This is a genomic window from Thalassospira lucentensis (assembly GCF_001613805.1).
Lineage (GTDB): Bacteria > Pseudomonadota > Alphaproteobacteria > Rhodospirillales > Thalassospiraceae > Thalassospira > Thalassospira lucentensis_A.
Window position 1 is genome coordinate 57,672 of record NZ_LPVY01000004.1, and the last position, 57,671, is coordinate 115,342.

Here is a 57,671-nt window from a genome sequence, read left to right on the forward strand (position 1 = left end):
GACACGGTTCGCCAACCCGGCGAATAGCGCATAATATCTTGCTGAACGACGGGTCATCCCGCGGCTTTTATCGGGAAAATTAGCATTTCTCTATCAAAGGGGGTGGTTCTTTGCCCCAAACCTCGTCTAATCTTTCGGCAAAATGTCGGGAGATCGGGGAATGAAGCTTACTTTTGCGGGGACAGGTTCGGCATTCTGCATGGCGGCTGACAATTTCCAGAGCAACATGGTTCTGGAAGCAATTCAGCCCGGCAGTGACCAACCGACGCGCATGTTGATTGACTGCGGTTCAGATGCGCGGCACTCGTTGCGCAATCTGGGTCATATGCCCAATGACTTTGATGCTGTCTATATCAGCCACCTGCATTCGGACCATATCGGCGGTCTCGAATGGATGGCGCTTGCCAATTATTTCATTTTCGAAGGTCACCGGGTCAAACTGCTTGCGGTTCACGATCTGATCGAACCACTTTGGGAACACAGCCTGCGCGGCGGCCTGCAAATCAGCGACACTGGCAATAGCAGCCTGTCATCCTATTTCGACATCAATGAACTAAGCCCCGCCACGGGATTTGACTGGCAGGGTGTGCATTTCGATGTGATCCCGGTTGAACATGTCGTTACCGCGCAAAACACCATGCTGTCCTATGCGCTTTTCGGGCATGGAAAAAAACAAAGCTTTTTCCTGACGACAGATGCGATTTTCAATCCTGATGCCCATATGCCGTTGTACCAAAAAGCAGATATTATCTTTCAGGATTGCGAACTTGGCCCCCGCCATTCCGGCGTTCATGCACATTACGAACAACTTGTGACCCTGCCCGCCGATATCAAAGCCAAAATGTGGCTCTATCATTATCAGGCCTATCCGAGGCCCGATGCGGTTTCTGACGGCTTCTGCGGATTTATCGAGCCCGGTCAAAGTTTCGAGCTTGGCTAACGCCTTACAGGCCGGGTACATTTTGCGCCAAACGAGCAATAGGAACATGCGATAACGCGCGTTCCGACAAAAATATGGGACCCGTGAATGCCGAAGTCGGTTTTTGCCTATATCTGGCGCCACAGCAGTATGCAGCAGATCATCCTGACACTGGTCACGATGATCTCCTTTCCTTTTCTGTATTACTCGCTGGATTTGCCGAAACTGATCGTCAACGAGGCGATCGGTGGCGCAGGCGAACCTTATGACGTTCTCGGGATCGAACTGAACCAGATCGAATACCTGTTCACCCTGTCTGGTATTTTCCTTGCGCTGGTTTTCATCAATGGCGGGTTCAAGTATTTCATCAACGTCTATGTCGGCGTGATGTCCGAACGGCTTTTGCGCCGGTTGCGCTATACCCTGTTTGAACGGGTTCTGCGTTTTCCGTTGCCGCATTTCCGGAAAACCAGTCAGGGCGAAATCGTTTCAATGATCACCGCCGAAGCAGAACCGCTTGGCGGTTTCTTTGGCGAAGCGTTTTCGCTGCCGCTGTATCAGGGCGGTATTCTGGTCACGATCACGGCCTTTATCTTTATCCAGGACCCGTTGATGGGGCTGGCCGCGATTTCGTTTTATCCGTTGCAAGGCTACCTGATCCCGAAACTGCAACGTCGCGTAAACCAGCTTGGCAAACAGCGCGTGCAGAATGTGCGCCGGATGTCCGAACATATCGGCGAAGTCGTCGCCGGTGCGACCGATATCCGCGCCCACGAGACCCAAGGATACGAACTTACCCATTTCACACAGCGGATGGGCCGGATTTTTGAAATCCGCAAGGAAATCTATTTCCGCAAATTCTTTATCAAGTTCCTGAACAACTTCATCGCCCAGATCACGCCGTTCTTCTTCTATTCCATCGGTGGCTATCTGGTGATCATGGGGGATCTCAGCTTCGGTGCGCTGGTCGCAGCCCTTGCCGCCTACAAGGATATGTCCGCCCCCTGGAAAGAGCTTCTGGCCTATTACCAGCGCCTTGCCGATGCCCGGATCAAATACGAACAGCTTCATGAACAGTTTGAACTGCCCGATCTTGGCCGTGAACACGAACTGATCGCGCCGAAATCCGAACACCTGCCCGGACCGCTGGATGTCGCGGCCCTGTCCTGGGTTGATGATGACGGTACCCGGGTTGTTGAAAATGTGTCCTTCAACATGGCACTGCCGGGGACGGCCCTTCTGACCGGCTCGGCCGATAGCGGAAAGTCACAACTTGCCCGCCTGATCGCCCGGTTGCTGACACCGACCGGTGGCCGCATACAGTTTAATGACCGCAATGCCGAAGACCTTCCGGCATCGACACTGGGGCAACGCCTGGCCTATATCGGCAATGATGCCTATCTGTTTAATGGCACCATCGCCGACAACCTGTTTTACGGGCTGAAACATCGCCCGATCCTTGCGTCCCGATCAGATGACGGCGATGACGGCTCGGACAACCTGAAACTGCCATTGCCGAAATTCGTCGATAATGTCGAACTTGCCGACCCGGCCGATCTGCCATGGCGTCTGACCGACGAGATGTACGACGAAATCAAGCGTTCGGGAAATATCCCCTATGACCCGGCAGCGGAATGGATCGACTATGTCGGGCCCGGCTTCAATTCGATTGATGAATTGAAGGCCGAACTGATGCGCCTGCTCGAAGTTGTTCAGCTTGATCGCGACATTTACCGCATCGGTCTGCAACGCCGCATTGATCCGAAAGAACGCCCCGATCTGGTCGAAGCCGTTCTGGTTGCACGCCCGAAACTGAAGGAAATTCTTGCGGAACGCGGCCTGTCTGATCTGGTCGAACCCTATGACATTGACCTTTACAACGACAACGCGCCGGTCGGCGTAAACATTCTTTTTGGTGCCCCGGCCCGGTCCGATTTCGAACGCACGGCATTCCTGTCGCATCCCTATATGCAGGAAACCCTGCGCGAAACCGGGCTTTACGAAGTCATGATCAGCATCGGTCGCGATACGCTTGATCTGATGATCGAACTGTTTACCGGCCTGCCGCCCGGACACGAATTCTTTGACCGTTACAGCTTTATCTCGGCCGACGAACTGCCCGAGGTCAAAAACATGCTGAAACGGACCGACGGGGTCGCGATCAAGGATATGCGCGCCGAGGATAAGCTGAAGCTCCTTGACGTCGCCATGAACCTGACCCCGGCACGCCATCGTCTGCGCGTGATCGATGACGAATTCCGCCAACTGGTTTTGAAAGCACGACCGAAATTCTACGGCAATCTGCCCGACGATCTCGCTGAAATGATCGATTTCTTCAAGGTCGATGAATATGCCGCTGCCGCCCCGGTCATCGATAACCTTCTGTTCGGTCGTTTTGCCTATGGCCGTGCAAATTCCGAAGAACGCGTCGGCGAAGTACTGTTTGAAATCGCCCATGAAGGCGGCCTTTACGAGGCACTTGTCGCACTCGGCCTGGAAAGCCAGGTCGGTGTCGGTGGCAGCCGCGTTTCGCAAAGCCTGCGCCAGAAAATTGCGCTGGTCCGTGCCCTGATCAAGAATCCCGACCTGATGGTCGTGGACGAAGCCCTTTCGGCACTGGACCGTGAAACGCGCGAACAGGTCATCGCCTGGCTGACCGGACAGGCCGAACATCGAAGCGTGATCTGGGTCGATGGCGATGACACCGACAGTCAGCGTTTCGGGACTTATCTGCACATGGCGAACGGCAAGATCGTCAAACGCCAGAGCCATGCAATCGACGACGCCACCGCCGAAGAGGCCGAGGAAGAAGCCGCCGAAGCCGCACCCGATACAAGCGATGGCAGCATCGAGGAAGAAGTCCGGTTGCTTCGGACCATTCCGCTGTTTGCCGGTCTTGACCCCAGCGTGATCAAGCTGCTGGCCTTTACCAGCCCGCGCCTGACCTTCAAACGTGGCGAGGTGCTGGTCAAACAGGGTGATCCGGGGGATGCGGCCTATATCGTGATTTCCGGTCGGGGCGAAATCTGGCTGACGACCGAGGAAGCCCAGACCATCAAGCTTCGCGATGTCGAACCCAAGGAAGTCATTGGTGAAATCGCCCTTCTGGTCGATGCCCCCCGCTCCGCAACCATTCGCGCGGTCGAGGAAATGACAGTCCTGAAACTCGATAAAAACGAGTTCCTTGGCCTTGTCCGACAGGACCAGGCGGTTGCCGTCCAGTTGATCCGTGTTCTGGCACACCGCGTTGATGTCACCACCAAACAGCTTACCAGCCGGAATAACTGATTGATTTTCGCCCTGTCTGATCCGTCATGAACAAGATTGCCTCCATCATTATCGCCGCCGTTTTCGCCATCGCTTTGCTTGGCGGAATGGCGGCAATGATCGGTGGCGGCCTTTTGGGGGCAATTGTCTTCATCATCGGCATCCCGGTCGCCTTTCCGATGTCAACCAGCATCGTTGTCCTGTTCTTTGCCGTGATCATCATCCGCACCATCATCCAGAAACGGCGCGAACGCCGCGAAATGCGGGCTTTTCTCAAAGATAACGCCGACGATTGAATATCCCCACGGTTGGCCAGCAGAAAAAACATCTGCTTTCGACCGCGGCTTGCCAAAAAAAGCGCATCAAATCGCATCGAGTTCGGAAACCTCCTCTGCCAGCTTGTTGATAGCCTGCTGGCAGTTCAACAAACAGGCTGACGCCTTATGCGCAGCCTTGTTTCAAGGAGGTTTTCATGACGGCACAACTCAAAGAACAGCGCTGCGTGTCGTTAAGCCAGCTGTCCGATCTTCGGCTTCTGCGCGAACATGCTTATATCGACGGGCGCTGGTGCTCGGCCGACAATCGCCAGGTTATCGAAGTCACCAATCCGTTTGACGGTGCGTTTCTTGGAACCGTGCCCAATATGGGCATTGCCGAAACCCGTAACGCGATTGCCGCGGCCCATGCGGCCTTTCCGGCATGGGCGGCTCTTCTGCCGCAGGATCGTGCGGCACGTCTGCGCCGCTGGTTTGACCTTCTGATCGAAAACAAGGAAGACCTGGCACTTCTGATGACGCTTGAACAGGGCAAACCGATTTCAGAATCGCGTGGCGAGATTGACTATGCCGCAAGCTTCATCGAATTCTTCGCCGAAGAAGCCAAACGGGTGAATGTCGAAAACATTTCGTCCCACCTGCCCGGTCGCAATATGACCGTCAAACGCGAACCGGTTGGCGTCACCGCAGCAGTAACACCATGGAACTTCCCCTGTGCGATGATCACGCGCAAGGCCGCCGCCGCCCTGGCGGCGGGTTGCACCATGATTGTCCGCCCGGCAACCGAAACGCCGTTTTCGGCCACCGCCCTTGCCGAACTGGCCGAACGGGCCGGTATTCCGGCCGGTGTGTTTAACGTCGTGACCGGTGATCCCAATCCGGTGGTCGGCGAGCTTTGCGGCAATCCGGTTGTTCGCGCCCTGTCCTTTACCGGTTCGACCGAAGTGGGCCGGTTGCTTCTGTCGCAGGGCGCACAGACCGTCAAAAAGATGTCGATGGAACTGGGCGGACATGCACCCTTCATCCTGTTCCCCGATGTTGATCTGGATGAAGCCGTCAAACACGCGGTTGGTGCCAAATTCGCCACCAGCGGGCAGGATTGCCTTGCGGCAAACCGCATCTTTGTCCATCGCGACATCTATGACGCGTTTCTTGATCAATATGCCAAGGCGATTGGCGAACTCCGCGTTGGCAACGGACTTGATGAAACCACCGAAATCGGTCCGCTGATGCATGATCGTGCGGTTGCCAAATGTGATGAACATGTCGCAGATGCCCGCGCCAAGGGTGCCCGTGTTCTGACCGGTGGCAAGAAAATGGGCGGGCTTTTCTATGCCCCGACCCTTCTGGCCGATGTGACCGAGGATATGAACATCTATCATCAGGAAACTTTTGGTCCGGTTGCTCCGGTGATCCCGTTCGATACCGAAGAAGAAGTGATCAGTCGCGCCAATGATAGCGAATATGGCCTTGCAGCTTACGTCTATACCAGCGACCATGATCGCGCAGCGCGTGTTTCGAACGCACTTGAATACGGCATGGTCGCGCTGAATTGCGTGAAGATTACCGGCGCCCCGATCCCGTTTGGCGGGGTCAAGCAGTCCGGCCTTGGCCGCGAAGGGTCGCGCCACGGCCTCGAAGAATTCACCGAGCTTAAATATGTCTGCGCCGCGTTCAAACCGTAACGCGCGCAGCGGCCACCGCATTCACATGGGAGAAGCACAATGAATGTCATCAAAAACACCACCGCCGATCTGCAGGAAATGGATCGCGCCCATTTCATGCATCCCTCGACCCATATGCGCCAGCACGCGGCGGGTGAAACCCCCAACCGCATCATCAATGGTGGCAAGGGAATTTACATTCATGACACCGAAGGCAGGGAATCGCTTGATGCCTTTGCCGGTCTCTACTGTGTGAATGTCGGTTATGGCCGTACCGAAATCGCCGATGCGATCTATGCCCAGGCCAAGGAACTGGCCTATTACCACACCTATGTCGGGCACGGGAACGAGCCGGTCATCCGCCTGTCGGATCGTATCGTCAAATCCGCGCCAGAAGGCATGCAGCGCGTCTATTACGGCATGTCGGGTTCGGATGCGAACGAAACCAACATCAAGCTGATCTGGTATTACAACAATATCCGCGGCCTGCCGCAAAAGAAGAAAATCATCTCGCGCTGGCGTGGCTATCACGGTTCCGGCATCATGACTGGCAGCCTGACGGGTCTGGCAGCGTTCCACAACGCGTTTGACCTGCCACGCGCGCCGATCCTGCACACCACCTGCCCGCACCATTACTGGAATGCCGACGCGGGCGAGACAGAGGCCGAATTTGCCAAACGCTGTGCCGATGATCTCGAAAAACTGATCCTGCGCGAGGGCCCGGAAACCGTTGCTGCCTTCATCGGCGAGCCGGTCATGGGCACGGGCGGCATCATCACCCCGCCCGAAGGATACTGGGCCGCGATCCAGAAGGTTCTGAACAAATATGATGTGCTTCTGGTTGCCGACGAGGTCGTCACCGCCTTCGGCCGCACCGGGTCCTATTTCGGTTCGCACCATTACGACATCAAACCCGACCTGATCACGATTGCCAAAGGTGTGTCTTCGGGTTACCTGCCGCTGTCAGGTGTGATCATCGGCGAACGCGTCTGGAAGGTTCTGGAACAGGGGTCCGATAAAATGGGGCCGATTGGTCATGGCTGGACCTATTCCGCCCATCCGGTATGTGCAGCCGCTGCCAACGCCAATCTTGATATTGTCGATGGTGAAAACCTGACCGGCAATGCCGCCGAAACCGGTGGCTATTTCCAGAAACGCCTGCGCGAAACCTTTAACGAGCATCCGCTGGTCGGCGAAGCGCGCGGTGTTGGCCTGATGGCGGCACTGGAATTTGTCGCTGATAAAACCAAAAAGGAACGGTTCGATCCGAATGCGAAAATCGGCCCGCGCGTTTCGGCCGCCTGCCTTGAACGCGGCATGATCGCACGTGCGATGCCCCATGGTGATATCCTGGGCTTTGCCCCGCCGCTTTGCATCACCAAGTCCGAAATCGACAAGGTCATCGACATCGCCAAACAGGCCGTCGATGCCGTTGCCGACGAGGTCGCAAGCGGCAAATAATCGGCATCACCGACAAAGAACGCTCCCATCCGGTCGGCGCATTCTCCCGACCGGATGCCTTCAGAGGCCGGACCCATGCCGGCCTCTGTTTTTTTGGTGCACCATATCTGCGGGGTTATTGTGCTTTCTGCCCGCAAGTTGCCTGATATGGCCCATTCAGTGCGGTTTTGAACGAATAAGCGTGGCAGGTTTTGACGTAGCTATTGTTCTTGTAGACCTCGATCGTGATGTGCTGCCACGTCTTGTCGTAATACATATCCCCACCGATATGCCAGAACTTGGTCACCAGAAGTTCGGTACCACCTACTCCGTTATAGGCATTCAGGATGGACTGCTCGTTTGAATTGGCAATCGTCTGGGCGACCGTTGTTTTCTCGCTGTCCGTCGATGCAAGTGCCAGCTGGGTGGTTGTGATCTGCACGTAATCATTCGCACTGCCGACATGGACATTGTTGTAATTCTGCGCAAATGCCTGGCTTGCAAAACCAAACAGCAAGACGATTGCCAGCATCAGATATCTTTTCATCAGCATTCCTTTCAAGATTGCATGAATTTGCCGATATCTGACGCAAGGCGGGATTGGCTGTGATCTGTTTGGATTGCTGATCTCGGTAGCACTTTATGAAATCACGGCGGAAAACCGACCGCGTTTACCGCGTCCTCGATCCGTTTGACCATGTCATCCTGTTCAAGCACAACCGGGCCTTTGCAGAAATAGCCAAGCTGGATGCTGCCGGTCAGCATGTTGATGAACAGTTCGGCAAACTGGCGCGGGGCAATCGCGCGCAGGTTTGACGGCAAATGGGTTTGCGTCATCAGCTTGGCCGCTTTTTCATAGGTTGCCTCCGGCCCGGCATTCCAGAAGATTTCACCCAGTTCCGGGTGGGTCGGGGTGCGCGCAACAACATAACGATGCAGATCCATCACCGGGGTACGTAAAATGCCATCCGCAAAGGCCGTGGCTATGGCGATCAGGGTCGCGCGCGGATTGTATGGCCAGACGGTGACCCCTTCCAGAGGATCGCGGGCACGTTCGCACAGCCACGCGACCATGGCGCGTTCAAGCCCGATCTTGTCCCCGAAATACCGATAGATGGTCGCCTTTGACGTCCCGGCACGCGTGGCTATCCGATCCACCGCCGTGCTGTCATCACGCATATCAAGCAGTTCGGTTGCAGCCGCCTCAAGAATCCGGGTGCGGCGTTCCTGCTGCTTTGGGGTCAGGCGTTCGACAGACATATAGCCGGGTTCCTTGTTGCTGGTTTCGTCATCGGCATCGTCACAGACATCAAGCGGGCGGGCTCATTCCGTATCGGAAATTCCCCAAGCGCGGCGCACCGCCAAACAGAACTGTACGGTTTCGTTTCACAGCTATCCGCTTTGTAAATCCCTGGGCACGATCAGACCACATTTTTCATTTGTCAAAATTGAAACTGTACCGTACAGTTTCGTTTTGAGGGATCATTCTTAACATATGTCGGGGAAACCGCGATGAATAATTTGCCACGCATTTGCTGGACAGTTTCCGCCTGTCTGGGGCTTGCAGGTATGGTTTGGGGCATGCAGATGGCCGGAAGCGGCGATCACAGCAATCTTGCCGCCCATGCCCATCTCAATCTTCTGGGCTGGGTCGGTCTGGCGCTGTATGGCACCTATTACCGGCTGATCGGACTGACACGCTCTAGGGTCGCAAGCATTCAGGTTGGCTGCGCAATCGTCGGATCGGTCATTATGGGCATCGGTATTGCCATCGCCCATCAGGGCGGCACCGAAGCCATCGCCATCATCGGATCGCTTCTCACACTGGCGGCGGGTGCGCTATTCGCCGCCATCACATTCCAGCGTCCGCTTCGGATCAATAGCGGCCTGTAACCGGCACCCCACCCCGCCAAAAGCAGACAAAAAGAAACCCCTGCGGCCAACATTGCAGGGGTTTCAGATATCATCCCGCGAAGGGGAATGGCATCAGAGACGATTACATCTCGGTGCCAAATTCCTTGCGGAGCGCATTCAGCACTTCTTCGGTGTCACCACCGACTTCGCTGACAAGGCTGTCGCCGATACCGGCCGATGCCTCTTTGAAGGCAGCGCGCTGTTCTTCGTTCAGCTTGATGACTTCGATGCCCGGCTTGGCTTCCTTGATACGGTCAAGTGCCTCGGCATTTGCCTTTTCCTGGGCTTCATAGATGAAGTCGTCCAGTTCGGATTTCACTTCCTTGAGCATCTCTTTGCGCTCGTCCGACAGACCTTCATAGAAGGCCGCGTTCGACACCACGGTGGTGGTGTATTGCTGCTGACCGGCATAGATCAGATAATCGGTCACTTCATAGAATTTGGCACTTTCGATGAAGAAGATCGGATTGACCTGTGCATCAATCACGCTGGTCTGAAGACCGGAATAAACTTCACCCCACGGCAATGCCACCGGATCGGCACCGAAAGATTCATAGCTTTCGATCAGGATCGGCGATGTCATGACACGGAATTTAACCCCGTCAAATTCGGACGGCTGGGTCACCTTTTTCTTGGTGGTCCAGACCATCTCGCCTTCCGGATACATGGTGTAAAGCTTAAGCCCCTTGGACTCGAAATCCTTCGCCAGACCATCATAGATCGTCGGGCTGCTCGACAGGACTTCCTTGTTCACCTCGTTATCCTGCGACAGCAGATAGGGAACACCGAAAACCTGGATTTCCGGAACAAAGGTGCCAAGGTGGCCCGGCGACGCGTTCGAGAACTGGACAGCCCCCGCCGCAGTCAGCTCGGTAATGTCGTTTTCGGTACCCAACTGGCCATAGGTGTAGATGGTGACTTCGACCTCACCATCGGTTTTTTCCTCAACCAGGCGTTTGAATTCCTGTGCATACAGATCCTGCACATCGCCCGGGCTTTCCTCGTGCGCAAATTTCCATTCTTCGGCATGGGCGGCTGTCCCGGCAACCGCAAAGATTGCGGCGGCAGACAGGGTCGCCTTGAAGAGCTTGTTCAAACTCATATCGAAGTCTCCCTTATTATGCCGCGACGACCGGGATTGAACCCTGGACCGGCGGCGATTAGTTGGCACATCAATGTCATGAACGCGCAAAGTGTTGAAATGTTCCTGCATCAGGTCAATGTTAGTTTTGTATCATGACAAAATAACATTGACGTCTACACATTAACCCACAGGTCATGTTAGGGTCGGAAAAACCCCCAAGGAAGCACAAGGGTAGACAAGGGTAGGAATCGACAGGATGTGGCTGCCAAATATTGACCTGAGCGGCGATACGGGACCGAAATACAAGGCCCTTGTCGAAGCAATCATCACGGATATCGAGGCCGGACGCCTTCGGCACGATGTCCGGATGCCGACCCATCGTGAACTGGCCTATCGGCTGCATGTCAGCGTGCAAACCGTCAGTGCGGCCTACAAGGAAGTAGAACGACAGGGTTATCTCAGATCGGAACGAAGAAGGGGCACATTCGTTCAGGCACGCCTGACAGATCGCGCATCGACCTTTATTCTGGATAACCGTCAGCCCGACCTGATCGACCTGTCGATCGTGCGCACGGCCTATACTGATTTCCACAATGATCTGTCGCGCCAGATACACAGCAGACTGGCCGAGGAAACTCACCATAACTGGATGGAAAGCTGCCGCCCGGTTGCCGGCTTTGAATATCATCGCGAAATCGGCAGCAAGTGGCTGGAATCCATGGGAATTTCGGCCGAACTTCCCAACATCCTGATCACCAATGGCGCCGCCCAGGGGGTGTTTACCGCCCTTGCCACGGTGGTTCAGCCCGATGATGTCGTCCTGACCGAAAGCCTGACCGATCATGGGGTTATCGGCACCGCGAGCATCCTGCGGTTCAAGCTGGGCGCGTTGCCCACCGATGACGAGGGCATCCTGCCCGACGCGTTCGAACGCGAATGCCGCGCGCGCCATATCCGCGCCCTTGTCGTTACGCCGATCTATACCAACCCGACCAACTGCCTGATGGGACTTGAACGGCGCAAACGAATCGCCGAAATCGCCGAGCATTACGGCGTTTACGTCATCGAAGACGATGTATACCGCCCGCTTCTCGAACAAAACCTGCCGCCGATCACAAGCTTCCTGCCGCGTCTGGGCTTCCATGTTTCCAGCCTGACCAAGATTGTCATGCCGGGGCTTCGCACCGGTTTTCTCATCGTGCCGCAGCATCTGTCGATCCGTGCCAGCAGCGTTCTGCGAGTCACCGGCTGGATGGGCACACCATTAATGGCCGAGATCGGCGCACGCTGGATTGCCGATGGCACCGTCGATCAGGCGGTAACGGTCCAACGCGCCCTGATGCGCGAAAGACAGACCCTTGTTGCGGAAATACTGGGCGATGCCGTGGTTCGCCACCACCCCACCTCGCTAAGCGCCTGGGTGCGTATTCCGCATCACTGGCAGGAAGAATGGTTTGCCTCGGAACTGCGGAAAAACGGGGTTGCCGTGACGATTTCCGATCCCTTCATGACCGTCAAGGTCCCCCGCCCGAATGCCATCCGGATTTGTGTTGGCGGGGCGGTTGATACCCCGTCCCTGCATCACGGCCTGATGCAGATCCGTCACACGATGGAACAGATGCCGGGTGTGCATGCCTTCGACGTTATGTATTGATTTTTGTCTCATGACAAAAATCTGATTGAACCGTCACAAACCGTTTTTATTCTGGCAGTCTGGCGTGAAGCGAGCAGGAAAACGTGTGGGAGGGAACCAACAACCACACACAACGTTCAGCAAGAATGTCTCGCACGCGCATCATGGAGGTCGTATGTCGGATTCTAACGGGGAGGCTCCCGCGCCGAAAGGCGGGGTGCTGTCGGTGCTGAAACGGCTCGATGATGGATTATCTGTCGTCGAACGTCAGTTGCTGGGGTGGAGCATCGTGATCATGGCCGTCAATACGGTCGCCAATGTGATCATGCGTCTGGGTTTCAGTTCGAGCATCTTCTTTTCCGAAGAGCTCAATCAATTTCTGATCATTCTTGTCACATTCGTCGGCATCAGCGAGGCCGCCCGCATGGGGCGCCATATCCGCATGTCGGCCTTTACCGATATGCTGGGTCCGCAGGCCAGCAAGATCATGATGATCATCATCACGCTGGGCACGGCGGCCCTTCTGTTTCTTCTGGCATGGTATTCTATCGGCTATGTTTCATCCCTGATCCAGTCCAACCGCCTGACGCCTGCCCTTCGCATCCCATACTATCTGACCGTCCTCATCGTACCCTTTGGCCTGACCGTCACGGGGATCCAGTTCGTACTTGCCGCGGTAACGAATATCGTCAGACCCGGAACGCATCTGTCGTACCGGGTTGAAGATACGTTCTCCGAAGCTGACGACCATCATCTGTAGGGGGACGGAAAAATGGATCTTGGAACCACAATTCTCATTGTGATGCTCGTCCTTCTGGTGCTGGGTTTCCCGATGATGGTGCCGCTGACCATGGCCAGCGTTGTCGCCTTTACCTTCTACATGCCGATTGATCCCAAAATTCTGATCCAGCAAATGGTGACCGGGATTTCGCCGGTGGCACTGATTGCCGTGCCGATGTTCATCTTTGCCGCCGATATCGTGACAAAGGGACATACGGCCAACCGGCTGATCGACCTTGCCATGACCTTTGTCGGTCATGTGCGCGGCGGCCTTGCCGTTACCACCGCCCTTGGCTGTACGCTGTTTGGCGCGGTATCGGGTTCGACACAGGCAACCGTGGTGGCGATGGGCGGACCATTGCGCCCGAAAATGCTTAAGGCAGGCTACAAAGACAGCTTTGCGATGGCCCTGATCATCAATGCCAGTGACATCGCGTTTCTGATCCCGCCCTCCATCGGCATGATCGTGTTTGGCGTGGTCGGCAAGGTATCGATCGGCGAACTGTTCCTGGCCGGGATCGGCCCGGGCATTCTGATCCTTCTGATGTTTTCGGCCTATTGCGTCTATTACGCAAAAAAGAACAACATCCCGACCATCCCGCGCATGAGCTGGGCGGAACGCGGCAAGGCCGTTATCAATGCCGGCCCGGCCATCATGTTCCCGGTTCTGATTGTTGGCGGCATCTATCTCGGCTGGGTCAGCCCGACCGAAGTCGCCGCCGTTTCCGTGGTCTATGCCATCATTCTTGAGGTTCTGATCTTCAAGTCGGTGAAATGGTCGGAAATGCTGGAAATCGCCCGATCGACCGGCCTGATCACCGCCGTGGTCTTCATCCTTGTCGGCGCGGGTACAACTTTCTCCTTTGTGATTTCCTTTGCCCAGATCCCGCAGCATGTGATCGGTGCATTGGGCCTTGAAGGCGCGAACAGCTATCTGATCCTTGCCGCCATCTGCATCGCCTTCTTCATCGGCTGCATGTTCGTTGATCCGATTGTCGTCATTCTGGTTCTGACACCGATCTTCATGCCGCTGGTACGTGATGCCGGGCTTGATCCGGTGCTGGTCGGTACATTGGTGACCCTGCAGGTCGCCATCGGGTCGGCAACACCACCATTTGGCTGCGATATTTTCACCGCCATCGCGATCTTCAGGCGACCTTATTACGAGGTCATCCGCGGAACGCCGCCCTTTATCTTCATGCTTCTGCTGGCCGCGGTGATTCTGGTCTTTGTTCCGCAGATCGCATTGTTCCTGCCGACCATGGCTTTCCGTTAATCGGCAGGTAACCGGGATCGTCCCGGAAAGAACAACCACAATATCAAACCGGGGTGCGGGCATTCATTGCCCCGCCCCATCAAGGAGTTCAGGACGATGTCCGTTGCCCCCGCGGTCACGCCAGAGCCGGTAGACCTGTCCTATTTGCCCGATCCGGTTGCCCCGGCCGGGCGGATCGGGCTGATTACGCTCGCCACCGATTTCAACAGCGAGGATGACCTGCGTCGCATCATTCCCGACGATGTTGGCCTGTTCACCACCCGCATTGAAAATGCCAATCCGATCACCGTCGACACCCTGCGCAGCATGGCCGACGATCTGCCGCGTGCCGCACGCACCCTGCTGCCGGGCTATGGGGTGGATGTCGCCATTTTCGGCTGCACGTCGGGAACGGCGGTCAATGGATCGGACCGGATCGAAGCCCTGATCAACAAGGCAATGCCGGGCACAGCCGTGACCAATCCGCTGCTGGCAACAGATGTCGCATTGCGAACAATCGGTGCGCAAAAAATCGCCGTGGTCGCCCCCTATGTTCTGGATGTCACCCGATCCGTTGCCGAACAACTGATCGCGCGCGGTTTCGATGTGACCCGGCTGATGGGGTTCGGGCTTGAAAACGATATTGATATGACTGCAATCCCACCCGACGCCCTTTTGGCTGCGGCCCTGCAGGTCAACAGCCCGGATGCCGATGCCGTGTTCATTTCCTGCACTGCAATCCGGTCCGCCGAGATTGCCGAACGTGCGGAAAAGCTTCTGGGCAAGCCCGTGATCACCAGCAACCAGGCAATGATCTGGCACGCGCTGCATCTGATGAAATACGACAAACCGGTCGCGGGGTTCGGAACCCTGTTTGACCACGCCCCACACAAATCGTAACGAGGTCGCCATGAAGGAACCCATCACGCTTGGTGATGTGCTTTCTGCCCGCAAAAACATCGCGGGCCACGTGATCCATACACCACTGCGCCCGTCTGCCAGCCTGTCTGAGCAGATCGGATCGTCCGTGTGGCTGAAATGCGAACACCAGCAATATACCGGCAGCTTCAAATTGCGCGGGGCGGCGAATGCCGTTCTGAAACTGTCGCCCGAACAAAAGGAAAAGGGCGTTGTCGGCGTATCGACCGGCAATTATGGCCGCGCTCTTGCCAATGCGGCACGCAATGCCGGGGTGCGCGCCGTCATCTGCATGTCCGAACTGGTCCCGAAGAACAAGGTCGAAGGCATCCGCGCCCAGGGGGCAGAAATATGCATTTCCGGCACGTCACAGGACGAAGCCCAAAAGGAAGTCGACCGTCTGGTATCGGAAAAGGGCATGACCATGCTGCCCCCCTTCGACCATGCCGACATCATCGCCGGTCAGGGAACCCTTGGCCTTGAAATCCTTGAACAGCTTCCCGAAACCGACACGCTTCTGGTGCCATTGTCGGGCGGCGGGCTTCTGGCGGGTGTGGCACTCGCGGCAAAATCGATCAATCCGGCGATCCGGGTTGTCGGCATTTCGATGGAACGCGGCTGTGCGATGATCACAAGCCTGCAGGAAGGCAAACCGACCGCGGTCAAAGAACTGCCGACACTGGCCGACAGTCTGGGCGGCGGCATCGGACAAAACAACCAGTACACATTCGATATGTGTGCCGATCTGACAGATGACTTTGTTCTGGTGAACGAAGCCCAGATCGCGGACGGCATCCGGGCCGCCTATCACGATGACCAGCAGGTGATCGAAGGAGCAGCGGCCGTTGGTATCGCGGCCCTTCGCGCCGGATTGATCGACAATCCGGGCACCACGGTCGTTTTGTCGACCGGCTGCAATATCGACATGGATTTGCATAAACGTATTGTCGGCGGCGAAGACGTCGACCTGATGGCGGAGTAATCATCATGCCCAACATCAGAATTCTGACCGAAACCGACCTTCGCAACGTGATCACCCTTGATACCGATGCGATTGCCTGTATCGAAAACGCCTTTCTGGCCCTGGCGACCAAGGATGTGCGGATGCCGCCGATCCTTCGGCTTGATATCGACGACCACAATGGCGAGGTCGATGTCAAAACCGCCTATGTCCCAGGACTGGACAGTTTCGCCATCAAAATCAGCCCCGGCTTCTTTGACAATCCGAAACTCGGCCTGCCATCTGTCAACGGATTGATGAACCTGTTTTCAGCCAAAACCGGCCTGCTCGAAGCCGTCATGCTCGATAACGGTTATCTGACCGATGTCCGCACCGCTGCCGCCGGGGGTGTCGCCGCCAAACATCTGGCACGCAAGGATGCAAAACATGCCGCGATCTTCGGGGCCGGTGTGCAGGCGAAATTGCAGCTCAAGGCGCTTAAACTGGTACGCGGCATCACATCGGCCACCATCTGGGCACGCGACATGGCCAAGGCCGAACTCTGTGCCGCCGCCTGCGCCAGCGAACTTGGCCTTTCCGTAACCGCAACGCCCGATGGCCGGGCGGCGGCACAGGATGCCGATATCATCGTCACCACCACGCCTGCCCGCGAACCCGTCCTTTTGTCGGACTGGGTCAAACCCGGTACCCATATCACCGCGATGGGGTCGGATGCGGAACATAAAAACGAAATCGACCCGGCATTGATTGGCCGGGCAGACCTTTATGTGTGCGACAGCCTTTCGCAATGCCGGATTCTGGGCGAACTGCATCACGCCATTGATGCCCGGATTATCAAGGCCGACCACACATTTTCACAACTGGGTCAGGTTATTGCCGGATCGGCATCGGGACGTACGTCCGATGATGCGATCACGGTTGCCGATCTGACCGGTACGGGTGTCCAGGACACCGCAATCGCCACCCTCGCCCGCGCCCGCTGCGACGCAGCCAAGGCCGGGACCGAGATCACGTCGTAATAACAAAGGGAAACAGGGTCAGGAAAAACTGAAACCCCGCCTTTTTTTGGAGGCCTGCGATGAGCCAGGTTGAATTGAATTTCACGCGCGAGGAATATGCCGAGCGTTTGGAAAAAACAAAAAAAGCCATGGTGGAAAAGGGGCTCGATCTTCTGATCGTGACCGATCCATCAAACATGGCCTGGCTGACCGGCTATGACGGCTGGTCGTTTTATGTTCACCAATGCGTCCTCGTTCCGATCGAAGATGATCCGATCTGGTTCGGCCGGTCGCAGGATGCAAACGGGGCAAAGCGCACGGTCTATATGACCCATGATCGCATCATCCCCTATGCCGATTATTATGTGCAATCCACCACCCATCACCCGATGGATTACCTGTGCGAGGTGATCGAATATCGCAATTGGGGCACGCGCAATATCGGTGTTGAAATGGATAACTACTATTTCTCCGCCAGATGTTACGCGCAATTGCAGGCCCATCTGCCCAACGCAAAGTTCCATGACGCAACCGCACTGGTAAACTGGCAGCGCGCGGTAAAGTCCGAGACCGAGATTTTCTATATGCGTCAGGCCGCCCGCATCGTCGAAAACATGCATGAACGCATTTTCGAAGTTGTCGAACCGGGCATGAAGAAAAACGAACTGGTTGCCGAAATCTATCGTTCCGGGATCGTCGGCATTGACGGGATCGGCGGGGACTACCCGGCAATCGTGCCGTTGCTGCCATCGGGTGCAGATGCCGGTGCACCGCATCTGACCTGGGATGACAAACCGATACCGGGCGATGCCGGAACGTTTTTCGAGATTGCCGGTTGCTATAAACGCTATCACGCGCCGCTATCGCGCACGGTGTATCTCGGCCAACCCGAACAGCGTTTCCTTGATGCTGAAAGTGCCCTGATCGAAGGCCTTCAGGCCGGGCTTGAAGCCGCCAAACCCGGCAATGTCTGCGAAGATATCGCCGTTGCCTTCTTTGGCGTCTTGCAAAAATACGGCATCCACAAAGACAGCCGGTGTGGCTATCCCATCGGGCTTTCCTATCCGCCCGACTGGGGCGAACGCACCATGAGCCTGCGCCCCGGTGACCGCACGGTTCTTGAACCGGGCATGACATTCCATTTCATGCCCGGCCTCTGGTTTGATGACTGGGGTATCGAGATCACCGAAAGCATGATGATCACGGAAACCGGCAGCAAGACGCTGACCAGTTATCCAAGGCAGTTATTCGTCAAAAACTGACGCGAATACCGCCGATCAAAATCGCATCGCAGATATATGCCGGTGCAAGACTGCCACGCAGGATACCGACGGTCGCGGTATCCTGCCTTTATGCAAGGAAACGGCCATGACAAAGAAATCCCCGATTACGCCAACGATCCCGTTCGATCAGGATGGCGTTCATCACGGCTTTTTAAAGCTGCCCTATTCGCGTGATGATTCCGCGTGGGGGGCTGTGATGATCCCGATTACGGTCATTCGTAACGGTAATGGCCCCACTGCCCTTCTGACCGGCGGCAATCACGGTGACGAATACGAAGGTCTGGTATCGCTGTTCAAACTGGCGGGGAAACTGTCACCTGCTGAAATCACCGGGCGGGTCATCATTTTACCGGCGATGAATTTCCCGGCATTCCTGAATGCGTCGCGGACATCCCCGATTGACAAGGGCAACCTTAACCGCAGCTTCCCCGGCAAGGCCGACGGCACGGTGACACAGAAAATCGCCGATTACGTCCTGCGCCATCTGGTGCCGGAAGCCGACATCGTCCTTGATCTGCATTCCGGCGGCAAGACACTGGACTTCATCCCGTTTGCCGCCGTCCACGTCCTTGACGACAAGGAACAGGAAGCCCGCTGCGTAAACGCGATGAAGGCCTTCGCCGCCCCCTATTCGATGATGATGCTCGAACTTGATTCGGTCGGAATGTTCGATACGGTTGTTGAGGAAGCCGGCAAAACATTCGTCACCACCGAACTGGGTGGCGGCGGGTCAACCACGGCCGAACGGGTGGCGATTGCGGATCGCGGGGTGCGCAACCTTCTGATCCATGCCGGTATTCTGACCGGTGAACCGGACGTCCCCGACGATAGCGGCGTCATGCTGGATATGCCGGATGGCAACTGTTTCGTTGCGTCGGTTTCAAGCGGCCTGTTTGAACCCTGTGTCGATCTGGGGCAGATGGTCACACGCGGTGATCTGATTGCGCGCGTTTACGATGCCAACCGGACCGGCGGTGTTCCCACCGAATACAAGGCACCGCGTGATGGCATCGTCGCCTGTCGCCATTTCCCCGGCCTGATCAAAACCGGTGATTGTCTTGCCGTCATTGCCGAGGTGGTCGGGAAATGATCAGGCTGGATGATCAGGATCTTAAAATCCTGCTCACGCTGCAACGCGAGGGGCGCATCACCAAGGTCAAACTGGCCGAGGCGGTGAACCTTTCGCCAAGCCCGTGCTGGGAACGGCTCAAACGCCTTGAGGACCTTGGTGTCATTTCGGGCTATCACGCCCATATCAATCTTGAAATGCTGGTCAAACCAACGCTTGTGATGACCGAGGTAACATTGCGCCATCACCAGCACGAGGATTTCACGATTTTCGAAAAGGCCGTTCAGGATATCCCCGAAATCGTCGAATGCTATGCCCTTGGCGGCGGGGTCGATTATATGCTCAAGATACTCTGTCGCGATGTCGATGCCTATCAACGCCTGATCGACGGACTTTTGATCGCAGGCATCGGTATTGACCGATATTTTACCTATATCGTGACAAAAAAGGTCAAAACCACACCGGTCCCGCCAATCGACGCCCTTTTGGATCCCTCGATCCGGAAATAACGGCCGACTGGCAGCATCCGGAAAGGCAAAACGGGGGTCATCGGCATGAAGGATGTGATGGAAAGCTGGCAATTATGGGCTGCCCTTGCCGCCTGCTTTGCTGCACTGACCGCGATTTTTGCCAAGGTCGGGATTGAAAACATCAATTCCGACTTTGCCACCTTTATCCGCACCGCAATCATTTTCATCATGGTCTTTGCCATCCTGATGATTGGCGGTCACTGGCAAAACCCGGCAACCGTATCGGCCAAAACATGGTGGTTCCTGATCCTGTCCGGGCTTGCGACCGGGGCATCGTGGTTATGTTACTTCCGCGCACTCAAGATTGGCGAGGCCGCAAAGGTCGCCCCGATTGACAAGCTCAGCGTGGTACTGGTTGCGATTTTTGGCGCAGCATTTCTTGGTGAAAAACTGTCCCCCGCAAGCTGGCTTGGCGTCGTGATGATCGGCACCGGTGCCGCGCTTATTGCCTGGAAAGGCTAAATTTAAACGCTTCCCAACCTGCCAAAGTTGTGGCGAAATCGGTTTTATCATTTGGCCTATGGGGGAATGGGTGATGAAACCGGGCGTTACCATGATCAGGACCGTGACGATTGGCATTTTGGGCATAAGCCTTTCTGCCTGCCAGACAGTCAATACAGCCCCCGCTCCCTCGCCCATGCCATCGCAAACATCCCTTGCCCCGGCCAGTGTTTCCGATCCCGGCAGCATCGCATTCCGGATCAATCCATCCGGTAACGGCGCTTACTACGGCTGGCAGATGCAGGTCGTAAAGGCTTCCCGCAACAAGGGGTTCAAGCCCTTCACCACCGAACAGCTTTCCGCCGGACAGATGAAGGAATACACCCTGTGGCCAGACAGCTATCTGGTCAGGGTCTCTCGCCTGGGCGAACTGAAATCGGAGAGCTGGGTTGATGTGCTCCCCGGCGAGGTCACGGTGGTCTATGCCGATTACGGCCTGTTTTCCGAAGACGTCAAAATAAGCCGCGAACCCGATCCCGCCCGGATTGACCCCAATATCGACACCACGATATGGCGCATACCGATCACCACCACCTATGGCCCCGAAGTCATGTTTGCCCATGACGGCTACCGGGCGGAATATATCGGCCCGCAAAATAACGGCAATCCGGTCGGCACCGGCACGGTCGAAATCACTCGCAACGAACAGCCCTTTGCCGAAATCGACAATGCCGACATTACCGGCGACAAAATCACCGGTGACATCGAATATGCCGATGGCCGCGAGGTGGACGGCGAATATCTAAGCGACAGCCGCCAGATCGAACCGGGCAGCACGACCAAATGGCCCGATGGCACAAGCTTTACCGGCACCTATCGCGTGTTTGACCCGCGTGAGGGTGAATTGCGCATGGCGGACGGCAATGTCTGGCAGGGGCCGGTGCGCGAACGCAAGCCCGCCGGTCAGGGCCGCCTGACCTGGTGGGAAGGTGGCTGGATGGAATTGCCCGAAGGATCCGCATTCCCAAGTCAGACCGGCCAATTCGTCTGCGGCGGTGAAACGGTCGCGGCCGGTGATTGCTATTATTACGGCGGCAAAAAGCTCTCGGGGCCGGATGAACTGGCCACCCTGATGGAACGTGATCGCCAGCTTGCCGCAAAAGCCGCTGCCGAAGAAGCCGCCCGGAAAGCCGCATCCGAAACCACCCAACCGCAGGCCACGGCCCAAAGCGGTTGCCGCAATGCCAGTGGCACATTCCGCGACAATACCGGTAATTCCACCCTTAAACTCGACTCGCCCGGTCAGGGGAACGGTAATTTCGTCAGTTACACCTATGGCAGCGCGCAAAAATTCCGGTTCGAAATCGGCTTCACCTATGTCACCACGCCCGACAGCATTTCGGTCACCTATGGCAACGGCACCTATAGCGATGCGGCAACCGGACAGGTTCTGCAACGCATGAGTGCACCGTCAGGCACTGTTTCGTGCCGGTTTGACGGTAATCTTCTGGTCATGGACGGGGTGGAATACCGGCAGTAATCAAACAAACAAACCGCCCGAAAACATCCCAACTTACAATTAAACTCTTGGGCGAAACAAAGGCGAAAAGCGGCCAAACCGCCCCAATCCCCTTGATACTGGCCGTAAATTTGCCCGGAGGCCCGCGTAACCTTTTTGTCAGATGACAAGGAGATTACCGCGTGCCTGCACCTCAACAGACAGATGAATCCGCGGAAAACAACCGCGGCGATAAAATCTTTTTTGCTGCCTTCATGACCGGCGTTGCCGCGATCAGCTTCGGTATTGGTGCGTTTGTCATACTGGCCGAAGTACCGCCCTATCAGTCGATGAAAAACGCGTGGCGTGCGGGCACGGCCCTGTGGGAACAACGCACCAAATACAGCAGTGTCGAACGGCTTGATTTCTGGTCCCCCGCCCGGACCGAAGAAACCGGTGTCACGATCAATAAAGCCGACAAGACCCAGAAAGGCCTGACCCTGTATTCGTCGGGTGACGGGCCGCATGCCGTGCTGGTCGATATGGACGGTAACATCGTCCATGAATGGCGCATGCCGTTCAGCGAAATCCACGATGAAACATCGCCGATCCCCAATCCGCAAAAAGACGATTTCATGCATTGGCATACCGCCAAGATGGCACCTGATGGTGACCTGATCGTGCAATATACCGCGGCGGGCGACACGCCATATGGCTATGGCATGGCCAAGATCGACCGGGATTCCAAACCGGTCTGGAAATATCTGGGAACCGCACATCACGATTTTTCGATTGCGCCCGATGGCCGGGTTTATGCCCTGACCCAGGAATTCCGCTTTAACACATATGACAACCGCAAACAGCTCACCCCGCCGCGGCTTGACGATTTCGCGGTGATCCTGTCGCCCGAAGGCAAGGAAATCAAACGTGTCTCGATCCTCGATGCGCTGATCAATTCCAGCTACGCCAACATGGTCGATTTCGCGCCCTATTTCTCGAACGAGGATGTGCTGCACACCAACACGATCCAACTGATTACCGAAGAAACGGCGCAAAACTTTGAACAGGGCAAGGCGGGCGATGTTGTTCTGTCCTTCCGTGATCTCGGCATCATTGCCGTGCTTGATATGGATGCGGAAAAAGTCGTCTGGGCAACACGTGGCCCGTGGCTGGGGCAACATGACCCGGATGTCCTGCCAAACGGCGATATCCTGCTATTTGACAATCAGGGCCAGCTTGCCGATCCGGACGCCGGTCAATCCCGCGTGCTGCAGATTGATCCCGCAACCAACGGCATCACCTGGGAATACAAGGGCACTGCCGAACACAGGTTCGACAGCAACATCCGTGCTGATCAGCAACGCCTTCCCAATGGCAATACGCTGATTACCGAATCAAGCGGCGGACGCCTTTTCGAAGTCACCCCGGAAGGCGAGATCGTCTGGGAATACCACAACCCGATCCGCCGTGATGATCCCGACAACCCCGGCCAAAAACTGATCCCCGTCGTATCGCAGGCCGAGCGCATCAGCGATGAACGCGCAGCCCTTTACAGCGATACCAACTTCACCCCGACCTCCCCTGATGGAGAAAAGCAATGAAACAGAACATGAAACTGCTTTCGATTGGAACCGCGACCATTGCCGCCGCAACACTTCTGACGGCCCTGCCTGCACAGGCCTATGTCGGACCGGGTGCCGGTCTTAGCCTTCTGTCTGCTTTGTGGGCTGTTCTGGCCGCCGTATTTGTCGCGGTTGGCTTTGTCCTGCTATGGCCGATCCGCAAAATGATGCGCAACCGCAAACGTGCGCAGCAGAACGGCTCTGGCACCACCTCGCATTCAACGCATTCGGCGCATTCGCACCAGCCGAAAGCCTGAACGGTCAACGACCAACAGGAACGATGACGCATGGGAATACTCGATTGGCCCGCCCCCGCCTTTAGCACCCTTGATGCCCTGATGGCAGATGCCCTCGGACCGTTTGGACGCGTCCTGATCTGGGCGCTGGTCTGTGCGGTGATTTCGATGCTGCTTTATAAGGTGCTGTCGCCGCAAACCCGCATCAAGGCGATCAAGGAACGGCTGAAAGAAGCCCGCAAGGCCATGGCCGAAGACGATGGCGAGGATTTCGGCGAAGGCATGAAGCTGGCCAAGGCACAGCTTGCCCAGTCGCTGAAACTTGTCGGTTTCGTCATCGGCCCGGCGGTTGTCGCATCCCTGCCCGCCCTTGCGATGATCGTCTGGCTGGACGGGCAGTACGGTTATAGCTGCCCGGCACCGGGGCAGCAGGTTTCCATCAGCGCCCAGCCGGAAAATGTCGCCATCGAACAGGTCGGCATCAATCCGACAGGCCTTGAAGACGGTGCCTGTCCTGTTGTTCAGGTGCCCGGTGCCAGTGACGGTGAAACCTATCTGGTGGCACCAGCCGCCGCCATTCCCGTGATCCATCAAAAACAGTGGTGGAACCTGATTATCGGCAATCCGGCGGGCTATCTGCCCGACGACAGCCCGGTAACACAGCTTCGTTTCGAATTGCCAACCCAACAAATCATCAGCGCCGGCCCGGATTGGGCACGTGGCTGGGAACTGACTTTCTTCCTTGCCCTCGTATTGGGGTCGCTGGCGATCAAAAAAGGATTTCGCATCGAATGACTGGCCAAACGACATCCGAAAAATCAACCACACCCGCGTCTAATGGCGCCGCCTTCCATGTATCGGGCTGGGATAACTGGCTAAGCGGCCTGATTGCCCGCCACCCGATGCAATGGATCAGACTTGGCAATTTCGAAACGAAACTTGCCGGTGATGCGATTGAAGATGTCCAAATAGAAAAGCCGGTCTTTGTCGCAGGGCTCGCCCGATCCGGCAGCACGATCCTTCTGGAAACGCTGGCACGCCATTCCGATGCAGCAACCCATCGCTACCGCGACTATCCGCCGGTTTTCACACCCTATCTGTGGAACAAGTTTGTCGATCTTGCCCCCAAGGGCAAGGAGGTTGCGGTTGAACGCACCCATGCGGATGGCATCAACATCACGCCCGAAAGCCCCGAAGCGTTCGAGGAAATGATCTGGATGGCGTTTTTCCGTCACCTGCATGACGTCAATGAAAGCAACGTCCTTGATGGTCAGATCAGCAACCCGGCGTTCGAGAAGTTCTATCGCGATCACATCCGCAAACTGATCCATGTGCGCGGCGGCAAACGCTATATCTCCAAGGCGAACTATCTGGTCACCCGGATGGAGTATCTGCTGTCGATCTTCCCCGATGCCAGATTCGTTCTGCCGGTGCGTGATCCGCTGTGGCATATCGCATCCCTTGCCAAGCAGCACGACCTGTTCTGCAAGGGCGAACAGGATAACCCGCGCGCGGTCGCCCATATGCAGCGTGTCGGCCATTACGAATTCGGCCTTGATCGTCGTCCGATCAATACCGGCGATCTGCACGCCACCCGCCAGATCATGAAACACTGGAACGAAGGCGACGAAGTCGCCGGCTGGGCCCATTACTGGAGCGACCTGCACCATTACATCGCTGATCGTATGACCGTGAACAAGGCGCTTGGCGATGCAACACTGGTGGTCCGTTACGAGGATTTCGTCGCCGACCCGGCAAATCAGTTACGCCGCCTGTTTGATCATGTTGATCTGCCGGGTGCCGAACCGATCATCAATGAAGTCGCCCCCACCATTCACGCGCCGACCTATTACCGGCCGAAATTCAGCGACGAAGAAATTGATCTGATCCGCGATGTCACGGCAATTGCAGCCGCCCGTTTCGGGTATGACAGCAAACCGGAACAAGCTGCCCACATGGCCAAAACAAAACGCGCCTAGGGATTTTGAAATCCCCGGCGCGCCCCGAAACAATCAGCGTGAATTAAAAGCGATCAGTGATGGTCGCTTTTTCGCCCTGTGGCCATATGCCAGAAATCCCATGCACACAGCGCCAGCGTGATCCCGACCATAATGCCAAGATCCCAGCGCGTGACATATCCAAACAGAATGCCAAGAAAGCCCCCAAAGACGATAAAGGCCAAAATCGCCATTGCCTGATCAAGACGTGACGGTATCATGACGATGCTCCTTCATTTTCAGAATTCGTAACAAATTCAACGAGCCAGCGCGCCGTTCGAAGCAACCGGGCATCATCACCGCGCCGCCCGACAAGCTGCACGCCCATCGGCAACCCGTTTTCCGCCCAAAGCAACGGCAGCGTAATCGCAGGCGTCCCGCACAACGTCCAAAGACCGTTAAAAATGGCATTCCCGGTCGTATCAAGGCTTCCGGGGGCCGGGCCCGGTGCCGCCGGGGTGATGATCACATCACAACGCTGGAACACTTCATCAAGCGCAACATTGTAAAGATCGCGCCAGTCCAGTGCGGCAAGATAATCCCGCGCCGTGACCTTGTTCCCCGCGTCAAGCGCCTCTGTCATCTGCGGGGATAATTGATCGCGTCCGCGCTTTTCATAGCTGTAATAACATTTCGCCATTTCGGCAAAATTGATCTTTGCCCGCAGGTCGGCGGCATCATCAAATGCCTTCGGCAGGGGTGCCTCAAAGCACTGTTCGCCCAAAACGCTCGTCAATTCGCGAAATGCCATGACGGTATCGTCATCGGCCACACTGTCAAACTGTGGTGGGCGGACAAAGGCCAGTGTCGGCGTTACCAGCGGCGTTGATTTGGCGGCTTCCTGCAAACGCGGGGTGGGTTGCAATGTCGTCGCCCGGTCACGCGCGTCATGCCCGAACAGAATTTCGGCAATCATCGCCGCCCCTTCGACGGAACGGGCAAACACACCAATGGTATCAAGCGACGGTGACTGGGCCAGAACCCCGGTACGGGAAATCGCGCCAAAGGTCGGCTTTAACCCGACCACCCCACAAAACGATGCCGGCCGGATAACCGACCCGCCTGTTTGCGTTCCTACGGCCAAAGGCACCATCGCCGCGGCAACTGCCGCCGCCGACCCAGCCGATGATCCCCCCGGCGTATGGGATGTGTTGTGCGGGTTGCGTGTTTTGGACGGGCACATGAAGGCCATTTCGGTCGAAACCGTCTTGCCCATGATGATCGCGCCCGCCGCACGCAGCTTTTCAACCAGCACCGCATCCTCGGTCGGCACCCGTCCCTTATCAAGCGGCGTGCCATTTTCGGTTGGCATCCGGGCCGTATCGATAACGTCCTTCAGCCCAACGGGCAGACCATGCAACGGGCCGATCGGCATGCCCGACTGGCGGCGCGCGTCAAGCGCACGTGCCTGTGCCAGGACATAGTCACCATCAAGATAGGCCCACGCCTGAATTTCCGGTTCAAGTGCCGCGATCCGCTCAAGGCAGGCCTCGGCATACTCGACGGCCCTCACGGCACCGGATGCCAGCCGGTCACGCAGTTCGACCACGTCAAGGTTCAGCAACGGATTAAGTGTCATACCGACGGCCTCCTAACGTGCGCCATAGAACAGATCCGGCAGATGGAACACGATCTGGGGGAAGGTATACATCAGAACCATGCTGACAATCACCATGAACAGGAACGGCATGATCCCCTTGAAGATATCCGTCAGCAAAATACCCGGAGGCGAAACACCCTTAAGATAATAGGCCGACATTGCCATCGGCGGCGTCAGGAAGGATGTCTGCAGGTTCAGCGCGACGAGGATACCAAAGAACAGCGGATCAATATCAAACAGCGGCAGCAGCGGCAGGAAGATCGGCACAAAGATGATGATGATTTCCGACCATTCCAGCGGCCAGCCAAGCAGGAAGATGATCAACTGCGCCAGCAGCAGGAACTGAAGCGGCGTCAGGTCAAGCCCGCCAACGAACTCGGCAATGACATGCTCGCCACCAAGATACGAGAACACCGACGAGAACGTATAGGACCCGACAAACAGCCAGCACACCATCGCCGATGTCCGCACCGTCAGGTAAACGGACTCGCGCAGCCGGTCAAAGGTCAGCGCACGATACGCCAGCGCCAGAACCATCCCGCCCAGCGCCCCGATGGATGCCGCCTCGGTCGGGGTTGCCAGACCAAACAGGATCGACCCCAGAACCGCAAGGATCAGGAATGCCAGCGGGAAGAACGACGTCCCCAGCATCCACAGAACCTTGGGCAACGGCACATCGGGAATTTCATCGGATGTCGGACGCGGTGCGGCTTTTGGCTGCAACAAGGCACGCCCCACGACATAAAGCAGATAAAGCCCGACCAGCGTCAGGCCCGGCAACAGCGCACCGGCATAAAGCCGCACGATCGACACACCCGATGCCGCGGCATACACAATCAGCATGATCGATGGCGGGATCAGAATGCCCAGCGTCCCGCCGGCACAGATGATGCCAGTGGCAAAGCTTTTGTCATAACGGGCCTTGATCATCGCGGGCAGTGCCAGCATCCCCATCAGGGTCACCACCGCACCGACAATCCCGGTCGCGGTCGCAAACAGCGCACAGGTCACAAGGGCGGCAACGCCAAGCGAACCGGGGACATTCTTGGCGGCGATATTCAGTGTCGAAAACAACCGGTTAACGATATTGGCGCGTTCAACGATGTAGCCCATGAACAGAAACAGCGGAACAGCGGTCAGGACCTCGTTGGACATCACGGTGTATGTCTGGTTGATAAACAGATCGAATATCCGGTTATTCACCGCCCCTTCGATCCAGGTTATCGCCGATGTCAGGGTATCGCTGTCCTCGGCCAGACGGTCAAAGGCACGCCACATGCGTCCTGCGTCAAAATACGCGTAGTAACCAAAACCAATCCCCAGCGCCATCAGCGTAAACGCGACGGGAAAGCCAAGGAAAACAAGCATAATGAAGATGCCAAGCATCATCAGGGCGACATGTGCGTCAATCACGTTTGCAGCTCCGTTCGGACCGGTTATCGCGGGTTTCGATTTGGTTAGTTGTCTTTTGCGACATGCTGCTTCATCAGCAATTCTTCGGTTTCTTCGACATCGTCATCGGCACCGCGCCAGTATCCTTCACGCATGCACATGATGCAGCGCATGACCTGCGCGATCCCCTGAATGAACAGCAGAATCCCCGCAGCCACCATAATGGCCTTGAACTGAAAGATCGGAACGCCCGCCGGGCTGTTCACGCTGACTTCCCCGTATCCCCAGGACCGCGATGAATATTTCCAGCCTGTCAGGATCAGGGCCGTAATGCCGGGGAAGAAAAAGAAGATGTAAAGCACAAGGTCGACAGTTGCCTGTGTTCTTGGCTTCCAGAGACGGTAAAGGAAATCACCCCGCACATGGCCCCCGCGCGACAGCGTATAGGCTCCGCCCATCATGAATAACGAGCCATACATGATGAAGGAAACGTCGAGCGACCATGTCGTCGGCGCATTAAAAACATAACGCGCCATCACTTCGTAACTCATTCCCAACGTCATCAGGATGATGAGCCACCCGAAAGCCTTGGCAAACCAGGCCGAAAGCTTGTCCGCGAATTCAATAAAGCTGATCATGAAGTCTTTTCCGTTACCGTAGCAACCGCCCCGGAGGCCATATGGCCTCCGGGGCAGCCTTTGGGTCAGACAAACCGTATGAAACCGGTGGGTTTCATTACAGTTTCAGTTTGCCCGGGAAGTAGTGGTCATAGGCAAGCTGATAATCGGGCGAGTTCATCAGTTCATAATAGGTCACGCGCTCAACCCAGGCACGCTGGCTATCAAGAACCTTCTTCATGAACGGATCTTCTTCAAGCTGCGGGATCAGTTTGTCCCAGGCATCAAGCTGGGCAGCCAGAATTTCCTTCGATGTACGATGGATGGTAACGCCTTCGTCTGCAAGTTTCTGCAGGTCGGACGAATAATTGTCCATCGCAAGTGCGGTGTTCGACGTCGAAGCCGCTTCCACGCCATACCGCAGGATCGCCTGCAGATCAGGTTCGAGGTCTTCATAGAAATCACGGTTGAAGATGAACTCGAAGCTTTCGGATGCCTGATGATAGGACGACAGATAGTAGTTCTTCGCCACATCCTGCGCGCCAAAACGCATGTCCGAAGACGGGTTGTTGAATTCGAACGCGTCAATCACGCCGCGTTCCATCGCCGGAACGATCTCGCCACCCGGAAGCTGTGCGACCGACATGCCCATCGATTGCAGCAGATCGGCAGCCAGACCCACGGTACGGTATTTGAAGCCCTGGATATCGGCGACAGAATTGACCTCTCCCTTGAACCAGCCGAACGGCTGGGCCGGCATCGGGAAGCCAAGAAGACCAATCACGTTCAGCCCCATAACGTCCTGGGTCAGTTCGCGATAGAATTCTTCACCGCCACCGGCATAGAACCAGCTCAGCATGGTGGTTGCAGAACCACCAAACACCGGACCGGTACCAAACAGCGACGCCGCCTTGTTCTTGCCGTACCAGTAAACCGGCACGGAATGGGCGATATCAATCACGCCGTCATTGACGCCATCGAGAACCTGGAACGCCCCGATAACGGCACCGGCCGGCAGAAGGTCAACCTTCAGGCGACCACCCGACATGGCTTCGACACGATCGGCATATTGCTTGGCAAACGTCATCCAGATATCGGATGACGGCCAGGACGTCTGCATTTTGACGACCAAAGGTGCAGGTTGTGCATGAACTGCCGGGGCGGCGAACAGCCCCGAAGCAGCAGCGCCACCGGCAACAACACCGGTAGCACCCTTGGTAAGGAACGAACGGCGGGACACTTGCTTGGACTTCACGTCTTCAGGCGTAGGTATCTTTTTCATTACTTCCTCCCAGAATTATCGCCGCACCCGACAACTAATTGGCGGAAAATAGGCGATGATTTTCAGCCTTACATAGGCCCTGACCTGATACAAGGGACATCGAATATTTGGCCTTCCACCATGTGGAAAACTTTTTTCGATTATTATTTTCCGAAACATGACGTGTTCCGGAATTTAGCAAGTTCTTGTTTTTGGCGCGCCGTCAGGCAACGCGATCCTGCGGTTGCCCGCCGGAAAAGAAGGCATCAAGATTATCCAGCGCCCGAAAGCCCATGGCATCACGCGTTTCTTCAGTCGCAGAGCCTATATGTGGCAACAGGAAGACGTTTTTCAACGACGACAGATCGGGGTTTCCACCGGGTTCCTTGCGGAACACATCAAGCCCGGCCGCAAACAGCTTGCCGCTTTGAAGCGCGTTGATCAGGGCATCCTCATCAACCAGATTGCCACGCGCCGTATTGACCAGAATGGCCCGATCCGGCAGCAATGCGATGGTTTTCTCATTGATGATGCCGGTCGTATCGGGCGTCGCCGGACAATGCAGCGACAAGACATCCGATACCGCCAGAAGCCCCTCGACCGTGTCGTGGAAAACAGCACCCTTCTCAAGGTGACCCGGCAGACGGGACCGATTGTGATAATGCACTTCCATGCCAAAGCCACGTGCGCGTTCGGCGGCAACCTGCCCGACGCGGCCCATGCCCAGAACGCCAAATCGCTTGCCGGTCACCTGCCGCCCGACCATAAAGGCCGGCGACCAGAAATCCCATTTCCCGGCCCGCACCATGGCATCACCTTCCGCACCACGCCGGGCCGCGCCCAGCATGCACAGCATGGCGATCTCGGCCGTCGCATCGGAAAGCACATCGGGGGTATTGGTGACCGTGATCCCGGCCTTCTTTGCTGCCTCAAGATCAACATGGTCGACACCGACCGAATGATTGGCAATGATCCGCAACCGATCACCAAGATCGGCAATGACATCGGCACTGAAATGTTCGGAATGGCAGGGAAGAACCGCGTCAACATCCTGACAGCGCGCAATCAGCTCATCACGCGAAAAGACGTGATCCGCGTCGTTCAGAATGACCTGATAATCACGCGCCGCACGCGCCTGGACCGCATCGGTCAGGCGCCGGGTGATCAGTAGCACAGGCTTCTCCGCCATCGTCTACTCCCTGTTTCCTGCATGGATTGCAGTTTTCTTTATACCGCATTGAAACACTTTCGCGGCAGATAGAACAATAGCATATCAACCCAACAGGGTGACTTTTCCACCAGATGGAATACCAGACCGCCTTGCCCGTCATCGCAAAATCCCCGGACGCCCCCTTTCCGTAACGGCACCCGGCCATAAAAAAGCAGGCGGTCGATCACAAGGATCGCTGGCTGAACTGAACTGCACCACAGCCTCGACAAATTTCATGTCGTTGTGTTTGCCTTTGCCTCTTCCCCAATTCACCCTTCTATGCACAAATATTGATATGTTCGATCTGCATTGGGGGGGGATCTATGCAGAAAGCTGTTTTCAAAGCACGCCGTCTGTCACATGCAGGCACCCTGCTTGTCGCACTCATTGCCCTTGTCGGCTGCCAGACGACCGACATCACCACCGCGACCAGCGACTTTTTCAGTACGCTCACCAATGCGAGCGAAACTTCAGGAACTGCGCCTGCAACAAAGCAGGCGGCCTCCGGTGAATCGACTGCCGCGTCTGCAACGCCTGAAAACACGATAAAAAAGTCGCCATACAAATGGGGATTACTGACCCTCCTCGTTGGCGGGGGTGGACCAAGTGGGGACGATTGGTATCTTTTTGTCTATCCTACCGCCAACACCCAAAATTTTGTTGGCGTCAACGGGCCAATGCTGACCATCGCCAATACGCATAGCGTTCAGCTATGGCCGGGCGATTATCGTGTCATCGTCCGACATAATACGGTCGATAAATTCGACAAGGTCGTTACGATTTCGGCCGGAGAAACGCTGCGCCTGACCGGGGAATACGGCTATTTCTCCAACTCCGTAAAATCCGAACGCTTTCCGTTTTACAACGAATTCCAGCTCCAGTTGGCCACTGTACTCAACAGGACCGAAGACATCTTTCTGCCTGTCGTCGTTGCCTGGAGCGGGCAATGGAAGTTCGAGTTTTTCGGCCCGCAACTCAATGGTGAGGTCAACGGCCCCGGCCCCGTTCGGATATCGAAGGATGGCAATGAAGAAGCCCGCATCATCGAGGCTGAAGTCACCCCCGAAAGCATCACGGGCACGTTCGAACTGTCCGATGGCGGCAGGTTTGAGGGACGCTTTGACCAGTCAGAATTCAGGCTGGCCCCCAGCCCCATCGTAAAATGGAAGAATGGGGAAACCTTCGAAGGCACATTTGATGTTGTTGTGCCCAAATCAGGAAAACTTACCCGCCGAAGCGGCTCGGTGTGGGAAGGCGAGATCGCCAATGGCAACCCGACGGGCAAGGGCCGCATGACCGCCCCCGATGGTCACTGGGTTGAATACGACAATTATGAAATGAAAGAAAATTTCATCGGATTGCGCCCGTGTGGTTCGGTCTCGCAGCCTGATGGAACCTGTCCGTATTACAAGGGCAAGGAACTGGCATCAGAAGCCGAACTCAACGCAAAGATTGCCGAAGACAAACGCCTTGCCGAAATTGAACGTCAGAAACGCGAAGAACAGCGCAAGGCTCAAATGGCCGCCGCCGCTGCGGCAGTAGAAGCACAACGAAAAGCCGCCACCGAACAGGCCGCGCGCGAAGCCGCCATGCCCCAAAAGGCTGATGACTGCACCACCGCTACCGGCACCTTTAGCGCCGATGGCAACCTGACCACCTACACCATGAACGGATCAGGCAGCGGCAGTGGGCATTTCCGGCAATTCACCTATGGCGGCGGGGCGCAGTATCAATTTGATATCGATTTTCGATTTGATACGACCCCGGACAGCATCACCTTCCAATATGATGAGGGCATATATCGCGATGCATCAAGCGGTGCGGTTCTGCAACGAACCTCGATCCCCGGCGGCAGTGCACGATGCAGCTTCAATGGCCGAATTCTGACCATTGATGGCAAGGAATTTGTGCAGAACTGAAAAATATGGGCCGCTACCATGCTGGCGGCGGCCCGATAGCCTGACACAGGATCAGACGGGAAGAACCCAAAAACGGGAACAGAATGTCTGGTTTATTTTCCCGGATAATACCCGGGCAATAACCGTTTAAATCTTGGTCCAGACTGCGCCGCTCTTTGCAGAACGTACCACTGCCTCGACAAATTTCATGCCTTTGACGCCTTCATTGATGCCCGGGATCAGCATCGATGCAGGATCGGCCTTGCCGTTGGTAATCCGCGCGATCAGCTGATCGGCGAAATCGGTGTAAAGATTGGCAAAACCTTCAAGATAACCTTCCGGGTGGCCCGGCGGCACGCGGACCCCACGCAATCCGGCTGATCCGATCCCCGCCCCGCCGCGCGTCATCAGTTCCGGGCGGCCGTCAAGCGGGCGGAAATGCAGATGGTTGGGATGTTCCTGCGCCCATTCAATGCCGCCCTTGTCGCCATACACCCGAAGCCGAAGACCGTTTTCATGGCCAATCGCCACCTGGCTTGCCCACAGCATCCCGCGCGCACCATTGTCGTATCGCAGCAGGATCTGGACATTGTCGTCAAGCTTGCGGCCCGGCACGATGGCATCGATATCCGCGCACAGTTCCGAAATCTCAAGCCCGGTGACAAAATCGGCAAGGTTATGGGCATGCGTTCCGATATCGCCCAAGGCCCCGCCCATCCCGGCCTTGGCCGGATCGGCACGCCAATGAGCCTGTTTGTTGTCGGTATCCTCGACACGGGTCGCCATCCAGCCCTGCGGATATTCAACCTGTACCAGACGGATATCGCCAAGCTTGCCATCACGCACCATCTGACGGGCTTCGCGCACCATCGGATAGGCGGTGTAATTATGCGTCAATGCGAACAGAAGCCCGGTTTCGCGCACCTTGGCCGCCAGCAATTCGGCTTCTTCAACATTCAGGCAAAGCGGCTTGTCACAAATCACATGAATACCGGCATCCAGCATCGCCATCGCGGCTGGAAAATGCAGGTGGTTTGGCGTGACAATCGCACAGGCATCAATGCCATCCTCGCGCGCGGCTTCCTGTTTGGCCATGTCGGCAAAACTGTCATAGGACCGGTCGGGTGCAATAAACAGTTCCGCCGCCGATGCGCGTGCAATATCGGGTTTGGACGACAACGCCCCGGCGACCAGTTCATACCGGTCATCCAGACGGGCCGCGATGCGATGCACCGCCCCGATAAACGCCCCCTGTCCGCCACCAACCATGCCAAGGCGGATGCGCCGCGCCGGATTTTTCGTCTCAGTCATGTCAATCTCCGTCCTGAATGGTTTTCTGCCGCCGACTTAATCAAGCCCCAGCAGACGCCGGTTCGTTGCCTCGTCCGTGCCGCCATCGGCGAAATCGTCAAACGCCTTTTCGGTCACGCGAATAATGTGGTTGCGAATGAAATCGGCCCCTTCGCGGGCACCGTCTTCGGGATGTTTAAGCGCGCATTCCCATTCCAGCACGGCCCAGCCATCAAAATCAATCGCCGCAAGCTTCGAAAAGATCGCGCCAAAATCAACCTGCCCGTCGCCAAGCGACCGGAACCGCCCCGCACGCCCGACCCAGCCCTGATAACCGGAATAAACGCCCTGCCGCCCGGTCGGATTAAATTCGGCATCCTTGACGTGGAACATCTTGATCCGGTCGGCATAGATATCGATGAAATCAAGGTAGTCCAGCTGCTGCAGGACAAAGTGGCTCGGATCATAAAGGATGTTGCACCGTGCGTGGTTCTTGACCCGTTCAAGGAACATCTCGAACGTCACACCATCAAACAGGTCTTCACCCGGATGGATTTCATAACAGACATTGACGCCATTTTCCTCGGCCACATCAAGGATCGGCAACCAGCGTTTTGCCAGTTCATCAAACGCGGTTTCAATCAGCCCGGCCGGGCGTTGCGGCCACGGATAGACATAGGGCCACGCAAGCGCACCTGAAAATGTCGCATGATCGCCAATGCCCAAATGGCGTGACGCCCGGATCGCGGCCTTGACCTGATTGACCGCCCATTCCTGGCGCGCCTTCGGGTTGCCGCGCACTTCGGGGGCGGCAAAACCGTCAAACATCTCGTCATAGGCCGGATGAACCGCCACAAGCTGCCCCTGCAGATGGGTCGAAAGCTCGGTAATCTCGACACCATGTTCGGCCAGAATACCCTTGGCCTCATCACAGTAATCCTTGCTTTGGGCAGCCTTTTCGACATCGAACAGGCGCTTGTCCCAGCTCGGGATCTGCACCCCTTTATAGCCAAGCGACGCCGCCCAGCGTCCGATATTGGAAAGGCTGTCAAACGGGGCCTCGTCCCCGGCAAACTGGGCAAGGAAAATCGCCGGTCCCTTAAGCGTTTTCATACTGACCTCGTGTGTTTTCTTCCGGGTGGCCCGGATGTCATCTGGTGACGAAAGTGATGTAAAATTCGAACCCCGCCCGGCCTGTCGTGACAGGGCGGGGTTCCTTCTGCTTGCTCGCGTTTATTCAACAACGCCAATTCGCATCAGAACAGCCGGATCAGAACGGGCTATCCGGGAAGTAGAAGTTCTCGGCATTTTCCTGGGTCACGACGGTCGCCCCCAGAATGTAACGGCCTTCAACCGCCGCATTGGAAACGAACTTCATCGCGGTGATGTCCATCGCGGTTGCGATCATCGATGGCGGATACAGAACGTCAATCGGGGTCAGTTCATCGCCATCCATCACGCGTTTGATGATGTCCTTCATGCCAGCCCCGCCAACGATGAACAGTTCATCGGTCCGATCGGCCTGCTTGACGGCTTCGATGACGCCAAGCGCGATGTCATCATCCTGCGCCCAGACAGCATCGATTTCCGGGAAGCGCGACAGGAAGTCCTGCATCACTTCATACCCGTCATCACGGTTCCAGTTGGCGTGCTTCATATCAAGGACCTCGATATCCGATCCTTCGATTGCCGTCATGAAACCTTCGACGCGTTCTTCGTCAATCACGGTCGGGATACCGCGCAGGATGACGATCTTGCCTTTGCCATCCAGACGTTCCTTGATGTATTCGCCCGATACACGGCCGAGTTCCGGGTTGTTACCCGCAACATAAACATCCTCGATCCCCGGCAGGGAAAGACCACGGTCAACCACGGTCACAAACTTGCCCGCTTCCTTGACCTGCTGGACCGGCACGGTCAGCGGATCGGATTCAAACGGCAGAACCACCAGTGCATCGATATTCTGAACCGATACCAGATCTTCAAGATCGTTGGCCTGTTCACCCGCACCATTGGCGGTAACAACAATGATATCAAGGTTCGGATAGGTCGCCTCAAGGCGCTTTTCGGCCTGTTCCGCGTGGTAGTTCAGACCACCGGCCCAGCCATGGGTCGCCGCCGGGATCGAAACCCCGATCTTTACCTTTTCCTGTGCCAGTGCCGTGGTCGATGCCAAGGTCGATGCAAGACCAAGACCCACAACGCAGGCCGCCCCGAGAAACTTTGTAATCGTTTTCATTCAAGCTTCCTCCTGATCAAAAAATGATTCTGTACGTCATCTTGAGCCGGACGTTGATCGCCGGTTATTTGCTTTTCTTGCGTCGCCAGTCCCCGCGCTGCAGGAACACGGCAACGATAATGATCAAGCCCTGAACAGCCCCGTTCAGGTAATTGCTGATCGCATCGGTAAGGTTAAGGATATTGCCAATCGTGGTCAGCATGATCGCACCAACCACCGTGCCCCAGATGCGGCCATAGCCACCCTTAAGCATCGTGCCACCGATGATCACGGCCGCGATGGCTTCAAGTTCCCAAAGAACACCGGTCGAACTGGATGCGGAACCAAGACGGGGCACATAAATGATGGTCGCAATCGACACGCAAAGCCCCTGAATGACATAGGTCATCGTCTTGACCCGGTCGACATGGATCGCGGAATAACGCGCAACCTGCTCGTTCGAGCCGATGGCAAAACATTTCCGCCCGAACGGCGTCATGTTCAGCAACACATAACCGGCAACCGCCACCGCAAGGAACACCAGAACCGGCACCGGAATGCCCAGCAATTCGCCGTAATAAACCGGGCGATAGGTGCCGCGCACCTCGAAATCAAGCGAAAGCGTGCCGCCATCGGCCATATAGGTCACAAGCGACCGATAAATCCCCATCGTGCCAAGCGTCACGATAAAGGCCTCGATCTTGCCCTTGGTACTGACCAGCCCGTTGACCGCCCCGGCCCCGATGCCAAGAATGATGCTTAACACGATCCCGATCAGAACGGTTTCAAGCCCCGGTCCGAGTGTCTCGACCAGCGTATTCATAACGACAATCATCGCACCGGATATGAACGCCGCCATCGAACCGACCGAAAGGTCAATCCCGCCCGCCGTGATCACAAAGGTCGCACCAACCGCGATAATGCCGATAAAGGCCGCACGGGTGAAAATATTCGAAAGGTTGCCGCCACTCAGGAAGGCGTCATTGATCGCCGTTCCCAGAACAAACAGCACAACAAGGGCCATAAACGGGCCAAGTGCCTTGAAATCGACGGAAAAACGGGGCGAGGCACCTGCCTCGCGGCGCTCAAGGCTACTCATGAACAGACACTCCCTCCTGGCCTGATATTCCTGTCGCGTGCCGCATGATTTCATGTTCGTTGCGGTCGTTTCCTTCAAGAATGCCGGTAATGCGTCCGGCCGCCATGACCGCGATGCGGTCCGACAGGCCAAGCATTTCGGGCATTTCCGACGACAGAAGAATGACGGATTTTCCGCGATCGGTCAGACCGCCGATAAAATGGTAAATCTGGCTTTTGGTGCCGATATCGATGCCGCGTGTCGGCTCGTCGATAATCACGATATCCGGATCGGTTTCCATGACCTTCGCCAGCAAAAGCTTCTGCTGATTGCCACCGGAAAAATCACCAACCTTTGCCTTGCGGTCGGCTGCCCGGATATCAAACGCCTCAATCGCCTTTTCAAGGGCGGCTTCTTCCGCCTTGCGATCAACGATCACGTTGCCGAATTTTTCCAGCGCCAGCAATGTCAGGTTGGGCCGCATATCCATATTCAGCAACAACCCGCTGCCTTTCCGGTCCTTGGTCAGATAGGCGATGCCGCTGTTTTTGGCATCCTGCAAACTTGCGATCCGCACCGGCTTGCCATCGCGTTCAATCGTCCCCGACGATCTTTCGCGAAGGCCGATAATTGCCTCCATCAGGGCGGTCCGTCCCGCCCCGACGATCCCGGCGAAACCAAGGACCTCGCCCTTATGCAGGTCGAAACTCGCATCACGCACCTGTCCGGGCACCGAAAGATCACGCACCGATAAAACAATCGGCGCGCTGGTATCCGATACCCGATGCGGGAACATCTGTTTGATATCGCGTCCGACCATCAGGCGCGCCATGTCATCCTTGCTAAGGTCAACCACCGGCTCGGTCACGATGTGGCGGCCATCGCGCAATACGGTGACGCGGTCGGCAATGGCTTTGATTTCATCAAGCTTGTGGGAAATATAAAGGATCGCAACACCCTGTTCGCGCAGACGCCGGATCTGATCAAACAGGATTTCAACCTCGCGCCCGGTCAGAACTGCGGTCGGTTCGTCCAGGATCAGGATATCGGCCTTTTTGCTCAGCGCCTTGGCAATTTCGACCATCTGGCGATCAGAAACCGAAAGATCACGAATACGGGTACGCGGATCGACATCGCATTGAAGCTGTTCCAGAAGCTTTTTGGCTTCGGCGCGCATCGCGGTTTTATCAAGGAACCAGCCGCGTTTGATTTCGCGACCCAGGAAAATGTTTTCTTCAACGGTCAGTTGCTCGGCAAGGTTCAGCTCCTGATGGATCAGGATCACCCCGTGCCCTTCGCCTGCCTCGCTATCGGCAAAGCTGATGGATTGGCCATCAAGGACAAGCTCGCCCTCGGTCGGTTCGTGATAGCCCGACAGGATTTTAACCAGTGTTGATTTGCCCGCACCGTTTTCGCCCAAAAGCGCGTGCACCTCGCCCGCATGCAGATCGATGGGCACATCGAAAAGCACCTGTGCCGGGCCAAATGATTTGCAAATCTTCCGGCCGGAAAGACGTACTTCGCCCCCGATACCGGGATTAACGGCATGAACAGCCGCATCCGTCATTTATGTAGCCTCCCTAGCGTCGCATTGATGCGATCAACTTTTGATTGCCTCTTGTGTAAACGTTTTCATTCATTATGTAAACCTTTACATTTTTCATATGGTGATGAAAATCACACCGGTTATCAGGGCCATTACCGCGCCATCAATGCCGCTGGACAGCTTGCAAGCGGCAGAGTAGGAAGAAGAATGATCGAAAAAATCGCGACGATTGAAGATGTTGCCGAACATGCCGGGGTATCCATTGCCACCGTCAGCCGTGCCTTGCACAAACCCCATGTGGTTTCCGAAAGCACGCGCGAAAAAGTGCAAACCGCCATCGCCGCGACCGGTTATACCGCCAATGTCATGGCCCGAAACCTCCGCCTGAACCGGTCCGGCATGATCCTTTTGCTGGTCCCCGACATCGGAAACCCCTTCTTTTCGGAAATTCTGTCGGGAATCGAACAGGGCGCCAGCAAGGCGGGCTACAACGTCCTGATCGGCGATACCCAGAACGAACCCGAACGCGAAGCCACCTATGCCGCCTACCTGCGCAGCAATCAGGCCGACGCCATGATCCTGCTGAACGGGCGCCTTCCGGCACCGCTTGCCAATACCCCGCGCGGGATCATTCCGCCCGTGGTCATTGCCTGCGAACGCATTCCGGGCTGCAACCTGCCGACCGTGATCATCGACAATGAAAAGGCCGCCTATAGCGCGACAAAACATCTGCTGGACCTTGGCCACAGCCGCATCGCCCATATCGCAGGCCCCGCCAGCAACATCCTGACGACCGACCGCGTTGCCGGTTATCGCCGCGCGCTTTCCAGCAGCGGCATCGAAGTCAACCCGTCGCTGATTTATCGCGGCGATTTTTCGATTGAATCGGGGATTTCGGCGGCCCGTGCCCTGCTTAAAGACAGCAAAAACCGCCCGACGGCATTTTTCTGCTCATCGGACGGTATGGCAATCGGCGTCATTGTCGCGGCCAAGGAACTCGGCCTTCGCGTGCCCCACGATGTATCCGTGGTTGGTTTCGATGATATTCATCTGGCCGCCAATTACGACCCGCCGCTCACAACCGTGCGTCAGCCGCGCCGACGATTGGGTGAACAGGCGATTTCGCTGCTGCTTGCCCGGCTTGATAAAGCTGGCGCGATCCCGGAACCGGCGGAAAACCCGGTCATTGTCCCGACCGAACTGATCATCCGCCAAAGCACCGGCCCCTGCCCGACCTGACCTGAAGCCCAATCACAAAATCTGATCAGCGATTGGCGATCTTCTGCCATTCTTCATAAACCGAACGTGCCCGATCTTCGTGATCGTCACTGTATTTCGGCTGATCGGCGGCAAAGATTTCAAACCGGATGCCGTTCGGATCGCGGATGAACAACCGGCGCGATTTCCCGTCATCCTCGTTATGGTAAACCACCTTGTGCTGGAACAAATGGTTCTGCCAGGCAATCACATCACGCGGCGTATCGCACCGAAGCCCGATATGAAACACGTCGTTGGGCATGTCGGGATCATCGGGATACGGTCCGGTATCGGCTGGCCAGTCAAAGAATGACAGCCGCGTTCCATCGGTCAGCGCAAAGGTAATCAGCAGAAAATCGCTTTTCCATGACGGGCTGTAACCGCTTTCGGCATGAACCAGCCGCGCCTTCAGAACACGGGAATAAAAATCATCCGTCGCCGCAAGATCGCGGGTCGGAAAGGCCAAGTGATCGACACTGACGGGTGCAGGCATGGACGCCTCCTCATTTGTCGCTTGGAATGATCCGGGGTCAGGCCCCTAAATCACTATAAAACTTAATCATCGCATCCCGATGATCAAGGGCCGCACGGTCGGCAATTTGTCATTTTTTGATACCGTGATGGTATCATACCCCGTCAGGGTTCCGTGCGCCCGCTTCCCTGATCCGGCCCCGCCAGCAACCCGGTTTCAACCCGCGCCATGGCGCGCTCAAACACCGCCGTATCGTCCATCGCGCGCGATAAAACCAGCGCCCCCTGGATCGATAAAATCGCATCTTCGGCAATGTCCGATGCCCGGTCCGCATCATGCCCGATCCGGACAAGCGCCTGCTGCAACGACCGCTGCCAGACCGCAAAATAATCGCGGATTGCGTCTGAAAAACGGTCGCGCACATTATCAAGCGCAAAGGCCCCGATCAGGCACACCCGCTTGCCCGACCAGAAATAGGTCGCGACCGAACGGCACATTTCCAAAATCGCCGCCCGTGGGTCATCCCCGTCACGCAGCGGCTTGTAAACCGCATCCTCGAACCAGCCATCGATCTCGCGAAGCACTTCGGATGCCATCTGCTCTTTGCCGCCCGGAAAGAAATGATAAAGGCTGCCCTTTCCCAGACCCGTCCGGCTGGCAATCAGCGAAAGGCTCGCCCCTTCATAGCCATACTCGCGGAAAATCTCCGCAAGGACGGGAATAACATCGGAACGCTCCGCGATAATCTTTGGCATGGCTTACTTATAATCCCAGATCGGACAGGCCCGGATGATCGGCCGGGCGCGGCCCCGAACGGTCCCAGAAGAATTTGCGGTCTTCTTCGCGGATCGGCATGTCATTGATGCAGGCAAACCGGCGATGCATCTGGCCATTCTCGGCAAATTCCCAATTCTCGTTGCCATAGGCCCGATACCAGTTCCCGGAATCATCACGATATTCATAGGCAAAACGCACCGCGATCCGGTTGCCGTCATGCGCCCACAACTCTTTGATCAATCGATATTCCAGTTCCTTGTTCCATTTGCGGGTCAGAAAGGCAATGACCTCCTCACGGCCATTGGCAAATTCCGCACGGTTCCGCCAGATCGTATCGGGCGTATAGGCCAGCGACACCCGCGCCGGATCACGGCTGTTCCAGCCATCTTCGGCCATGCGGACTTTCTGGATTGCGGTTTCCCGGGTAAAGGGCGGCAGGGGTTGGCGTAGCTCACTCATCGTCGGCTCCATCAGCTCTATTGTACCAATCGGTAAACAATTATCCATTCGGTACAAAAAAGCAATAGCGCAGATGCCATCGCGGGCTTTTTGCCCCGCAACCATGCAAAATCCGCGATTTGGTGATAGTGTTGGAAATCCGGCTTGCGCAAAGCCCCGCCGGGCAGACCCAAGTTTCACGAAACGGAAACCTGCATCTGATTGTCGTCTGTTTCCCTATGGAATCAAACTGTTACCCTTGCAAATCCTGCATCAAAAGGCCCAAAGGCCCCGGTAATTTAAAGGCCACGCGATCAGACAATGTGGTCACACTGTTGACCCGTATGCGCCCCGCTGCTATTGGGTCGCGGCGCATGCGATACAGGCACAAAGTGCCTTCGCATCGATGGTATGAAATTCGTTGGCGCAAACCGGGCTTGAATGCCGAACCTTGCGGGGAATGTTTGCCGGTCGACGGACGTTTTCCGTGTTGTCTTTTCGGTCCCTGAAAACAGGGCCTTCGGTCGAGGAACCAGAATACGATGCCGCATACGCCTTATTATCTGATCGATAAATCGAAACTGCTGCGCAACATGGAAAAGATCGCCTATGTGCGCGAACATTCCGGCGCAAAGGCGTTGCTGGCATTGAAATGCTTTGCAACCTGGTCGGTCTTCGATTTCATGTCGGACTATATGGATGGCACGACATCCTCGTCGCTGCACGAAGTCAAACTGGGCCGCAAGAAATTCGGCAAGGAAACCCATGCCTATAGCGTGGCCTATGCCGATTCCGAAATCGACGAAGTGATCGAAAACGCCGACAAGATCATCTTCAATTCGATCAGCCAGCTTAACCGCTTTGCCGATGCTGCGTCCGGCATCGTGCGCGGCCTTCGCCTGAACCCGCAGGTTTCAAGTTCCAGCTTCGATCTGGCCGATCCGGCCCGCCCGTTTTCGCGTCTTGGCGAATGGGACGTCACCAAGGTCGAGGCCGTCATGGACCGCATTTCCGGCTTCATGATCCACAATAACTGTGAAAACGCCGATTTCGATCTGTTCGACAAAATGCTGGGCGATATCGAAACCAAATTTGGCTCGCTTCTGTCGCGCGTCGAATGGGTCAGTCTCGGCGGCGGCATTCACTTCACCGGCGACAATTACCCGCTTGATAAATTCTGCGCCCGCCTCAGGGCCTTTTCGGAAAAATACGGCGTTCAGGTTTATCTCGAACCGGGCGAAGCCTCGATCACCAAAAGCACGACGCTCGAAGTCACCGTGCTTGATACGCTGTTTAACGGCAAGAACCTTGCGATTGTCGATAGCTCGATCGAGGCCCACATGCTCGATCTTCTGATCTATCGCGAAACCGCCAAGATTGAACCGAACACGGGCGATCATGCCTATATGATCTGCGGCAAGTCCTGCCTTGCCGGTGACGTTTTTGGCGAATTCAATTTCGAAAACGAGATCAAGGTCGGCGACCGTATCTCGGTACAGGATGCCGCCGGTTACACCATGGTCAAAAAGAACTGGTTCAACGGTGTCGGCATGCCGTCCATCGTGATCAAGGAACTCGACGGCAGCGAACGCGTTGTACGTGAGTTCACCTTCGATGATTATGTTTCGAGCCTTTCGTAAAAAGGCGCTTTGGGTTTCATCTATTCGTAAAAAGGGAGTTTTTGGCCCGAAATGAAGAAGAATGTTCTGATTATCGGCGCAGGTGGCGTCGCACAGGTGGTCGCGCATAAATGTGCACAGCATAATGATGTGCTTGGCGATATCCATATTGCGTCGCGTACTGCGGAAAAATGCCAGAAAATCATCGACAGCATTCATGAAAAGAAAAACCTGAAGAATGCCGGCGTCCTCGAAGGTCATGCGCTTGATGCAACCGATATCGATGCCACCGTCGCCCTGATCAAAAAAACCGGCTGCGAAATCGTCATCAATGTCGGCTCTGCCTTCATCAACATGCCGGTCATGTCAGCCTGCATCAAGGCGGGCGTTGCCTATCTCGATACCGCCATCCACGAAGAACAGGACAAAATCTGCGAAACCCCGCCCTGGTACGCAAATTACGAGTGGAAACGCCGTGAAGAATGCGAAAAGGCCGGTGTCACCGCGATTTTGGGCGTCGGTTTTGATCCGGGCGTGGTCAATGCCTATGCCAAACTCGCGGTCGAGGATTACTTCGACAAGATTGACTCGATTGACATCATCGACATCAATGCCGGCAGCCACGGCAAATATTTTGCCACCAATTTCGACCCGGAAATCAATTTCCGCGAATTTACCGGCACGGTTTATTCCTGGCAGAACAACGCCTGGCAGGAAAACAAGATGTTCGAGGTCAAGAAAATCTGGGATATGCCGGTTGTCGGCGAAAGCCAGACCTTCATGACCGGCCATGACGAGGTCCATTCCCTGTCACAGAACCTTGACGTCCCCAATGTCCGTTTCTGGATGGGCTTTGGCGATCATTACGTCAATGTCTTCACGGTCCTGAACAATATCGGCCTGCTGTCGGAAAAACCGGTTACGACGGCCGAGGGCCTCGAAGTCGTGCCGCTCAAGGTCGTCAAGGCCTGCCTGCCTGATCCAAGCTCGCTGGCACCCGATTATACCGGCAAAACCTGCATCGGTGATCTGGTCAAGGGCAGCAAGGATGGCAAGGAAACCGAAGTCCTGATTTATAACGTCGCCGACCACAAGGACGCGTACGAGGAAGTCGGAAGCCAGGGCATTTCCTATACCGCTGGCGTTCCGCCGGTCGCAGCCGCCATGCTGATCGCCACCGGCGAATGGGATGTGAAAAAGATGGCCAATGTCGAAGAACTGCCATCCAAACCGTTCCTGAACCTTCTGAACGGCATGGGTCTTCCGACCCGCATCAAGGATGCCAACGGCGACCGTGCGCTTGATTTCGCCTAAGCCACGATCCTGATGATCCAAAATGCGAACGGCGGGCTTTGATGCCCGCCGTTTTTATTTAAGCGATCCCAGAACCGCCAGGCTTTCATAGCGCTTGATATAGGGTTCATGAAAAACCCGATCCACAAACGCGCTATACTCATCCATGTCGGCGACCTGAATACGCAGGACAAAATCATGCGCCCCGGTCACATGATGGCATTGCACGACTTCGGGCATTTTGCCGAATTCCTCGCGCATCAGCATATACCGATCCGGCCGGTCGCGATCCATGGTCAGCAAGACAATGATCATCATCCGTTTGCCAAATACCTTGGGCGAGACAATCGCAACGTCGCGTTCGATCACGCCGGTTTCGCGCAAACGCTGCACCCGGCGAAGACACGCCGCCGATGACAATCCCACCTGTGCCGATAATTCGGTTCCGGTCAGACGACTGTTCTGCTGCAACAGTTCCAGCAGGCGATAGTCGAATTTATCAAGTTCAGTCAAAATGCCCCTGCCCCAAACGCATGGTCGTCAATACGCCCGAAACAATGACCGAACCGGGCCGATAAGAAAAATCGTTTTTACGCAAAATTTGCGGAAATTTCGCACGCTTTTGCGATCTTTGCGCACCGAAGTCGTCAAAGGCGGGCTAGTTTTTACCTGTGTTCGAAACCGATTTCGAACCTCATTAGCAAAGCAAACTAGCGAGCCAGCATCATGACAATGCACATCACGACCAACTCCCTCGCCGCCACCGCCCCCCATGCCGGGTCGACCGCGAATGCGTCGTTCGGCAATGTTGTCTGGCGCTGGCTCGTCCTTTCGATCCGCCATATCGCAACACAGCGCAAAATCGCGCGCGATGCCGCATGGCTGCGCCAATCCCCGAATGCCATTCTGCGCGATATCGGCATCAATCGCGACGAGATTGATCAGACCTGCCGACATGGCCGCCTGAAATAGCGTCTTGCTGCCGGGCCGGATCCACGGCACCCTTGCTGTCAAAACAAATGATCAGTCAGGGAAGCTAGGGAAGCCAGATGTCCGATTTCATCTTTGAAACCACCCCGCGTGCGATCTGCCGGTTTGGCGGTGCACAGGAACTTGGTAAACTGTGCGCCGAAACCGGGGCAAAACGCGCCTTCATCCTAAGCGACCCCGGCCTTGAAAAGGCCGGGCTGACATCGGGCCCCTGTGCCTCCCTTCGGCAGGCCGGGGTCGATTATCTCCTCTGGACCGGTGTGCAGGCCGACCCGCCCGAGGAAAGCATCCTTGACGCCACCCGCCATGCCCAGGAATTCGGTGCCGATATTATCATCGGGCTTGGCGGCGGCAGTTCGATGGATACCGCCAAACTGGTGGCGCTGCTATGCGGCAAACCGCAAAATCTTGCCGATATTTACGGGATCGGTCTGGCGACAGGCCCGCGCCTGCGTCTGATACAGGTCCCGACGACGGCTGGCACCGGGTCCGAAGTCACCCCGATTTCCATCGTCACCACGCCGACATCGGAAAAGAAGGGTGTCGTTTCCCCGCTGCTCTATCCCGATCTTGCATTGCTTGATGCGGAACTGACCATGGGGTTACCGGCCCCGATCACGGCGGCCACGGGCATTGATGCCATGGTCCATGCGATCGAGGCCTATACGACAAAACACAAAAAAAATCCCCTGTCCGACAGCCTCGCCATCCGGGCATTGCAACTGATGACAGCCCATATCGACGATGCGGTTTCGGCAAATCCCGGCCGTGCCGCGCGCGAGGCAATGCTGCAGGGGTCCATGATGGCCGGAATGGCCTTTGCCAATGCCCCAGTGGCGGCGGTCCATGCGCTGGCCTATCCGCTGGGCGGGCATTTTCACGTGCCGCACGGATTATCCAATGCCCTCGTCCTGACCGAGGTCCTCAAATTCAACCGCGATGCTGCGATGCAGCATTATGGCGAACTCGCCAGTGCCGTCATGCCGGACCAGCGTTTTTCCAACGATGCCGAGGCCTGCGACGCCTTCATCGCCTTTATCGCGGCAATGGTCGCGCGCATGCCGTTTGCGCAAAAACTGCGCGATGTCGGTGTTGCGCAAACCGACCTTGATATGCTTGCGACCGATGCGATGAAAGTCGAACGGTTGCTGATCAATAACCCACGCGAGGTCACGTTTGACGATGCCCGCGCGATTTACGCCCGCGTTCTTTAGGGTCCTGACCCTAATCCCTCGGCTTTGCAAGATCAGGATGGGCGCGCGCAAACGCGTCCATCGCAAGGCACCGCTCGGCAATCTGGTTGATCATCGGAAGGTGGCTTAAATCAACTTCCCACCGCCGGGCATTATAAATCTGCGGGATCAGACAGATATCGGCCATTGATGGGCGATCACCGTGGCAAAAGCTGCCCGTGCCCGGATGGTCCAGAAGCCGCTCAAACGCTTCAAGCCCCTCGCCGATATATTTCCCCATCCATTCCAGCCGCACCTGCGCCGGGTCCTCGCCGTGGGCTTCGGCCTGCTTCATGATATTGCCGACAACACCCAGATTACAGACCGGGTGAATATCCATCGCAATCGCGTGTGAAAGGGCGCGCACGCGTTGCCGCCCCACCGCATCCTTCGGCAGGAAACCCGCATGGCTGCGGGTCTCATCGAGATATTCGATGATTGCGAGTGACTGCGTCAGAACAAGCCCGTCAATCTCAAGGGCCGGCACCAACCCCTGCGGATTACGCTCACGGAAATCAGGCGCTTTATGCGCCCCCGCCAGAAGATCAACCGCAACGGATTGATACGCCATATCCATCAGCGAAAGCGCAATCCTGACCCGATAGCTGGCCGAAGACCGCCAATAATCATACAGGACGACATCGCTCATGGTGCGTACTTCACAACGCTCTGATCAATCGCGCCAAAGATTGATTGGCCATTGCCATCAAGCATCTCAATCCGCACCCGGTCGCCAAACTGCATGAACGGCGTTTCCGGTTTGCCATTTTCAATGGTTTCGATCATGCGGATTTCGGCAATGCAAGAATATCCCGCCCCGCCCTGCGCAACCGGCTTGCCCGGCCCACCGTCAAGCTTGTTCGAAACCGTACCCGACCCGATGATCGATCCGGCACAAAGCGGGCGGGTCTTGGCGGCATGCGCGATCAATTGGGCAAAATCAAAGTTCATATCGACCCCAGCATTGGCGCGCCCAAACGGCTTGCCATTCAGATCAACGCAAAGCGGCAGGTGAACCTTGCCACCATCCCACGCATCGCCAAGTTCATCGGGCGTCACCGCCACCGGCGAAAAGGCCGAGGACGGCTTGGACTGGAAGAAACCAAATCCCTTGGCAAGCTCGCCGGGGATGAGGCCACGCAACGATACGTCATTGACCAGCATGATCAAACGGATCGCATCGCGCGCCTGATCAAGTGATGCGCCCATCGGCACGTCACCGGTCACAACGGCAATCTCGCCTTCCATATCAATGCCCCATGCCGTATCGGCCATGCGGATATCATCACGCGGTCCCAGGAAACTGTCCGAACCACCCTGATACATCAGCGGATCGGTCCAGAAGGTGTCGGGCATTTCCGCCCCGCGCGCCTTGCGCACCAGTTCGACATGGTTGACATAGGCCGACCCATCCGCCCACTGAAACGCGCGCGGCAGGGGTGAATGCAGCTTGGTTTCATCAAGCGTAAAACGTTTGGCAATCGTCGATCCGGCGGCGATTTCATCGGCCAGTTCTTTCAGGCGCGGCGCAACTTTATCCCAGTTATCAAGCGCTGCCTGCAATGTCGGCGCAATCGCGCTGGCATCGACATATTCGCCAAGGTCTTTGGTCACCAGCACAAGCTGGCCGTCACGGGTGCCGTTTTTAAGGGTTGCGAGTTTCATCGGTTTTTATGCCTCCGGCATTCCTGTCGTTAAGTCCTGTGATGTTCTTTTTACCGGTCGCCGTTTACGGGCGACCTTCCGGCGTGCCATCAAACTTGCGTTCCAGCCCGTCCCAGCACTCAAGATAATCATCCTGAAGCGTTTCAAGTTCGGCGGCAAATTTCGTCAATTGCTGCGGAAAACGGGTTTCAAACATGAAGGCCATCGTGCCCTCAAGCTTCTGCGGGCCAAGCTCCCCGTTTGATGCCTTTTCAAACCCGAACGCATCGGGGCCGTGCGGCAGCATCATGTTATGCAGGCTCATGCCACCGGGAACAAATCCCTTTTCCTTGGCGTCATATTGCCCGCAAATCAGCCCCATGAATTCCGACATGATATTGCGGTGATACCATGGCGGGCGGAAGGTATGTTCCGCCACCATCCAGCGCGGCGGAAAGATGACAAAATCGATATTTGCTGTTCCCGCCTCGCCCGACGGGGCGGTCAGTACGGTAAAGATCGACGGATCAGGATGATCAAACAGGATCGCCCCCACCGGCGAAAATGTCCGAAGATCATATTTGAACGGCGTGTAATTGCCATGCCACGCCACCACATCAAGCGGCGAATGACCGATCCTGGTTTCATGGAACTGCCCGCACCATTTGATCAGGATCCGGCACGGCGTTTCCTTATCCTCATAGGCAGCCATGGGTGTCTTGAAATCACGCGGATTGGCAAGGCAGTTGGCCCCGATCGGTCCACGTTCCGGCAGGGTGAATTTCGCCCCATAGTTTTCGCAGACATAGCCCCGCGCCCCGCCCTCAATCCCGGGTGTTACGATCGACACCTTGAACATCATGCCACGCGGGATCAGCGCGATTTCAAGCGGTTCGACATCCATGATGCCAAGTTCGGTAAAAATCCGAAGCGTGCCGCTTTCGGGCACCACCAGCAATTCGCCATCCGCATTGAAAAAATAGTCATCCACCATATCGGTGTTGCACACATATACGTGGCTTGCCATGCCGGTCTGGGTCATGGCGTCCCCGGCCGTGGTCACCGTGCGCATACCGGAAATGAAATCGGTGGGTTTGCTTGGCATCGGCACCGGGTCCCAGCGCAACTGACCCAGTGCAAGGCTATGGTCATTCACGCACGGGGCGGTTTTCCATTCCGGAAGGGCAAAGGATTTGAACCGCCCGTTATGGCGCACGCTGGGCCGCATGCGATACAGCCACGACCGTTCATTGGTGCCGCGCGGCGCGGTAAAGGGCGATCCCGAAAGCTGTTCGGCATAAAGGCCATAGGCGCATTTCTGCGGACTGTTCTGCCCCTGCGGCAAGGCACCGGGCAGACTTTCGGTTTCAAAATCATTGCCAAAACCGGGCATGTAACGCAGATCGTTTGTAACGCCGTTTGCAGCATTTCCGGCGGTTCCAGTCGTAACCTTGTGATCCGTCATTGCCTTTTTCCTACCAATCTTCGATATAGTTACATCCGTAACTGTAATTTTTGTAACTATCAAACAGCCTTTTAAAGCCATGAAATCCGAATTCGATCTGCACCGCTTTCTGCCGTTCCTGATGCACCACGCCAGCGAAAAGGTCAGTCTTGGCTTCCGCGACATCTATCGCGACCGATACCGGATGACGCGATCCGAATGGCGGGTTCTGGCAACCCTTGGGCAATATGGCCGACTTACCGCGACCGAAATCGTTACCCATACGGGGCTTCATAAAACCAAGGTCTCGCGCGCCGTTTTTTCCATCGAACAACGCCGCTGGCTCCGACGCGTCCAGAACGAAAATGATCGTCGCGTTCATCGCCTTGAACTGACATCACAGGGCCAATCGGCCTTTCAGTCACTGTGCGAGGCGGGCATTGCCTATGACAAAAAGGTCCGCGATTTTCTGGGCGATGCGGATTTCAAACGCCTTTCCGACCTCCTGACAAAGCTGAACGATCTTTGATGGTCCCTGTGACATTTCCTGTGACAATTGCTGTTTGAATGTCCTCGGCCTCATCACGCGGCTGCCCGCCCCAGCTTTGGGTGAAATCGGCAATCGCGCGCAAAAACACGTCAAAGGCCGGTTGCCCCGGCTGAAAATAATTGGCCTTCGGGTTCATCAATGTCACGCAACACGCCACCGCCCCGTCCAGATTATAAACCGGCGCACTGATCGCCGATAAACCCGGCACGATATCGCCTTCGATCACCGCCGCACCGCGTTCGCGCGTTTCAATGATCAACCGATCCACCGTCGCATCATCCCAATGCAGGATATCCTGTTCGGCCCGGATCACATGCTCAATCGCCCCGCGCGGCATGGTCGATAAAAACGCCTGCCCGGTGGCCGACCGCAATAACGGCATCACCGTGCCAAGCCCCATGGTCGATATGATCGGTGGCCCGCCATGCTCGGTCCGGATCAGGACCGGCCCGCGTTCGCCCCAGATCGCCAAATGCCCGGACGACCGCAAATCAATCGCCAGATTGCGCAAAAGCCGCCCGGCCCGCATCACCACATCATTGCGTTCAATCGCCGAAATCCCCATCCGCAACGCCATCGGCCCCAGGCCATAAAGCCCGGTCAGATCATCCTGCCAGGCAAGACCGATGCGAACCAGACTCGCCAGATAGCGATGAACCTTTGCCGGTGGCATATCCACCGCCGCCGCCAGATCCTTTAACGGTACCGGGAATTTGAAGTCGCACAATGCCGCGATAATCACGCCACTGACCTCGACCGACTGAATGCCCTTGCGCGTATCCGCCGCATCAACCGCGTCCGAAATATCGATGTCGCTATCCGCAACCGGGATGTTTTTCGATGGGGCTTTGGTCAAAATTTACCTGCATAAATTTCATATTGCGTAATTGATTATATATATCATAATTCCAATTCAAAGAAAAAACAGCACTCCACACCGATGATCAGAACGTGGAAAGCCCATCAGCGGCCGTGATGCGCCCTTGGCACCGGACCGATCAAAAGCACGATCAAACACATGATCAGAAAACAGGGAGAGGAACATGAAACCGATGAAACTTCGCAACACACTGCTTGGGCTTCTGGCCGGGGCAACGATTCTGGCCGGTGCGGGCATGGCACAGGCCGCCGATATCACGCTGAAGGTCAGCCACTATCTGCCGCCAAGCCACGGCTTCCAGAAAGACTTCCTCGAAAGCTGGGGCAAGGAACTGTCGGAAAAAACCAACGGCAAGGTCGAAGTCGAAATTTATGACGCGACATCGGCCTTTGGCAAAATCGACCGTCAGGCCGATCAGGTCCGCGCAGGCGTGATGGATATGGCCGTTGGCCTGAACGGCATCCCGCGTGACCGCTATCCGGCCGCCTCGATCATTGAACTGCCGTTTCTGGTGAAATATGCCGATTCCGGGTCTGAAACCCTTTGGACGCTTTACAAGGAAGGTCTGCTTGGCAGCGACTATAAAGACTTCAAGCTCCTTGCCCTGTTCACCCATCCGGGCGGCCTGATCCATACCCTTGATAACCCGGTTCGATCCCTTGACGACCTCAAGGGTCTGCGCCTCAGAACGCCAAGCCCGGCGATTTCGGCCATGCTGGAATCCTTTGGCGCATCCCCGGTCGGCCTGCCGCCATCGGCGATTTACGAAAACCTGCAAAAGGGCAATATCGAAGGTCTGGTTGCCACCTGGGATCTGGTCAACGCGGTCAAGGCCAACGAACTTCTGAAATATCACACCGATGCCGCGGCCTATACCGCCGGCTTCTATTTCGTGATGAACCAGAAAAAATATGACAGCCTGCCCGACGATGTCCGTGCCGCCATCGACGAAATTTCCGGCGACGTCCTTGTCGGCAAATTTGGCGACTGGTGGACCAAATGGGAAGCCGTTGGCAAGGCCAATGCCGAACAACACGGCAATGAAATCATCACGATTGATGACGCCACCCGTACTCAATGGCAGGAAGCATCCCAGCCGATGATCCAGGAATATCTGGCCGGGCTGAAGGAAAAGGGCGTCTCCGACCCCGAAGCCATCTATAAACGCGCGCAGGAACTGATCGCGGAATTTGATGCCAAATATCACGCTGGCGACAAATGACGCATCGTGCTGAAAAATCCGGTGGATCGCGGCTTTATGCCGCGGTCTGCCACATTGATCACTTCATGAACCGACTGACCGACATTCTGGCCTTTGTCGGCATGGCGGCCCTGATCGGGGCGATTGCCATTGTGGTTGTCGATATCATCTGGCGGCGCATTGGCGGGCAATCGCTGGTCGGGGCAGTTGACCTGACCCAGTTTTGCGTTATGGCCGCCGCCTCATGGGCGATCCCCTATGCCTTTAGCGCCCATGCCCATGTCACGGTTGACCTGATCGGCAAGAACCGCCTTCGCATCCTGTTTAAAACCATTGATCGATTGATCCCGCTTTTATGCGCCGGGCTGATGGCCTTCCTGCTTTATCTGTCGTGGGGCCGTGCGATGGAACAATGGACCTATGGCGATGTGTCGCAGAACCTTGCGATCCCGATGATCCTGTTCTGGGCCTTCCTTCTGACCGGCATGGCGATCTCGACACTGGTGTGTCTTGTGCAATTTCTAAAACTGCTTTTAACGGACGAGAAGAGCTGATGGCGACGGAATGGGCGGGACTGATCGGGTTTGTGGCGGCTCTCGCACTGGCCCTTTTGCGGGTGCCGGTCGCGGTCGCAATGGCGGTTGTCGGCATCATCGGCACCCTGCTTCTGACCGACTGGATGTCGGCAAGCTACGTCATGGCAAGCCTCCCGTTCGAGGCGATATTCCCCTATGGCCTTTCAGTGGTGCCGCTCTTCATTTTCATGGGGGTGTTTGCATCCCATTCCGGGCTATCGGGCAATCTGTTTCGCGGCATCACCGCATTTTCCGGCCATCGTCCGGGCGGTCTGGCCGCATCCAGCATCGGCGCCAGCGCGGTATTTGGCGCGATTTGCGGATCATCGCTTGCGACCTGTGCGACCATGGGCCGCGTCGCCCTTCCTGAAATGCGCGAACGCGGCTATGCCAAAAGCCTTGCCGGGGCATCGATTGCCGCGGGCGGAACACTTGGCGTTCTGATCCCGCCCTCAATCCTGCTGGTGATCTATGCCCTGATGACCGAACAATCCATCGGCGCGCTGTTTGCCGGTGCGATGATCCCGGGCCTTCTGGCGACAGTGCTTTACATCATATCCATCCGCATTCAGGTCATGCGAAATCCTTCCCTCGCCCCGGTCAGTGACTATGTCCCCTGGTCACAGCGTTGGGGTGCCTTGCTGCGCATGTGGGATGCCATCGTCTTGATCGTTCTGGTGATCGGCGGGATTTATGCCGGCCTGTTTTCCCCCACAGAAGCCGCGGCTGTTGGTGCCGGTGGTGCCCTGCTGTTTGCGTTTTTGCGCAAACGGCTGAACTGGTCGGTTTTACGCACCGGCATTCGCGAAACCGCTGGCATGACCGGGATGATCTTCCTGATCCTGATCGGGGCGGCCCTGTTCAATTTCTTCATCGAAACCAGCGGCCTGACCCAGACACTGGTCGACTGGATCACCACGCAAGGCTACTCGCCGCTGGTCGTTCTGATCGCCCTTCTGGTGTTTTATGTCGTGCTGGGCTGCTTCATGGACAGCCTCTCCATGATCCTTCTGACGGTGGTCCCGGCATATGGCGTGATTACCGGCGTCGGCTATGATCCGGTCTGGTTTGGCGTGGTTCTGGTATCGGTCGTTGAAATCGGCCTGATCACGCCGCCGATTGGCATGAACCTGTTCATCATTCAGGGCGTGTCATCGGACATGACCATCACCACCCTGTCCCGCGGCATCCTGCCCTTCCTCGCCGCCGATTTCATCCGCGTCATCCTGATGGTCGCCATCCCCGGTCTGGTCCTGTGGCTGCCCCATCTTCTGGGGTTTGGTGCTTACTAGCGCCCCCTCAACCTGATCGCTTTCGAATGGCGGGCCCACACCCCGCCACCGATCAGCCGCCGCTTGTGCCGCCTCAGGTCCCGTTTCCAAGCACGCAGCATGAAATCCCCTGTTCTACGGACGAATAACGTAGCGATGGGTTGCCGCAAGGTCCCAGATGTCCCCGATTTCGCTTAAAGGCCGGACTTCATGCGGTACGGAGAATCCAGCCGCCTGTGCCGCGTTTAAAAGCTCCGCACAGGCGGCAAGATAGTCCCTGACGGGAACCGAACCGATGCCTGAACCAACGATCTCGATACCCGAACTTTGCAGGCCGTATCCTGCCAGCGGTACCGTTTGGCCCGCGATAGTGCCGATCACGGCATAGCGCAGGCGCGGTTCTCCGGTCGGTGCGCCGCGTCCTGTCGTCGCGGCCGCAAAAATGCGCTCTGCCACCCCACCCCAGGCGAAGTCGAGGACGATATCCACGCCCTCGCGGAATGCGTCCTTCAGCACGTCGTCGGCATCCGCCGCATCAAGGGCGATGCCCTGATCCGCAGGCAATCCTTCCAGCCCGGTAGCTGTGCGGACAACGGCAATGGTTCGACCCGCACCGTGATGGCGCGCGATCTGCAATGCGAGATGGCCAGCAGCACCATTGGCACCCGTGACAAGGACCGTCTGGCCGGGTTCAATCGGAACACGCCGCGTAAGCGCCACCCATGACGCAAGCCCCGCCGTCGCCATGGCAGCCGCGGCCGTGTCGCTCAATCCATCTGGAACCGGCACTGTCATCGATGCAGGCACCAGCGTTCGTTCGGCCAAAGAGCCGAAAGGCTGCTTTGGGAACAGGAAATAGACGCGCTCCCCGAAGGTATTCGTGCCAACCCCGTCGACACCGATGGCAAGTCCCGTCCCTTCGGGGGAAACTGGTGCGGAGGCGCGCAGTCGCACAACCGGGCTGATCGGTGCTGCGGTCACATTGATGACGATCTCCCCTTCTTTGGCTTCGGGTTCGGCAGTGTCTCCATAGACAGGAGCACTCCCCGTCCTTGTGATAATTGCTGCTTTCATGGTTGCATCTCCTTGGTCTCAGAGCCTGAGATCGGGGTTCTCGGCAGGTGACCCGGCGCGCGCTGTTTGTGTGCGGTATCCGCGCTTGTTGCCGTTCTCGAACGCTCAGGACCTGGCAAAATAGGCCTGCATGTCTTCTATATCCCGCTGATAAATTCCCCGGACCCAGGCGCAAACTTCATCCTGTTCAGCTTCGCTGACGGAAAAATTGCCGCACCAGTGAACGAGAGAACGATTGCCTTCGACGACCGGAATGACTTGAACCTTGCCGTTGTAATCACTTATCGGCAGCTTCTCGGTTGGCAGCACGGCATAGCGGAAATATCGGTCGTGATCGGAAAGCGCGATGAGCCGCTCACGCAATTCGTTGCCGTTATCAAAGACAAGTCGGCGGATGGCGCTAACCTGATCGCCGGCTTGATTTCCCTCGATTTCGCTCGTGGCAATATTTCGAACCCAGCGCGCCGGGCCAGAGAAATCCCTGAGTCCCGCCCAAACGGTTTCGGGATCGGCGTCGATGATCCCGCTGGCAATAACCTCAGTCATTGGGCTTTTCCTTTCTGGTTGTGATCAGATACCGTGCAACCGCGTGGCATCGCGTGTCCGTCGGCACTTTGATATGGACCACCAAACCCGAACGACCTATGTTTCCAAGTCCGCATTTTTTACGAATTCGTCCGGGGAATATATGGACCCGCTGTCCGACCTGCTGTCATTGTTGAAACCGAAAAGCTACATCACCGCCGGTTTTGATGCGGCAGGCGACTGGGCGCTTGCGCTAGACGACCTCAAAGGCCGCATCAAATGCTATGCGGTGATGCGCGGCAGCTGCTGGGTAAGGCCAAAACCAGGTGAGGCCGTATGCATTAAGACAGGGGAATGTTTCGTTTTGCCCAGCGGACGCGAGATTGTCGTCGCTGGCAGTCCTGATGCGACACCGCGCCCGGCAAGCGAGGTGCTTGACCCCAACAGCGGTGGGAATGTCATCACCGTGAATGGCGGCGGTGACTGCTATCTTGTCGGCAGCCGGTTCGAGGTGAATGGTCGCCATGCAGAAATG

The 57,671-nt window shown here is 56.4% G+C and carries 57 protein-coding genes (2 of these 57 cut by a window edge); 33 read left to right on the plus strand and 24 right to left on the minus strand.

The window, feature by feature from the left end; genetic code table 11:
• The 6 genes from AUP42_RS04925 to AUP42_RS04950 all read left to right on the plus strand — a co-directional run.
• Positions 1–27: the 3' end of an ion transporter gene (locus AUP42_RS04925; RefSeq protein ID WP_062949496.1), read on the plus strand. 789 nt of this gene lie to the left of the window's left edge; the window shows 27 of its 816 coding nt (coding positions 790–816); its start codon lies beyond the left edge, outside the window; the stop codon is at positions 25–27.
• A 133-nt stretch (positions 28–160) separates the two neighbouring features.
• Complete coding sequence (locus AUP42_RS04930) at positions 161–940, plus strand: MBL fold metallo-hydrolase (protein ID WP_062949498.1); 780 nt, start codon at positions 161–163, stop codon at positions 938–940.
• A gap of 87 nt (positions 941–1,027) precedes the next feature.
• Positions 1,028–4,207, plus strand: coding sequence for an ABC transporter transmembrane domain-containing protein (locus AUP42_RS04935; RefSeq protein WP_062949500.1), 3,180 nt, complete (start codon positions 1,028–1,030; stop codon positions 4,205–4,207).
• A gap of 26 nt (positions 4,208–4,233) precedes the next feature.
• Complete coding sequence (locus AUP42_RS04940) at positions 4,234–4,482, plus strand: hypothetical protein (protein WP_062949502.1); 249 nt, start codon at positions 4,234–4,236, stop codon at positions 4,480–4,482.
• Between the two features lie 176 nt (positions 4,483–4,658).
• On the plus strand, positions 4,659–6,146 hold the full coding sequence (locus AUP42_RS04945) for an NAD-dependent succinate-semialdehyde dehydrogenase (RefSeq protein ID WP_062949504.1): 1,488 nt from the start codon (positions 4,659–4,661) through the stop codon (positions 6,144–6,146).
• A gap of 39 nt (positions 6,147–6,185) precedes the next feature.
• Positions 6,186–7,586 carry an aspartate aminotransferase family protein gene (locus tag AUP42_RS04950; RefSeq protein WP_062949506.1) on the plus strand — a complete coding sequence of 467 codons (1,401 nt, stop codon included), beginning with the start codon at positions 6,186–6,188 and terminating at the stop codon, positions 7,584–7,586.
• 115 nt (positions 7,587–7,701) lie between these two features.
• Here the strand turns inward: AUP42_RS04950 and AUP42_RS04955 are convergent, their stop codons facing one another.
• Positions 7,702–8,112, minus strand: a complete 411-nt coding sequence (locus tag AUP42_RS04955) for a hypothetical protein (RefSeq protein ID WP_062949508.1) — start codon at positions 8,110–8,112, stop codon at positions 7,702–7,704.
• Between the two features lie 101 nt (positions 8,113–8,213).
• Complete coding sequence (locus tag AUP42_RS04960; protein WP_062949510.1) at positions 8,214–8,825, minus strand: TetR/AcrR family transcriptional regulator; 612 nt, start codon at positions 8,823–8,825, stop codon at positions 8,214–8,216.
• Between the two features lie 252 nt (positions 8,826–9,077).
• Between AUP42_RS04960 and AUP42_RS04965 the strand changes: the two genes are divergently transcribed.
• Positions 9,078–9,458, plus strand: a complete 381-nt coding sequence (locus tag AUP42_RS04965; protein WP_062949512.1) for a hypothetical protein — start codon at positions 9,078–9,080, stop codon at positions 9,456–9,458.
• Positions 9,459–9,561: 103 nt separating this feature from the next.
• Here AUP42_RS04965 and dctP read toward each other — a convergent pair whose 3' ends face one another.
• A complete protein-coding gene (gene dctP, locus AUP42_RS04970; RefSeq protein WP_062949514.1) occupies positions 9,562–10,581 on the minus strand; it encodes a TRAP transporter substrate-binding protein DctP in 1,020 nt (339 codons plus the stop codon).
• 238 nt (positions 10,582–10,819) lie between these two features.
• On the opposite strand from dctP, the gene AUP42_RS04975 reads away from it, so the two are divergent.
• The 15 genes from AUP42_RS04975 to AUP42_RS05045 all read left to right on the plus strand — a co-directional run bounded on the left by AUP42_RS04975 (position 10,820) and on the right by AUP42_RS05045 (position 25,766).
• Positions 10,820–12,217 (plus strand): PLP-dependent aminotransferase family protein, encoded by a 1,398-nt coding sequence (locus AUP42_RS04975; RefSeq protein ID WP_062949523.1) that lies wholly within the window; start codon positions 10,820–10,822, stop codon positions 12,215–12,217.
• A gap of 154 nt (positions 12,218–12,371) precedes the next feature.
• Positions 12,372–12,956 carry a TRAP transporter small permease gene (locus tag AUP42_RS04980; RefSeq protein ID WP_231858165.1) on the plus strand — a complete coding sequence of 195 codons (585 nt, stop codon included), beginning with the start codon at positions 12,372–12,374 and terminating at the stop codon, positions 12,954–12,956.
• A 12-nt stretch (positions 12,957–12,968) separates the two neighbouring features.
• Positions 12,969–14,252, plus strand: coding sequence for a TRAP transporter large permease (locus tag AUP42_RS04985; protein ID WP_062949525.1), 1,284 nt, complete (start codon positions 12,969–12,971; stop codon positions 14,250–14,252).
• A gap of 96 nt (positions 14,253–14,348) precedes the next feature.
• On the plus strand, positions 14,349–15,131 hold the full coding sequence (locus AUP42_RS04990; RefSeq protein WP_062949527.1) for an Asp/Glu racemase: 783 nt from the start codon (positions 14,349–14,351) through the stop codon (positions 15,129–15,131).
• A gap of 10 nt (positions 15,132–15,141) precedes the next feature.
• Positions 15,142–16,131: a hydroxyectoine utilization dehydratase EutB gene (gene eutB, locus AUP42_RS04995; RefSeq protein ID WP_062949529.1), complete on the plus strand. Its 990-nt coding sequence runs from the start codon at positions 15,142–15,144 to the stop codon at positions 16,129–16,131.
• Between the two features lie 5 nt (positions 16,132–16,136).
• The gene (gene eutC, locus AUP42_RS05000; protein ID WP_062949531.1) at positions 16,137–17,129 is read left to right on the plus strand and encodes an ectoine utilization protein EutC; all 993 of its coding nucleotides are present in this window, start codon (positions 16,137–16,139) and stop codon (positions 17,127–17,129) included.
• 59 nt (positions 17,130–17,188) lie between these two features.
• On the plus strand, positions 17,189–18,370 hold the full coding sequence (gene doeA, locus AUP42_RS05005; RefSeq protein WP_062949533.1) for an ectoine hydrolase DoeA: 1,182 nt from the start codon (positions 17,189–17,191) through the stop codon (positions 18,368–18,370).
• A 106-nt stretch (positions 18,371–18,476) separates the two neighbouring features.
• Positions 18,477–19,481, plus strand: coding sequence for a N(2)-acetyl-L-2,4-diaminobutanoate deacetylase DoeB (doeB, locus tag AUP42_RS05010; protein WP_062949535.1), 1,005 nt, complete (start codon positions 18,477–18,479; stop codon positions 19,479–19,481).
• Positions 19,478–19,969: an Lrp/AsnC family transcriptional regulator gene (locus tag AUP42_RS05015; protein ID WP_062949537.1), complete on the plus strand. Its 492-nt coding sequence runs from the start codon at positions 19,478–19,480 to the stop codon at positions 19,967–19,969. The genes doeB and AUP42_RS05015 overlap by 4 nt, the downstream gene beginning before the upstream one ends.
• Positions 19,970–20,014: 45 nt before the next feature.
• Positions 20,015–20,452 carry an EamA family transporter gene (locus tag AUP42_RS05020; RefSeq protein ID WP_062949539.1) on the plus strand — a complete coding sequence of 146 codons (438 nt, stop codon included), beginning with the start codon at positions 20,015–20,017 and terminating at the stop codon, positions 20,450–20,452.
• Positions 20,453–20,525: 73 nt separating this feature from the next.
• Positions 20,526–21,971 (plus strand): hypothetical protein, encoded by a 1,446-nt coding sequence (locus AUP42_RS05025; protein WP_062949542.1) that lies wholly within the window; start codon positions 20,526–20,528, stop codon positions 21,969–21,971.
• Between the two features lie 161 nt (positions 21,972–22,132).
• Entirely contained in the window at positions 22,133–23,530 is a 1,398-nt protein-coding gene (locus tag AUP42_RS05030; RefSeq protein WP_062949544.1) for an arylsulfotransferase family protein, read from the plus strand.
• Positions 23,527–23,808: a hypothetical protein gene (locus AUP42_RS05035; protein WP_062949546.1), complete on the plus strand. Its 282-nt coding sequence runs from the start codon at positions 23,527–23,529 to the stop codon at positions 23,806–23,808. The genes AUP42_RS05030 and AUP42_RS05035 overlap by 4 nt, the downstream gene beginning before the upstream one ends.
• Before the next feature lie 30 nt (positions 23,809–23,838).
• Positions 23,839–24,582, plus strand: coding sequence for a hypothetical protein (locus AUP42_RS05040; RefSeq protein ID WP_062949548.1), 744 nt, complete (start codon positions 23,839–23,841; stop codon positions 24,580–24,582).
• A complete protein-coding gene (locus AUP42_RS05045) occupies positions 24,579–25,766 on the plus strand; it encodes a sulfotransferase family protein (protein WP_062949550.1) in 1,188 nt (395 codons plus the stop codon). Before AUP42_RS05040 ends, AUP42_RS05045 begins: the two co-directional genes overlap by 4 nt.
• Positions 25,767–25,819: 53 nt before the next feature.
• On the opposite strand, the gene AUP42_RS05050 is transcribed toward AUP42_RS05045, so the two are convergent.
• The 6 genes from AUP42_RS05050 to AUP42_RS05075 form a co-directional block, all read right to left on the minus strand.
• Positions 25,820–26,005, minus strand: coding sequence for a hypothetical protein (locus AUP42_RS05050; RefSeq protein ID WP_062949552.1), 186 nt, complete (start codon positions 26,003–26,005; stop codon positions 25,820–25,822).
• Entirely contained in the window at positions 26,002–27,363 is a 1,362-nt protein-coding gene (locus tag AUP42_RS05055) for an amidase (RefSeq protein ID WP_062949554.1), read from the minus strand. The genes AUP42_RS05050 and AUP42_RS05055 overlap by 4 nt, the downstream gene beginning before the upstream one ends.
• A 12-nt stretch (positions 27,364–27,375) precedes the next feature.
• Positions 27,376–28,797: a TRAP transporter large permease gene (locus tag AUP42_RS05060; protein ID WP_062949556.1), complete on the minus strand. Its 1,422-nt coding sequence runs from the start codon at positions 28,795–28,797 to the stop codon at positions 27,376–27,378.
• A gap of 44 nt (positions 28,798–28,841) precedes the next feature.
• Complete coding sequence (locus AUP42_RS05065; RefSeq protein ID WP_062949558.1) at positions 28,842–29,414, minus strand: TRAP transporter small permease subunit; 573 nt, start codon at positions 29,412–29,414, stop codon at positions 28,842–28,844.
• Between the two features lie 97 nt (positions 29,415–29,511).
• A complete protein-coding gene (locus AUP42_RS05070; protein WP_062949560.1) occupies positions 29,512–30,675 on the minus strand; it encodes a TRAP transporter substrate-binding protein in 1,164 nt (387 codons plus the stop codon).
• 202 nt (positions 30,676–30,877) lie between these two features.
• Positions 30,878–31,843: a 2-hydroxyacid dehydrogenase gene (locus AUP42_RS05075; protein WP_062949561.1), complete on the minus strand. Its 966-nt coding sequence runs from the start codon at positions 31,841–31,843 to the stop codon at positions 30,878–30,880.
• Positions 31,844–32,187: 344 nt separating this feature from the next.
• On the opposite strand from AUP42_RS05075, the gene AUP42_RS05080 reads away from it, so the two are divergent.
• Positions 32,188–33,783, plus strand: coding sequence for a hypothetical protein (locus AUP42_RS05080; protein WP_062949562.1), 1,596 nt, complete (start codon positions 32,188–32,190; stop codon positions 33,781–33,783).
• A 126-nt stretch (positions 33,784–33,909) separates the two neighbouring features.
• Here AUP42_RS05080 and AUP42_RS05085 read toward each other — a convergent pair whose 3' ends face one another.
• The 5 genes from AUP42_RS05085 to AUP42_RS05105 form a co-directional block, all read right to left on the minus strand.
• Entirely contained in the window at positions 33,910–35,073 is a 1,164-nt protein-coding gene (locus AUP42_RS05085) for a Gfo/Idh/MocA family protein (RefSeq protein ID WP_062949564.1), read from the minus strand.
• A 36-nt stretch (positions 35,074–35,109) separates the two neighbouring features.
• Positions 35,110–36,165, minus strand: coding sequence for a sugar phosphate isomerase/epimerase family protein (locus AUP42_RS05090; RefSeq protein ID WP_062949566.1), 1,056 nt, complete (start codon positions 36,163–36,165; stop codon positions 35,110–35,112).
• A 157-nt stretch (positions 36,166–36,322) separates the two neighbouring features.
• On the minus strand, positions 36,323–37,291 hold the full coding sequence (locus tag AUP42_RS05095) for an ABC transporter substrate-binding protein (RefSeq protein ID WP_062949568.1): 969 nt from the start codon (positions 37,289–37,291) through the stop codon (positions 36,323–36,325).
• A gap of 64 nt (positions 37,292–37,355) precedes the next feature.
• Positions 37,356–38,369: an ABC transporter permease gene (locus tag AUP42_RS05100; protein WP_062949570.1), complete on the minus strand. Its 1,014-nt coding sequence runs from the start codon at positions 38,367–38,369 to the stop codon at positions 37,356–37,358.
• Positions 38,362–39,915, minus strand: a complete 1,554-nt coding sequence (locus AUP42_RS05105; protein WP_062949572.1) for a sugar ABC transporter ATP-binding protein — start codon at positions 39,913–39,915, stop codon at positions 38,362–38,364. The genes AUP42_RS05100 and AUP42_RS05105 overlap by 8 nt, the downstream gene beginning before the upstream one ends.
• Before the next feature lie 186 nt (positions 39,916–40,101).
• On the opposite strand from AUP42_RS05105, the gene AUP42_RS05110 reads away from it, so the two are divergent.
• Positions 40,102–41,133 carry a LacI family DNA-binding transcriptional regulator gene (locus tag AUP42_RS05110; protein WP_062949574.1) on the plus strand — a complete coding sequence of 344 codons (1,032 nt, stop codon included), beginning with the start codon at positions 40,102–40,104 and terminating at the stop codon, positions 41,131–41,133.
• A gap of 25 nt (positions 41,134–41,158) precedes the next feature.
• On the opposite strand, the gene AUP42_RS05115 is transcribed toward AUP42_RS05110, so the two are convergent.
• The 3 genes from AUP42_RS05115 to AUP42_RS05125 all read right to left on the minus strand — a co-directional run bounded on the left by AUP42_RS05115 (position 41,159) and on the right by AUP42_RS05125 (position 42,859).
• On the minus strand, positions 41,159–41,644 hold the full coding sequence (locus AUP42_RS05115) for a VOC family protein (protein WP_062949576.1): 486 nt from the start codon (positions 41,642–41,644) through the stop codon (positions 41,159–41,161).
• A 143-nt stretch (positions 41,645–41,787) separates the two neighbouring features.
• Positions 41,788–42,378, minus strand: a complete 591-nt coding sequence (locus AUP42_RS05120; protein ID WP_062949578.1) for a TetR/AcrR family transcriptional regulator — start codon at positions 42,376–42,378, stop codon at positions 41,788–41,790.
• 7 nt (positions 42,379–42,385) lie between these two features.
• Entirely contained in the window at positions 42,386–42,859 is a 474-nt protein-coding gene (locus tag AUP42_RS05125) for a DUF1348 family protein (RefSeq protein ID WP_062949580.1), read from the minus strand.
• A gap of 521 nt (positions 42,860–43,380) precedes the next feature.
• Here AUP42_RS05125 and AUP42_RS05130 point away from each other — a divergent pair.
• Positions 43,381–44,478 (plus strand): carboxynorspermidine decarboxylase, encoded by a 1,098-nt coding sequence (locus tag AUP42_RS05130; RefSeq protein WP_062949582.1) that lies wholly within the window; start codon positions 43,381–43,383, stop codon positions 44,476–44,478.
• A 51-nt stretch (positions 44,479–44,529) separates the two neighbouring features.
• On the plus strand, positions 44,530–45,771 hold the full coding sequence (locus AUP42_RS05135) for a saccharopine dehydrogenase family protein (RefSeq protein WP_062949584.1): 1,242 nt from the start codon (positions 44,530–44,532) through the stop codon (positions 45,769–45,771).
• A 54-nt stretch (positions 45,772–45,825) separates the two neighbouring features.
• On the opposite strand, the gene AUP42_RS05140 is transcribed toward AUP42_RS05135, so the two are convergent.
• Entirely contained in the window at positions 45,826–46,263 is a 438-nt protein-coding gene (locus tag AUP42_RS05140; RefSeq protein WP_062949586.1) for an Lrp/AsnC family transcriptional regulator, read from the minus strand.
• A gap of 213 nt (positions 46,264–46,476) precedes the next feature.
• Here AUP42_RS05140 and AUP42_RS05145 point away from each other — a divergent pair, with 213 nt between their 5' ends.
• The gene (locus AUP42_RS05145) at positions 46,477–46,722 is read left to right on the plus strand and encodes a hypothetical protein (RefSeq protein WP_156484567.1); all 246 of its coding nucleotides are present in this window, start codon (positions 46,477–46,479) and stop codon (positions 46,720–46,722) included.
• A gap of 77 nt (positions 46,723–46,799) precedes the next feature.
• Positions 46,800–47,954, plus strand: a complete 1,155-nt coding sequence (locus tag AUP42_RS05150; RefSeq protein ID WP_062949590.1) for an iron-containing alcohol dehydrogenase — start codon at positions 46,800–46,802, stop codon at positions 47,952–47,954.
• Between the two features lie 10 nt (positions 47,955–47,964).
• Here AUP42_RS05150 and maiA read toward each other — a convergent pair whose 3' ends face one another.
• The 3 genes from maiA to hmgA all read right to left on the minus strand — a co-directional run bounded on the left by maiA (position 47,965) and on the right by hmgA (position 51,081).
• Positions 47,965–48,621, minus strand: a complete 657-nt coding sequence (gene maiA, locus AUP42_RS05155) for a maleylacetoacetate isomerase (protein WP_062949592.1) — start codon at positions 48,619–48,621, stop codon at positions 47,965–47,967.
• Positions 48,618–49,637, minus strand: coding sequence for a fumarylacetoacetate hydrolase family protein (locus AUP42_RS05160; RefSeq protein ID WP_062949594.1), 1,020 nt, complete (start codon positions 49,635–49,637; stop codon positions 48,618–48,620). The genes maiA and AUP42_RS05160 overlap by 4 nt, the downstream gene beginning before the upstream one ends.
• Before the next feature lie 64 nt (positions 49,638–49,701).
• Entirely contained in the window at positions 49,702–51,081 is a 1,380-nt protein-coding gene (gene hmgA, locus AUP42_RS05165) for a homogentisate 1,2-dioxygenase (protein ID WP_062949596.1), read from the minus strand.
• 79 nt (positions 51,082–51,160) lie between these two features.
• Between hmgA and AUP42_RS05170 the strand changes: the two genes are divergently transcribed.
• On the plus strand, positions 51,161–51,589 hold the full coding sequence (locus AUP42_RS05170; protein ID WP_062949598.1) for a MarR family winged helix-turn-helix transcriptional regulator: 429 nt from the start codon (positions 51,161–51,163) through the stop codon (positions 51,587–51,589).
• On the opposite strand, the gene AUP42_RS05175 is transcribed toward AUP42_RS05170, so the two are convergent.
• Positions 51,546–52,466 carry an IclR family transcriptional regulator gene (locus AUP42_RS05175; protein ID WP_062949600.1) on the minus strand — a complete coding sequence of 307 codons (921 nt, stop codon included), beginning with the start codon at positions 52,464–52,466 and terminating at the stop codon, positions 51,546–51,548. The genes AUP42_RS05170 and AUP42_RS05175 overlap by 44 nt on opposite strands.
• Positions 52,467–52,653: 187 nt before the next feature.
• Between AUP42_RS05175 and AUP42_RS05180 the strand changes: the two genes are divergently transcribed.
• From AUP42_RS05180 to AUP42_RS05190, 3 genes are read left to right on the plus strand one after another with little or no spacing between them, the layout of a single operon-like run.
• Positions 52,654–53,712: a TRAP transporter substrate-binding protein gene (locus AUP42_RS05180; protein ID WP_062949602.1), complete on the plus strand. Its 1,059-nt coding sequence runs from the start codon at positions 52,654–52,656 to the stop codon at positions 53,710–53,712.
• A complete protein-coding gene (locus AUP42_RS05185; RefSeq protein WP_062949604.1) occupies positions 53,709–54,245 on the plus strand; it encodes a TRAP transporter small permease in 537 nt (178 codons plus the stop codon). The genes AUP42_RS05180 and AUP42_RS05185 overlap by 4 nt, the downstream gene beginning before the upstream one ends.
• Positions 54,245–55,558, plus strand: coding sequence for a TRAP transporter large permease (locus tag AUP42_RS05190; RefSeq protein ID WP_062949606.1), 1,314 nt, complete (start codon positions 54,245–54,247; stop codon positions 55,556–55,558). Before AUP42_RS05185 ends, AUP42_RS05190 begins: the two co-directional genes overlap by 1 nt.
• 114 nt (positions 55,559–55,672) lie before the next feature.
• Here AUP42_RS05190 and AUP42_RS05195 read toward each other — a convergent pair whose 3' ends face one another.
• Positions 55,673–56,611, minus strand: a complete 939-nt coding sequence (locus AUP42_RS05195) for a quinone oxidoreductase family protein (protein WP_062949608.1) — start codon at positions 56,609–56,611, stop codon at positions 55,673–55,675.
• A 105-nt stretch (positions 56,612–56,716) separates the two neighbouring features.
• On the minus strand, positions 56,717–57,157 hold the full coding sequence (locus AUP42_RS05200; protein ID WP_062949610.1) for an SRPBCC family protein: 441 nt from the start codon (positions 57,155–57,157) through the stop codon (positions 56,717–56,719).
• 142 nt (positions 57,158–57,299) lie between these two features.
• On the opposite strand from AUP42_RS05200, the gene AUP42_RS05205 reads away from it, so the two are divergent.
• Positions 57,300–57,671, plus strand: the beginning of a protein-coding gene (locus tag AUP42_RS05205) for an AraC family transcriptional regulator (RefSeq protein WP_062949618.1). 552 nt of this gene lie beyond the right edge of the window; the window shows 372 of its 924 coding nt (coding positions 1–372); its start codon is at positions 57,300–57,302; its stop codon lies beyond the right edge, outside the window.

Bases quoted from the DNA above. Each gene is read 5' to 3' on its own strand.
- AUP42_RS04930 (WP_062949498.1), top strand. From the start codon at position 161: ATGAAGCTTACTTTTGCGGGGACAGGTTCGGCATTCTGCATGGCGGCT.
- AUP42_RS04935 (WP_062949500.1), top strand. From the start codon at position 1,028: ATGCCGAAGTCGGTTTTTGCCTATATCTGGCGCCACAGCAGTATGCAG.
- AUP42_RS04940 (WP_062949502.1), top strand. From the start codon at position 4,234: ATGAACAAGATTGCCTCCATCATTATCGCCGCCGTTTTCGCCATCGCT.
- AUP42_RS04945 (WP_062949504.1), top strand. From the start codon at position 4,659: ATGACGGCACAACTCAAAGAACAGCGCTGCGTGTCGTTAAGCCAGCTG.
- AUP42_RS04950 (WP_062949506.1), top strand. From the start codon at position 6,186: ATGAATGTCATCAAAAACACCACCGCCGATCTGCAGGAAATGGATCGC.
- AUP42_RS04955 (WP_062949508.1), bottom strand. From the start codon at position 8,112: ATGAAAAGATATCTGATGCTGGCAATCGTCTTGCTGTTTGGTTTTGCA.
- AUP42_RS04960 (WP_062949510.1), bottom strand. From the start codon at position 8,825: ATGTCTGTCGAACGCCTGACCCCAAAGCAGCAGGAACGCCGCACCCGG.
- AUP42_RS04965 (WP_062949512.1), top strand. From the start codon at position 9,078: ATGAATAATTTGCCACGCATTTGCTGGACAGTTTCCGCCTGTCTGGGG.
- dctP (WP_062949514.1), bottom strand. From the start codon at position 10,581: ATGAGTTTGAACAAGCTCTTCAAGGCGACCCTGTCTGCCGCCGCAATC.
- AUP42_RS04975 (WP_062949523.1), top strand. From the start codon at position 10,820: ATGTGGCTGCCAAATATTGACCTGAGCGGCGATACGGGACCGAAATAC.
- AUP42_RS04980 (WP_231858165.1), top strand. From the start codon at position 12,372: ATGTCGGATTCTAACGGGGAGGCTCCCGCGCCGAAAGGCGGGGTGCTG.
- AUP42_RS04985 (WP_062949525.1), top strand. From the start codon at position 12,969: ATGGATCTTGGAACCACAATTCTCATTGTGATGCTCGTCCTTCTGGTG.
- AUP42_RS04990 (WP_062949527.1), top strand. From the start codon at position 14,349: ATGTCCGTTGCCCCCGCGGTCACGCCAGAGCCGGTAGACCTGTCCTAT.
- eutB (WP_062949529.1), top strand. From the start codon at position 15,142: ATGAAGGAACCCATCACGCTTGGTGATGTGCTTTCTGCCCGCAAAAAC.
- eutC (WP_062949531.1), top strand. From the start codon at position 16,137: ATGCCCAACATCAGAATTCTGACCGAAACCGACCTTCGCAACGTGATC.
- doeA (WP_062949533.1), top strand. From the start codon at position 17,189: ATGAGCCAGGTTGAATTGAATTTCACGCGCGAGGAATATGCCGAGCGT.
- doeB (WP_062949535.1), top strand. From the start codon at position 18,477: ATGACAAAGAAATCCCCGATTACGCCAACGATCCCGTTCGATCAGGAT.
- AUP42_RS05015 (WP_062949537.1), top strand. From the start codon at position 19,478: ATGATCAGGCTGGATGATCAGGATCTTAAAATCCTGCTCACGCTGCAA.
- AUP42_RS05020 (WP_062949539.1), top strand. From the start codon at position 20,015: ATGAAGGATGTGATGGAAAGCTGGCAATTATGGGCTGCCCTTGCCGCC.
- AUP42_RS05025 (WP_062949542.1), top strand. From the start codon at position 20,526: ATGAAACCGGGCGTTACCATGATCAGGACCGTGACGATTGGCATTTTG.
- AUP42_RS05035 (WP_062949546.1), top strand. From the start codon at position 23,527: ATGAAACAGAACATGAAACTGCTTTCGATTGGAACCGCGACCATTGCC.
- AUP42_RS05040 (WP_062949548.1), top strand. From the start codon at position 23,839: ATGGGAATACTCGATTGGCCCGCCCCCGCCTTTAGCACCCTTGATGCC.
- AUP42_RS05045 (WP_062949550.1), top strand. From the start codon at position 24,579: ATGACTGGCCAAACGACATCCGAAAAATCAACCACACCCGCGTCTAAT.
- AUP42_RS05050 (WP_062949552.1), bottom strand. From the start codon at position 26,005: ATGATACCGTCACGTCTTGATCAGGCAATGGCGATTTTGGCCTTTATC.
- AUP42_RS05055 (WP_062949554.1), bottom strand. From the start codon at position 27,363: ATGACACTTAATCCGTTGCTGAACCTTGACGTGGTCGAACTGCGTGAC.
- AUP42_RS05065 (WP_062949558.1), bottom strand. From the start codon at position 29,414: ATGATCAGCTTTATTGAATTCGCGGACAAGCTTTCGGCCTGGTTTGCC.
- AUP42_RS05070 (WP_062949560.1), bottom strand. From the start codon at position 30,675: ATGAAAAAGATACCTACGCCTGAAGACGTGAAGTCCAAGCAAGTGTCC.
- AUP42_RS05075 (WP_062949561.1), bottom strand. From the start codon at position 31,843: ATGGCGGAGAAGCCTGTGCTACTGATCACCCGGCGCCTGACCGATGCG.
- AUP42_RS05080 (WP_062949562.1), top strand. From the start codon at position 32,188: ATGCAGAAAGCTGTTTTCAAAGCACGCCGTCTGTCACATGCAGGCACC.
- AUP42_RS05085 (WP_062949564.1), bottom strand. From the start codon at position 35,073: ATGACTGAGACGAAAAATCCGGCGCGGCGCATCCGCCTTGGCATGGTT.
- AUP42_RS05090 (WP_062949566.1), bottom strand. From the start codon at position 36,165: ATGAAAACGCTTAAGGGACCGGCGATTTTCCTTGCCCAGTTTGCCGGG.
- AUP42_RS05095 (WP_062949568.1), bottom strand. From the start codon at position 37,291: ATGAAAACGATTACAAAGTTTCTCGGGGCGGCCTGCGTTGTGGGTCTT.
- AUP42_RS05100 (WP_062949570.1), bottom strand. From the start codon at position 38,369: ATGAGTAGCCTTGAGCGCCGCGAGGCAGGTGCCTCGCCCCGTTTTTCC.
- AUP42_RS05105 (WP_062949572.1), bottom strand. From the start codon at position 39,915: ATGACGGATGCGGCTGTTCATGCCGTTAATCCCGGTATCGGGGGCGAA.
- AUP42_RS05110 (WP_062949574.1), top strand. From the start codon at position 40,102: ATGATCGAAAAAATCGCGACGATTGAAGATGTTGCCGAACATGCCGGG.
- AUP42_RS05115 (WP_062949576.1), bottom strand. From the start codon at position 41,644: ATGCCTGCACCCGTCAGTGTCGATCACTTGGCCTTTCCGACCCGCGAT.
- AUP42_RS05120 (WP_062949578.1), bottom strand. From the start codon at position 42,378: ATGCCAAAGATTATCGCGGAGCGTTCCGATGTTATTCCCGTCCTTGCG.
- AUP42_RS05125 (WP_062949580.1), bottom strand. From the start codon at position 42,859: ATGAGTGAGCTACGCCAACCCCTGCCGCCCTTTACCCGGGAAACCGCA.
- AUP42_RS05130 (WP_062949582.1), top strand. From the start codon at position 43,381: ATGCCGCATACGCCTTATTATCTGATCGATAAATCGAAACTGCTGCGC.
- AUP42_RS05135 (WP_062949584.1), top strand. From the start codon at position 44,530: ATGAAGAAGAATGTTCTGATTATCGGCGCAGGTGGCGTCGCACAGGTG.
- AUP42_RS05145 (WP_156484567.1), top strand. From the start codon at position 46,477: ATGACAATGCACATCACGACCAACTCCCTCGCCGCCACCGCCCCCCAT.
- AUP42_RS05150 (WP_062949590.1), top strand. From the start codon at position 46,800: ATGTCCGATTTCATCTTTGAAACCACCCCGCGTGCGATCTGCCGGTTT.
- maiA (WP_062949592.1), bottom strand. From the start codon at position 48,621: ATGAGCGATGTCGTCCTGTATGATTATTGGCGGTCTTCGGCCAGCTAT.
- AUP42_RS05160 (WP_062949594.1), bottom strand. From the start codon at position 49,637: ATGAAACTCGCAACCCTTAAAAACGGCACCCGTGACGGCCAGCTTGTG.
- hmgA (WP_062949596.1), bottom strand. From the start codon at position 51,081: ATGACGGATCACAAGGTTACGACTGGAACCGCCGGAAATGCTGCAAAC.
- AUP42_RS05170 (WP_062949598.1), top strand. From the start codon at position 51,161: ATGAAATCCGAATTCGATCTGCACCGCTTTCTGCCGTTCCTGATGCAC.
- AUP42_RS05180 (WP_062949602.1), top strand. From the start codon at position 52,654: ATGAAACCGATGAAACTTCGCAACACACTGCTTGGGCTTCTGGCCGGG.
- AUP42_RS05185 (WP_062949604.1), top strand. From the start codon at position 53,709: ATGACGCATCGTGCTGAAAAATCCGGTGGATCGCGGCTTTATGCCGCG.
- AUP42_RS05190 (WP_062949606.1), top strand. From the start codon at position 54,245: ATGGCGACGGAATGGGCGGGACTGATCGGGTTTGTGGCGGCTCTCGCA.
- AUP42_RS05195 (WP_062949608.1), bottom strand. From the start codon at position 56,611: ATGAAAGCAGCAATTATCACAAGGACGGGGAGTGCTCCTGTCTATGGA.
- AUP42_RS05200 (WP_062949610.1), bottom strand. From the start codon at position 57,157: ATGACTGAGGTTATTGCCAGCGGGATCATCGACGCCGATCCCGAAACC.